Annotated in this window: 43 protein-coding genes and 1 tRNA gene (1 of these 44 cut by a window edge); 30 read left to right on the forward strand and 14 right to left on the reverse strand. The window is 63.8% G+C overall.

Annotated elements, in window-relative coordinates:
- Positions 1–608, forward strand: partial view of an ATP-binding protein gene (locus FJ957_RS28055; protein ID WP_140836065.1) — the 3' portion only. It extends 1,003 nt beyond the left edge of the window; the window shows 608 of its 1,611 coding nt (coding positions 1,004–1,611); its start codon lies off the left edge, out of view; it ends in the stop codon at positions 606–608.
- A 79-nt stretch (positions 609–687) separates the two neighbouring features.
- The gene (locus tag FJ957_RS28060) at positions 688–1,461 is read left to right on the forward strand and encodes an HNH endonuclease (RefSeq protein WP_246685986.1); all 774 of its coding nucleotides are present in this window, start codon (positions 688–690) and stop codon (positions 1,459–1,461) included.
- A gap of 4 nt (positions 1,462–1,465) precedes the next feature.
- On the opposite strand, the gene FJ957_RS28065 is transcribed toward FJ957_RS28060, so the two are convergent.
- The 4 genes from FJ957_RS28065 to FJ957_RS28080 all read right to left on the reverse strand — a co-directional run bounded on the left by FJ957_RS28065 (position 1,466) and on the right by FJ957_RS28080 (position 5,992).
- Complete coding sequence (locus FJ957_RS28065) at positions 1,466–2,683, reverse strand: type II restriction endonuclease (protein ID WP_140836067.1); 1,218 nt, start codon at positions 2,681–2,683, stop codon at positions 1,466–1,468.
- A gap of 3 nt (positions 2,684–2,686) precedes the next feature.
- On the reverse strand, positions 2,687–3,142 hold the full coding sequence (locus FJ957_RS28070; RefSeq protein ID WP_140836068.1) for a very short patch repair endonuclease: 456 nt from the start codon (positions 3,140–3,142) through the stop codon (positions 2,687–2,689).
- The gene (gene dcm / locus FJ957_RS28075; RefSeq protein WP_281407699.1) at positions 3,135–4,442 is read right to left on the reverse strand and encodes a DNA (cytosine-5-)-methyltransferase; all 1,308 of its coding nucleotides are present in this window, start codon (positions 4,440–4,442) and stop codon (positions 3,135–3,137) included. The genes FJ957_RS28070 and dcm overlap by 8 nt, the downstream gene beginning before the upstream one ends.
- An 86-nt stretch (positions 4,443–4,528) precedes the next feature.
- Positions 4,529–5,992 carry a site-specific integrase gene (locus FJ957_RS28080; RefSeq protein ID WP_140836069.1) on the reverse strand — a complete coding sequence of 488 codons (1,464 nt, stop codon included), beginning with the start codon at positions 5,990–5,992 and terminating at the stop codon, positions 4,529–4,531.
- 132 nt (positions 5,993–6,124) lie between these two features.
- Between FJ957_RS28080 and FJ957_RS28085 the strand changes: the two genes are divergently transcribed.
- From FJ957_RS28085 to FJ957_RS28105, 5 genes are all read left to right on the forward strand, one after another.
- Positions 6,125–6,200 (forward strand) — tRNA-Gly (locus FJ957_RS28085).
- 334 nt (positions 6,201–6,534) lie between these two features.
- On the forward strand, positions 6,535–7,512 hold the full coding sequence (locus FJ957_RS28090; protein ID WP_140836070.1) for a hypothetical protein: 978 nt from the start codon (positions 6,535–6,537) through the stop codon (positions 7,510–7,512).
- A 59-nt stretch (positions 7,513–7,571) separates the two neighbouring features.
- Entirely contained in the window at positions 7,572–8,654 is a 1,083-nt protein-coding gene (locus FJ957_RS28095; protein ID WP_181180745.1) for a glycosyltransferase family 4 protein, read from the forward strand.
- Positions 8,655–9,343: 689 nt separating this feature from the next.
- Complete coding sequence (locus FJ957_RS28100; protein ID WP_140836072.1) at positions 9,344–9,541, forward strand: hypothetical protein; 198 nt, start codon at positions 9,344–9,346, stop codon at positions 9,539–9,541.
- A gap of 213 nt (positions 9,542–9,754) precedes the next feature.
- Positions 9,755–10,132, forward strand: coding sequence for a hypothetical protein (locus FJ957_RS28105; RefSeq protein WP_140836073.1), 378 nt, complete (start codon positions 9,755–9,757; stop codon positions 10,130–10,132).
- Positions 10,133–10,391: 259 nt separating this feature from the next.
- Here the strand turns inward: FJ957_RS28105 and FJ957_RS28110 are convergent, their stop codons facing one another.
- Positions 10,392–10,832 (reverse strand): Lrp/AsnC family transcriptional regulator, encoded by a 441-nt coding sequence (locus tag FJ957_RS28110; protein ID WP_140836074.1) that lies wholly within the window; start codon positions 10,830–10,832, stop codon positions 10,392–10,394.
- A 127-nt stretch (positions 10,833–10,959) separates the two neighbouring features.
- Between FJ957_RS28110 and rocF the strand changes: the two genes are divergently transcribed.
- A complete protein-coding gene (rocF, locus tag FJ957_RS28115; protein ID WP_140836075.1) occupies positions 10,960–11,892 on the forward strand; it encodes an arginase in 933 nt (310 codons plus the stop codon).
- A 2-nt stretch (positions 11,893–11,894) separates the two neighbouring features.
- Positions 11,895–12,953, forward strand: coding sequence for an ornithine cyclodeaminase (locus tag FJ957_RS28120; protein WP_140836076.1), 1,059 nt, complete (start codon positions 11,895–11,897; stop codon positions 12,951–12,953).
- 83 nt (positions 12,954–13,036) lie between these two features.
- Here the strand turns inward: FJ957_RS28120 and FJ957_RS28125 are convergent, their stop codons facing one another.
- The 5 genes from FJ957_RS28125 to FJ957_RS28145 all read right to left on the reverse strand — a co-directional run bounded on the left by FJ957_RS28125 (position 13,037) and on the right by FJ957_RS28145 (position 18,853).
- The gene (locus tag FJ957_RS28125; protein ID WP_140836077.1) at positions 13,037–14,035 is read right to left on the reverse strand and encodes a substrate-binding domain-containing protein; all 999 of its coding nucleotides are present in this window, start codon (positions 14,033–14,035) and stop codon (positions 13,037–13,039) included.
- 12 nt (positions 14,036–14,047) lie between these two features.
- Positions 14,048–15,046 carry an ABC transporter permease gene (locus FJ957_RS28130; protein WP_246685989.1) on the reverse strand — a complete coding sequence of 333 codons (999 nt, stop codon included), beginning with the start codon at positions 15,044–15,046 and terminating at the stop codon, positions 14,048–14,050.
- A gap of 14 nt (positions 15,047–15,060) precedes the next feature.
- On the reverse strand, positions 15,061–16,563 hold the full coding sequence (locus tag FJ957_RS28135) for a sugar ABC transporter ATP-binding protein (protein ID WP_140836079.1): 1,503 nt from the start codon (positions 16,561–16,563) through the stop codon (positions 15,061–15,063).
- 129 nt (positions 16,564–16,692) lie between these two features.
- Positions 16,693–17,658, reverse strand: coding sequence for a sugar ABC transporter substrate-binding protein (locus tag FJ957_RS28140; RefSeq protein WP_140707329.1), 966 nt, complete (start codon positions 17,656–17,658; stop codon positions 16,693–16,695).
- Positions 17,659–17,833: 175 nt separating this feature from the next.
- Positions 17,834–18,853 (reverse strand): LLM class flavin-dependent oxidoreductase, encoded by a 1,020-nt coding sequence (locus FJ957_RS28145; protein WP_140836080.1) that lies wholly within the window; start codon positions 18,851–18,853, stop codon positions 17,834–17,836.
- Between the two features lie 242 nt (positions 18,854–19,095).
- Between FJ957_RS28145 and FJ957_RS28150 the strand changes: the two genes are divergently transcribed.
- The 6 genes from FJ957_RS28150 to FJ957_RS28175 all read left to right on the forward strand — a co-directional run bounded on the left by FJ957_RS28150 (position 19,096) and on the right by FJ957_RS28175 (position 24,943).
- Positions 19,096–19,998 carry a MurR/RpiR family transcriptional regulator gene (locus tag FJ957_RS28150; protein WP_140836081.1) on the forward strand — a complete coding sequence of 301 codons (903 nt, stop codon included), beginning with the start codon at positions 19,096–19,098 and terminating at the stop codon, positions 19,996–19,998.
- A gap of 85 nt (positions 19,999–20,083) precedes the next feature.
- A complete protein-coding gene (locus FJ957_RS28155; RefSeq protein ID WP_140836082.1) occupies positions 20,084–21,088 on the forward strand; it encodes an extracellular solute-binding protein in 1,005 nt (334 codons plus the stop codon).
- 22 nt (positions 21,089–21,110) lie between these two features.
- The gene (locus tag FJ957_RS28160) at positions 21,111–22,907 is read left to right on the forward strand and encodes an ABC transporter permease subunit (protein WP_181180746.1); all 1,797 of its coding nucleotides are present in this window, start codon (positions 21,111–21,113) and stop codon (positions 22,905–22,907) included.
- On the forward strand, positions 22,904–23,947 hold the full coding sequence (locus FJ957_RS28165; protein ID WP_181180747.1) for an ABC transporter ATP-binding protein: 1,044 nt from the start codon (positions 22,904–22,906) through the stop codon (positions 23,945–23,947). Before FJ957_RS28160 ends, FJ957_RS28165 begins: the two co-directional genes overlap by 4 nt.
- A 25-nt stretch (positions 23,948–23,972) precedes the next feature.
- Positions 23,973–24,728 carry a COG4280 domain-containing protein gene (locus tag FJ957_RS28170; protein ID WP_140836084.1) on the forward strand — a complete coding sequence of 252 codons (756 nt, stop codon included), beginning with the start codon at positions 23,973–23,975 and terminating at the stop codon, positions 24,726–24,728.
- Positions 24,725–24,943 (forward strand): hypothetical protein, encoded by a 219-nt coding sequence (locus FJ957_RS28175; protein WP_140836085.1) that lies wholly within the window; start codon positions 24,725–24,727, stop codon positions 24,941–24,943. Before FJ957_RS28170 ends, FJ957_RS28175 begins: the two co-directional genes overlap by 4 nt.
- On the opposite strand, the gene FJ957_RS28180 is transcribed toward FJ957_RS28175, so the two are convergent.
- The gene (locus tag FJ957_RS28180; RefSeq protein WP_140836086.1) at positions 24,930–25,562 is read right to left on the reverse strand and encodes an isoprenylcysteine carboxylmethyltransferase family protein; all 633 of its coding nucleotides are present in this window, start codon (positions 25,560–25,562) and stop codon (positions 24,930–24,932) included. The genes FJ957_RS28175 and FJ957_RS28180 overlap by 14 nt on opposite strands.
- 222 nt (positions 25,563–25,784) lie before the next feature.
- Between FJ957_RS28180 and FJ957_RS28185 the strand changes: the two genes are divergently transcribed.
- From FJ957_RS28185 to FJ957_RS28225, 9 genes are all read left to right on the forward strand, one after another.
- Positions 25,785–26,042, forward strand: coding sequence for a hypothetical protein (locus FJ957_RS28185; protein WP_140836087.1), 258 nt, complete (start codon positions 25,785–25,787; stop codon positions 26,040–26,042).
- 30 nt (positions 26,043–26,072) lie between these two features.
- The gene (locus FJ957_RS28190) at positions 26,073–26,858 is read left to right on the forward strand and encodes a hypothetical protein (protein WP_140836088.1); all 786 of its coding nucleotides are present in this window, start codon (positions 26,073–26,075) and stop codon (positions 26,856–26,858) included.
- A 199-nt stretch (positions 26,859–27,057) separates the two neighbouring features.
- On the forward strand, positions 27,058–27,735 hold the full coding sequence (locus FJ957_RS28195) for a winged helix-turn-helix domain-containing protein (protein WP_140836089.1): 678 nt from the start codon (positions 27,058–27,060) through the stop codon (positions 27,733–27,735).
- Positions 27,736–27,774: 39 nt separating this feature from the next.
- Positions 27,775–29,154, forward strand: coding sequence for a HAMP domain-containing sensor histidine kinase (locus tag FJ957_RS28200; RefSeq protein ID WP_140836090.1), 1,380 nt, complete (start codon positions 27,775–27,777; stop codon positions 29,152–29,154).
- A gap of 91 nt (positions 29,155–29,245) precedes the next feature.
- Positions 29,246–29,836 carry a hypothetical protein gene (locus FJ957_RS28205; protein WP_140836091.1) on the forward strand — a complete coding sequence of 197 codons (591 nt, stop codon included), beginning with the start codon at positions 29,246–29,248 and terminating at the stop codon, positions 29,834–29,836.
- 1 nt (position 29,837) lies between these two features.
- A complete protein-coding gene (locus FJ957_RS28210; RefSeq protein WP_140836092.1) occupies positions 29,838–30,500 on the forward strand; it encodes an ABC transporter ATP-binding protein in 663 nt (220 codons plus the stop codon).
- Positions 30,493–31,161, forward strand: a complete 669-nt coding sequence (locus FJ957_RS28215) for an ABC transporter ATP-binding protein (RefSeq protein ID WP_140836093.1) — start codon at positions 30,493–30,495, stop codon at positions 31,159–31,161. Before FJ957_RS28210 ends, FJ957_RS28215 begins: the two co-directional genes overlap by 8 nt.
- Positions 31,158–33,809, forward strand: a complete 2,652-nt coding sequence (locus tag FJ957_RS28220) for an ABC transporter permease (protein ID WP_140836094.1) — start codon at positions 31,158–31,160, stop codon at positions 33,807–33,809. Before FJ957_RS28215 ends, FJ957_RS28220 begins: the two co-directional genes overlap by 4 nt.
- 97 nt (positions 33,810–33,906) lie before the next feature.
- The gene (locus FJ957_RS28225; RefSeq protein ID WP_246685987.1) at positions 33,907–34,242 is read left to right on the forward strand and encodes a DUF1344 domain-containing protein; all 336 of its coding nucleotides are present in this window, start codon (positions 33,907–33,909) and stop codon (positions 34,240–34,242) included.
- Between the two features lie 140 nt (positions 34,243–34,382).
- Here the strand turns inward: FJ957_RS28225 and FJ957_RS28230 are convergent, their stop codons facing one another.
- Positions 34,383–35,249, reverse strand: a complete 867-nt coding sequence (locus FJ957_RS28230) for a helix-turn-helix domain-containing protein (protein WP_140836095.1) — start codon at positions 35,247–35,249, stop codon at positions 34,383–34,385.
- Between the two features lie 106 nt (positions 35,250–35,355).
- Between FJ957_RS28230 and FJ957_RS28235 the strand changes: the two genes are divergently transcribed.
- Genes FJ957_RS28235 through FJ957_RS28255 form a run of 5 tightly spaced genes read left to right on the forward strand, consistent with a single transcriptional unit; the run spans position 35,356 to position 41,561 of the window.
- A complete protein-coding gene (locus FJ957_RS28235) occupies positions 35,356–36,624 on the forward strand; it encodes an ABC transporter substrate-binding protein (protein WP_140836096.1) in 1,269 nt (422 codons plus the stop codon).
- A 54-nt stretch (positions 36,625–36,678) separates the two neighbouring features.
- On the forward strand, positions 36,679–37,539 hold the full coding sequence (locus FJ957_RS28240; protein ID WP_140836097.1) for a sugar ABC transporter permease: 861 nt from the start codon (positions 36,679–36,681) through the stop codon (positions 37,537–37,539).
- Positions 37,536–38,372, forward strand: coding sequence for a carbohydrate ABC transporter permease (locus FJ957_RS28245; protein ID WP_140836098.1), 837 nt, complete (start codon positions 37,536–37,538; stop codon positions 38,370–38,372). Before FJ957_RS28240 ends, FJ957_RS28245 begins: the two co-directional genes overlap by 4 nt.
- Positions 38,373–38,383: 11 nt before the next feature.
- On the forward strand, positions 38,384–39,469 hold the full coding sequence (gene ugpC / locus FJ957_RS28250; protein WP_140836099.1) for a sn-glycerol-3-phosphate ABC transporter ATP-binding protein UgpC: 1,086 nt from the start codon (positions 38,384–38,386) through the stop codon (positions 39,467–39,469).
- Between the two features lie 58 nt (positions 39,470–39,527).
- Positions 39,528–41,561, forward strand: coding sequence for an aldo/keto reductase (locus tag FJ957_RS28255; protein WP_140836100.1), 2,034 nt, complete (start codon positions 39,528–39,530; stop codon positions 41,559–41,561).
- Between the two features lie 316 nt (positions 41,562–41,877).
- Here FJ957_RS28255 and FJ957_RS28260 read toward each other — a convergent pair whose 3' ends face one another.
- The gene (locus FJ957_RS28260; protein ID WP_140836101.1) at positions 41,878–42,165 is read right to left on the reverse strand and encodes a GIY-YIG nuclease family protein; all 288 of its coding nucleotides are present in this window, start codon (positions 42,163–42,165) and stop codon (positions 41,878–41,880) included.
- 238 nt (positions 42,166–42,403) lie between these two features.
- Positions 42,404–42,832, reverse strand: a complete 429-nt coding sequence (locus tag FJ957_RS28265) for an Lrp/AsnC family transcriptional regulator (protein ID WP_140836102.1) — start codon at positions 42,830–42,832, stop codon at positions 42,404–42,406.
- A 136-nt stretch (positions 42,833–42,968) separates the two neighbouring features.
- Here FJ957_RS28265 and FJ957_RS28270 point away from each other — a divergent pair, with 136 nt between their 5' ends.
- Positions 42,969–44,072 carry a saccharopine dehydrogenase family protein gene (locus FJ957_RS28270; protein ID WP_140836103.1) on the forward strand — a complete coding sequence of 368 codons (1,104 nt, stop codon included), beginning with the start codon at positions 42,969–42,971 and terminating at the stop codon, positions 44,070–44,072.
- Positions 44,073–44,366: the final 294 nt, after the last annotated feature.

Genomic DNA, 44,366 nt, shown 5'->3' on the forward strand with positions numbered 1-44,366 from the left:
AGAAGTCCCAGATCATCCTGAACGACGATCTGGCGGCATGGTTACAAAATGAATTCCTCACCGCACCGCGTCGCGAGGCAAATCGCCGGTCGCGCGACGGGCAGCAGAAGTTGCTGTCCAAAAAAGGAGAGGGCGCGCACGACACCTCCAACAACAATATCCGCAACCGCGAGGCAGCTGCTGGTGGCCCGAAGGTCAATATTGCCGACCCGAACACCGGCGAAGCCATCGTTGAAAACAGACATGGCACAACCCGGCTGAAGCTCACGATAACCTCTGCGAAAAGACCGGGCGAAGTGTTCGTGCAACCTGTCGAAGGGATCAACAACGGATTGCTGTTCCAGCCGGCGCTGATCGAGGGGCACAAGGGCGTCCAGGTCAACACCAGTCACCCCTATTACCAGAAGGTCTACATTCCGAATTTCAACCGAAGCGTGACAATGCAAGGGCTTGACTCCCTGATGTGGGCGCTGGCCGTCGCTGAACTGTCGACAGTACAGGACCATACGGCGTCAATGTTCCGGGACATGCGCTTTGAGGTGTCGCGCATTCTCGAAAAGCTTGTAGAAACGCTTCCTGAGCCTGAAGTGGAAAAGGATGTCGCCTGATCCAAGGTCGCTTGCGGAGCGGATTTCCGTTGAAACAGGCCTAGAGTTTTCCGGCAGGGAAGGCCGGGACGGCGACGGCATGCGCTGGCTTGAACTTCAACCGGCCGGTTATCCTCCGGGCCAAACCTTTACGCTGCGCACTCGTATTGGATGGCGGCGACTGGATGTGGATTTCCGGCCAGGAAATTTTGCTGGAGATCTCATGCGTGCGATGGGCTCGGCTGACGAAACCGGCCGACGGACTTTCCGCGCGGTCTTAGACGTTTGCCGGGATGCGGACGCCGAAATCGTCCTTACTATCAATGGCGCAACGTACCTGCCGGATGATGCGGCTATCTGGGAAACGGAGTGGCGCAGCTTCGGCCTAGGTGTGGGCAAAGGAATGCTCGCTATCAACGACGGCAATCTCGAGGAAGACATGCGCCAGATCGAACTCTGGACTTCTAGGGTAGCCGCTGCGGTTTTGGCGTTATTACCACTGGAGGTGGAGGACGAGGGTCTGGAAGCGTCTCCAGAGATTATCGGGCTTCCGGAAGGCGCAAAGGTACGCGTAGAGACCAATCGCTATGAACGCGACCGGCGCAATCGTGCCGCCGCTCTCGCGATTCATGGGTATTCCTGCAAGGCGTGCAAACTAGATATGAGCGAGCGTTACGGCGCGCCCGCTGCCGGGCTGATAGAGGTTCATCATGTGACGCCGGTTTCCCAGCTTGGAGAAGGCTACATAATCGACCCAAGGGCTGACCTAGTTCCCCTTTGTCCGAACTGCCATTCGGTTGCCCATCGTCAGACTCCGCCGTATTCCGTCGACGACCTGCGTGAAATGCTCGCCTCGGTGCATGATAGCGTCTGACCGATTATCCTGACCGCTGGCGCTCCTTCACCAGTTCGACAAAGTTGCCAAGGGTCATAAGCCATCCTCGCTGGATTTCGCGATATGTCGAGTGAAGGGATTGCGGAAGAACCAGTTGAAGTTGCTTCGCCCGCATTTCATCGGTCTGGTTTTCTGAAATCCCAGGCTCCAATGTCAGCAAGTGCTTTTCCGTTATCCTCTCGGCCTCCGACAGAACCTGGTGCCAGCGGTCCTTGAGCGTGGATTTGGCTCCCAGCATCGTGAGTCGCGCTGCCGGAAATGACGGATCCCGGTACTCCTCTTGGCTTGGAAAAAGAAAGTCGGGCTTGTTGCGGTTCTCTGTCTCGCCGTCGCGATCAAAATGAACCCGGTGGGCAGAAAAGACTGCTTCTAGATGATGTTCGAGCGCGAGCCCAGCGTGTTTCATGCGGCGGTTCTGGACACTCTTGGAAAATCCCATAAACCCATCGACGTCGGTCCCTTCATCCGAATGAAAACCATTCTTGATGCGGTCCGCCACCACATGCCTCTCCAGCCGTCGAAATAGCTGCTCCTCCCTATCGATCCAAGCCATCAGGACCCGATCCGGATCGTCTGCAGCCGAAACTTGAGGAAGCGAGGCCCGGGCGAGCTCGGAAAGAACGCGGCTCGGTGGAAATACCAGACCGAATTTTGCGATCAGCGCGTCAAGTCGATCGACCTCCGGCTCCTCGACCTCGATTCCCAGTTCGTCAAGAATGTAGCGGGCGGTGAAATCAAGCTCGGCCGCGTTATCCTTGCTTATCTCAAGCGATTCAAACTCCAAAGCCGGTTGCTCCTCAAGCCCGAACAACCAGACCAACTGATTGTGGATAGTACTACCTCCAGGAACGATGATCGCCATGAGAGTGTTGTCGGTGCGTCTGGCGATGAATAGTACATCACCTGCCGCTGCAGTCTCGCACACCGCATTGTTCGGGAAATAAAGCCTGTGCTCCCTTCTTGGCGGCTTGCGGGACTGATACCAGGTGAGAAAACCTTCTTCAGACAAGGCTTCCTGCTCGCCCCCGATCCAGATAAAAATCGTTCGGTACTGCGCCCGGTCCGGACTACCCAATAGGCTCGTGAGCTGTTTCGAACTATTGAACTCGTGCTGGTTTGAGCAGAGGATGTCAGCCTCCACTGCGCTCAGCCGCTTGACAGCTACTCCGTCGAAATAATCTGAAAGCAGCCCTCGTCGCATGAACTATGCGCTTCCCATGATCTCGAAAAGCGGAACATCCGACTGAAGCCAAGACACGCACTCGGCAAGCACGGCTTCGATTGGCAACCTGGTCCTACCCTTTAATGCACACTCCCAGACAATACCCTGCCGCCACCCCGCCTGTTGCAGGGAGGCAGTCACACGAGCATCGACTTCGCGGTTTCTATGGATTTTCGTTCGCCAGAAGTCCGGCCTGCTGGATGGCCATTTAAAAAGATGGCAATCATGTCCATGCCAAAAGCAGCCATGGGCAAACAGAACGGCCCTGTATCTAGGAAATACGATATCTGGGTTTCCAGGCAGGGAGCGATCATGTAGCCGGAACCTGAACCCAGCTGCGTGCAAGCCGCGTCTTAGCACCAGTTCCGGTTTAGTATTCTTTCCCCGGATGCCGGCCATCATCTGGCTGCGAATTTCCGGGGTAACGATGTCAGCCATGAACAGGTGCCTGCGAGAGCGCAGAATTTGACCGGTATTTTCGGCCTCCGGCCCGCGCGATTTCGATGTGGCCCCGCATCGCCTCCGCAACGAACTCCACTACCGGAACGACAACGGCATTGCCGAACTGACGATATGCCTGTGTATCGGACACCTCGATCCTGAAGCGCCTGTCACCCCGGTCAAAGCCCATGAGCCGGGAGCACTCGAGCGGCGTCAGCCGGCGGGGACGCTTGCCCGGTTGGTCGATCAAAACCTCGGAACCATCCTTGTAATAGCGAGCAGACAATGTGCGAGCGACATCGTCAGGCCCGAAAAGGCTGTATCCGAAACCATTACCCTTGGCTTGATGCTTTTCCTTATAAGCTTGCAGATACTCCCACAGGCGCGGTGTAAGCGTGTATTTCGGATCAACCTCGTCATGCGGCTGGAGAATGGTCCCGAGCTTCGGGCCATTCTTCGCATGGGGCACTTTCAGACTACTGAAATCGAACTGTGTCCGCTCTCGGAAGCCCACAATAAATACCCTTTCGCGCCTCTGGGGCACCCACGGTTCCGAGCTGATAACGCGGTGCTGGACATGGTAGCCCAGCTCATTCTGCAGAACGTTCATAATGGTCGCAAAAGTCCGACCCTGATCATGGCTTTCCAGGTTCTTGACGTTCTCCAGAACAAACGCAGCCGGTCGGTGGTGGGCTATAATCTGGGCCGTATCGAAAAAGAGCGTCCCCTGCGTGTCGCAGAGGAATCCATGGGGTCGCCCAAGCGAATTTTTCTTGGAAACCCCTGCCAGCGAAAACGGCTGGCACGGAAATCCAGCGAGCAACACATCATGCGACGGAATCAGATCAGGGTGCTTCGAAAACTCGCGCACATCTCCGTTGATCCGGTGATTGTCAGGGAAATTTAGCGAATAGGTCTGCTGGCTATGAGGGTCCCACTCAGCGGTGAATACGCACCGGCCTCCAATACTTTCGAAGCCCAATCGTAGCCCGCCTATCCCGGCAAAGAGATCGATGAAACGGAAATCCGCTTTGCCTGCGTCACATGCTTTCAGACGACGATCGGCGACATCCTTTAGCGTTTTCAAGGCCAGACGGGGGACCCGGGATGAACCGTCTTCGTATCGGTAGGCGGTTCGAGGAGAGACCTCCAGCAATGCTGCAGCCCCTTCGAGTGTCAGACCAGCCTGCTCCCTGAGCCGGGTGAAGTCGGTGCGTTTTCTGCTTCGCATCATAGGGCTCGAATCACTTTCTGGGTCAATTTTTGTCAGCTTGACATTTTTTCTCCTTACAAACAATAAATGTTCCCTGTATGTTCCGCTTTTATCGCCCCATTGCGCGGGCTTTCCCGATGTCCCCCGGCAGTCTCAGAGAAGTCCTCGCCTCATTCAGAATTCGTAGGTGCCTGGACAACCTTGTGGCCGGCCTCGCGCGCGGCGATCATGTCTGTCACGATATTCTTGACTCGTGCCGCATCGAGCCCCTCTCGCAATAGGCGGACGAACAATGATTGGACCAACCCATCGAGATCGGCCAAACCCTCCGGCACCGCAGGTTTCCTTGGTGGCTTGCGCAATGTCTGGTTGTTTCCGGCCAGCGCAGCAGCAATTTTCTTGACAACGCGATTAGCCGCGCGCCGAGACGGATCGTTTTGCACGTGCGCATAGATGGCTGTCGAACGTGGACTTGAATGCCCTAAGATTGCGCCTGTCAGCGCCAAGGCTTCACCCGTTGAGACAGCGGTCGAGCCGATGGTATGCCGAAGCGTGTGAGGTGTTACACCGGGAAGCTTGGCCTTCTTGATCGCCTTCGCCCAGATGCGCTTGGTGCCTTGGAAATAGCTGTCGCCACGTTCACCCGGGAATACGAAATCGTTACCTGCCTCACGCGGCAGGCTCTCTAGCAGAGCAACCGCGGCAGCTCCTAGGGGTCGGATCGACTTTCCGGTCTTGCTATCGTCGAGCTCCAAAAGTCCCTCACTGAGATTTACCTCAGCCCATTTGAGGGACGCGATCTCCTCTCGTCGGCAGCCAGTCAGCGCCCAGAGCCGTGCAATACTGATCGCCTTTGAGTTGACCCCTTCGGCCTCCAGTTCATCCAGCGCCGACCCGAGACGGGTCACTTCATCGAGCAAGAGGAAGCGTTTTCGCTGGTTGTCCGTCTTGCGAACGGCCGCCGTCTCGCAAGGGTTCCTCGGGACAATCTCGCTTCGGATCGCGAAGCTGAAAACAGCAGACAAGTCCCGCACGACCTTGCGAGCCGCGCCATCACCCCCGCGTACAATGATGCGTCTGCGGGGACCGATCTTCTCGTCTCGATTCGTCTTCCCAGCGGTGACGTCACGGGCGAAACGTTCGATGTCGCCTGCATTCACTTCACTGACGCGCTTGTGCCCGAGCAGTGGAACGACATGGTTACGAAGGCGCGCGAGCGTCAACTGCTTGGTCAACGGTTTCATCGGCTGACCCTGCCGTTTCCCGCGCTGAACGACGCAGCCCTCTTCTTCATAGAGATTGATCAGGCCAGCTATCTTCATCTCGCGTCGCTTTGCGCGGCGTTCGTCCGCTGGATCTTCGCCCTTGGCGACGCCTCCGAGAATAGTCTTTGCCTGCTTTCGCGCCTGTTCGGGGGTAAGCGTACCTAACCTGCCAATGGTCACGAACCGCTGCGCAGCCGATCGACCACCGCCTTCGGCACGATACCGGACGACAAAGGTTTTAGCGCCGCTGGTTTCGACGCGCAGGCCAAAGCCGGACAACTCGCTGTCCCAAACGAAGTATCGCTGGTCCCTTTTATCAGCGGATTCAACCACCCGTTTTGTAAGAGCTACGCCGACGCGTTTTGCCACGGAGCACCTTCCTCAATCTTCGTTTTGGTCAACACGTGGTCAACACCGTGAGGGAAAAGCTTGGGTCACCATAGCGAGCCGCCGAAAATATTGTCAAGTTTTATCAAGGTGTTATCCAGCTTCTGGATATTAGCGGATAGCGTAGGGTAGCCCATCTCTAACCTTGCCAAGGTTGGGGTCGAGCGTTCGAATCGCTTCACCCGCTCCAATTTCCTCAAGGAAGTTAAGCGCTATGAAAAAGGGCCGGATCGATCCGGCCCTTTTCATTTTTGCCGCTGACATACGCTGTTTTTCACTCATGCCTGCCGCTTGGCGGAGCCTTTCGCGGATCATTTCGCGATTGCCCCTCGCACCGGAGGTAGGTTAACAACGGCAAGGCAGGCCTCGGCGGGGCGCTTGTCGCGTAACGCAGGCACGCTTGCCGAAGTATCTGGCCTGAACAGGCTCCATACCCATGACCTTCCCTCTCTCATCAACGGTTGCTCGGTGCGCCGCGATTGTCGATCCGGTCACCACGTGGGCGTGCGCTGAGCAGGTGCCGCGTGTACCAGCCTGATTGCTCACAGGCCGATTTGGAGGCCCGCAACGGGCTGGCGGAGGCGCTCTCGCCTCTATTGCAGGGTTTTGTTCGGGCTCCCTCCGGATCCGGGCCTGCCGAAGCGATTCATGGCTTGTTCGCATGTTTCAAGCGCCGTTTCGCCGAGCCAGCGGCGCACTGGGCGCAGAACAACCTTGCGGCGCACCGGACCACGGTCGAGACCATTTTCTATCCTTTCGGCGGCCCGGACCTGCTGTTCCCCCTTCACCTTTTCCCGCACGCTCGAGAATATATACTGGTTGGCGCCGAACCATGCGGCCCCTGGCCGCTCGCGGAAAGACCGGACGACTTCGCGTTGGCCGGCGTTGCGGACATCTTGCGGCACTATCTCGACTGCTCCTATTTCGTCACCAAGGACCTGCGATCACAGCTGACGAGCGGCAGCATAGGGGGCGTCCTGCCGCTCCTGATCGCGCAGATCGCCCATGCCGGGCTGCCGCTGCACCGGATCGATCCCGTCGACGGCACGGGGATCCATATCCTGTTCGGTGACCGGGCGGCGCCAACCCGCCTCACCTATTTCCAGCAGGACCTTCGCGACGAACACTGGCGGCGGGAGAGTCCGCTCAGCCGTCACCTCGGGGCCACCCGCCGCCTGGCGACCTTTGTGAAGAGCGCGAGCTATCTCCTGCACGAACCGCCCTTCGAGCGGCTTCGCCGTCTTCTGCGGGAGCGGACCGATGTTCTGGTGCAGGATCCAAGCGGCATCCCCTACCGCCTGTTGCGCGACTGGGGTTGGCATATCGAGCTGCATGGACGCTTTGTCGCCGATATTCCGGTGTTCGCGAAGTATGATCAGTCGGAGCTGGCCGCGGCCTATGGCGACAGGGGCGACGGTCCGGTCCTGCCCTTCGGGATCGGCTATCTCAACGACGCCGCAAGGGCCGGCCTTATCGTTGCCGTGCCCCCGTGCCGCTTATAGGAGCCGGCATGCGGCTCCTGATGACCCAACGCGAGCTTGTCGACTTCCACGGGTCGGAGATGGTCACCGTCGAGGTCGCCCGCGAAATGGCCGAGCGCGGCCACGAAATCACGGTTTTCAGTCCTCGTCTCGGCGGTGTCGCCAAACTGCTCTGGCCAAGCGGCGTGCGTGTGGTATCCCGCCTGGACGACGTGCCGTGGACCCCGGACCTGATCCACGCCCACCATCATCTGCCGGCCATGGCGGCCATGGCGCGCTTCGAATCAACGCCTGCCGTCTACTATTGTCACGGCGCCATACCATGGGTGGAACAGCCGCCCATGCACCATCGCATCCACTGCTACGTGATGATGTGCGAATGGATGGTGCGACGCGCCGTCGCCGAGTTCGATCTCGATCCCGGGCGTGTTTCCTGCGTGCCGAACTTTGTCAACACGACGCGCTTCTCCGAGGTGCGCGCGCCGCCTCGGGAGATGCGCCGGGCGCTGCTCTTCCAGAGCAGTGGCCTGCCCGCGATCGAGCTTTCGCAACTGGAATCCGGTTGTGCCGCGCTCGGTCTCCAACTCGACAAGATCGGCGCGGCCTATGGCAATAGCCAACCCCGGCCGGAGATGCTGCTGCAGCAATATGATCTCGTCTTCGCAAGCGGCAAATCCGCGCTGGAAGCAATGGCGACCGGTTGCGCGGTGATGACGCTGGCGCCGACCCAGGCCGGTGGACTGGTGACCGTGGAGAATTTCGACCGCGGCTCCTTCTTGAATTTCGGACCCCGCTACTTCAGCGGCGCGACGCCGATCAACGAGGCATGGCTGCGCCGGGAGCTTGCTCTCTATTCGCCGGAGGACGCGGCCCAGGTAACGGCAAAGGTGCGGCGCGAACGAACCCTCCAGATTGCGGTCGACGGACTGGAAGGCCTTTATCGAAAAGCGCTGGAATCCGGTGTGCCGGAGCCGGCGGCGGGCCCGTTCGCGGCCTATCTCGAACGCCTGGCGAGCGAGGTTGACGCGATGTGGCTGGAGCGGGAAAGCTTGCCGGCGCTGCGCGGGCGCATCGCCTATCTGGAAAGCAAGCTCGCGCGGAGATGGCCGTCTCGTCTCAAGAAAATCATCAAATCCATCTCGCGCAGACGTGGGCATGAATAGGGCAGCGCGTCTTGGCGCCGCGCATGGCCCGAAAAACGTCCCCGCCTGAACCGAGCGCCTGTGCGCCTTCCGTCACGGACTTCCCGCAAAAGGGATCAAGCAGATGGATCACGCGATATTTCTCCCGGGCAGGTAGCGTTCGCCATCCTGAAAATATTAGCGACCCATCAGACTTGGGTCGCATGCCGAAGGGACTGTAGAGCCTCTTTTGCCGGGCGCCCGACAACTATATGTTGAGCGAAAGTGCCGGAATTAATCCGGCCGGGCAGTTTCGCGGGGACCATCCCGCAAGTCGTAACGTTGGGGCATAGCTAAACAAAACGGCCATGAGGTTCACAGCCTTACAGGATCCGTGCGGCCAATGGATGGTGTACGATCTGCGGTCCGGTTGCCCGGCGCAGATACCGGACAGGGTGCTGCTCGGTCTCACGCGCGAGCAAGCGGAGGAATTCGCCAGCCGGGCGAATGAACTCCACTCGACGCTGCGGCCGGGGGAGCTTTCTCGATGTTTCAGCCTTTTACCGATATTTCATTGGCCTGCGCCGGAACAATCGGACTCTGATTCAATTTCTATGCGTGTCGTGGGAGCGCGCTGCGGTTCCGGGGCAACACATGGGCCAAAACAAAGGGCGGTCAGCGATTCTGTGGACACCGAGCCCGCTCCTGCTGCGCCAAAACAAGGAGCGCCAATGAGGTTCGCAGCGATGCAGGATCCGTGCGACGACTGGCTCGTGTGTGATCTGGCTTTCGACGTCCCGGCGGAGATGGACGGCCGACCGCTGATCGGGCTGACGCGCGGCCAAGCCGAGCAGCTTGCCGACCTGGCCAATGCCGGGCTTGGCGGACAGACTGCCAGTTCGCCGGTCCCGTTCGCCAGTGTCGCCTGAAGACCCCGGCCCGCGCATTGGCGATTCAACGCCCGTTCACATCGGATAACGTTTACGTTCCACTCTCGTTTCAACGCCGGAGTGGCTTCTATATGTCTGTCTTGGGCCGAGAAACGCCGGCGGTGAACGGCCTGCACCGCGACACGACGCGACCGGACGGCCCGTTTCGGAAAAAGCGGTTTGCCGCTTCCTCCATCGCAGGGAGATGTCATCATGCGTTCTTTCATCCCAAAACTCATTGCGGCCGCCTCGATCTTCGCGGCCATACCGCTTTCCAGCGCCTATGCCGTGCACCGCCACCATGGAGCCGCGGTCGACACGACAACCACGGCGTCAGTGCCGATGGATCCCGAGGCGAGAGCCGCGACGGAGCAGCTGCTTGGCGTCAAGCAAGGTATCCGCGACGCCAGGGAGCTCGGCAAGATCTCCGAGGCCAAGGCCCGCGATCTGATGCAGCAAGCCGACAGCATCCAGCGCGGCGGATCGGCGATCGGACAGATCAACGAGCTGGATCAGCGGCTTCAGGACGCCACCGGCCAGGGAACCTATATGGGCGACGGCTCGGACGGCGGCTACTATCCGAACGGCTGACGAGCCTGCCTTCCTTGCAAGGCGGCTGCCGGTGTGATCGGGCCTTCCCAGGCTTCACACCGGCGCTGCCGTACAATGCCGCTGCAGCGACGGCGCCGGCATCCGCCATACCGGGCTACGCTCTTTGGCGGTCTTCGCTTCTCCGCCATGCGCAAACACGTCGCCTGGCACGTCGCCTAATGGTTGTAGGACTGCTGGAACCCGGCCACGTCATATTGCGATACGCTCTTCGGCAAGCAAGCCTCGACCGACCCTGCGGCTACGCCAGCCGCGCCCGCGTCGTCCTCGGCGTCGCCAAGAGCAGGCTTGTCTCGCTCCCCGTTATGCCGGGGATCAGCCGGATGCGCCGCAGCACAGCGTCGAAATCGGTGAGCGTGGCGGTGCCGAGCTCGACCACGAGGTCCCAGCGGCCGTTTGTGGTGTGGATGGTCGAGACCTCGGCGAGGCCGCCGAGCGTCTTGACGACGCGGTCGGCGGCGTGGCCCTCGATCTCGATCGTCATCACGCCGCGTATCTTCTGATCGACCGCGTCGGCGCGCAGCACGACCGTGTAGCCGATGATCTCGCCGGATTTTTCCAGCCGTTCCATGCGCGACCTGACCGTGGCGCGTGACACGCCGAGATCGATGGCGAGGTCGGATACGCTGCGCCGCGCATCATGCCTCAGCAACGTCACCAGCTTCTCGTCGAGAGCGTCCATGGCTTCCATTTCGATCAAATCATCTGACCAATATGATAGATTAGTCTTCTCGAAATGCCAATTTTAGCTGTTCAAACCGCCAGCGGGCGATGGTTCACTTGTTCGATCAATCGCAAGGTGAGAAAAAATGCGCTGCAGGATCGTCGGCGCGCCGGTGCAGGACGGCGCGGGCAGGATGGGATGCGAAATGGGGCCGAGCGCGCTGCGCACGGCGGGGCTGGTTTCGGTGCTGGCCGAGCTCGGCCACGAGATCGAGGACTGGGGCGCGGTCGAGAAGGCCGCGGCGCGGCCCGTGGTCCACGGCAACCTGGCGCTGAAGGCGCTGCCGGAGATCTCCGCCTGGACGGCGGCGATCGCCGAGACCGCTTACGCCGCTTCCAGGGACGCTATGCCGATCTTCCTCGGCGGCGACCATTCGATCTCCGCCGGCACCGTGTCCGGCGTGGCGCGCCGCGCTGCCGAGCGCGGCCGGCCGCTCTTCGTGTTGTGGCTCGACGCGCATCCCGATTTCCACACGCTCGACACCACCACCAGCGGCAATCTGCACGGCGTGCCGCTCGCCTATGCCAGCGGCCAGGCGGGTTTCAAGGGTTATTTCCCGGATCTGCCGCAAGCGGTCGACCCGGCCCGCATCTGCGCCATCGGCCTGCGCAGCGTCGATCCGGCCGAGCGCCGCGCGCTCACCGAAGCCGGCGTCACCGTGCATGACATGCGCGCCATCGACGAGCACGGCATCGCGCCCTTGCTGCGCGCCTTCCTGGCCCGCGTCGAGAAGGAGAACGGGCTGCTGCATGTCAGCCTCGACGTCGATTTCCTCGACCCCTCGATCGCTCCGGCCGTCGGCACCACGGTACCCGGCGGCGCCACCTTTCGCGAGGCGCATCTGGTGATGGAGATGCTGTCCGACAGCGGCCTGGTTTCGAGCCTCGACCTGGTCGAATTGAACCCGTTCCTCGACGAGCGCGGCCGTACCGCAACCCTGATGGTCGACCTCACCGCCAGCCTGATGGGCCGCCGCATCATGGACCGCCCGACCCGCAGCCACTCCGGAAGCCTCTGACCATGACCCAGCCTTCGCGCCTTGCCATCGTCCCCTTCGTCAGCGTCGACCGCATGATGAAGCTTGTGCTCGCCATCGGCGTCGAGCGTTTCCTGACCGAGCTCGCCGCCTATATCGAGGAGGATTTCCGCCGCTGGGAGCTGTTCGACAAGACCCCGCGCATCGCCTCGCACAGCCATGACGGCGTCATCGAGCTGATGCCGACCAGCGACGGCAAGATGTACGGCTTCAAATATGTCAACGGCCATCCGAAGAACATGCGCGAGGGCCGCCAGACGGTGACCGCCTTCGGCGTGCTCGCCGATGTCGGTTCCGGCTATCCGATGCTGCTCACCGAGATGACCATCCTGACTGCGCTGCGCACCGCCGCCACCTCTGCCGTCGCGGCCAAATACCTGGCGCCGAAGGGCAGCCAAGCCATGGCCGTCATCGGCAACGGCGCCCAGTCGGAGTTCCAGGCCATCGCCTTCAAGGCGCTGCTCGGCATCGATAGGCTGCGGCTCTACGACATCGACCGCCAGGCTTCCGAAAAATGCGCCCGCAACCTCGCCGGCAAGGGTTTCGACATCACCATCTGCGCGACAGGACAGGATGCCGTGGAAGGCGTCGACATCATCACCACGGTGACCGCCGACAAGCAGTACGCCACCATCCTCACCGACAACATGGTCGGCTCCGGCGTCCACATCAACGCCGTCGGCGGCGACTGCCCCGGCAAGACCGAACTGCACCGCGACATTCTGCTGCGCTCCGACATCTTCGTCGAGTTCCCGCCGCAGACCCGCATCGAGGGCGAGATCCAGCAGCTCGACGCCGATCATCCGGTGACCGAGCTGTGGCAGGTGATGACCGGCCGGGCTGAGGGCCGCAAATCGGCCAAGCAGATCACGCTGTTCGATTCCGTCGGCTTCGCCACGGAAGATTTTTCCGCGCTGCGCTACGTCCGCGACCAGCTCCAGGCCACCGGCCTCTACGAGGAGCTCGACCTGCTCGCCGACCCCGACGAGCCGCGCGACCTGTTCGGGATGTTGTTGCGGGCCGCCACGCAGCCGGCTGCGTGAAGTCTTTCCCTTCTCCCCGTTTCACGGGGAGAAGGTGCCCGAAGGGCGGATGAGGGGCAGCGCCGGCGACGACAACTGCCAGACTACCGCCGCGCCGCGCAGCTTTCCCTCTCCACCAGCACCGGCGCCAGCACCTCGCGGCGCGAGGGCGCGGCCGGATCGCCGAGCCGCTCCAGCAGCAGGCTCACCGCCCGCGTGCCGATCTTTTCGACCGGCTGCGCGATCGTCGTCAGCGGCGGCCAGGTGGTGACGGCATAGGGGATGTCGTCGAAGCCGACCATCGACATGTCGTCGGGAACCCGCAATCCGCGCGAGCGCAGCACGGTCAGCGCGCCCATCGCCATCAGATCGTTGCAGGCAAACAGCGCCGTGATGTCGGGCGCCTGCGCCATCAGCTGCTCCATCGCCAGGCGGCCGCCGGCGAAATGATAGTCGGAATCGACGATCGACGCGGCCGGCAGCTCGAGGCCTGCCTCCTCGAGCGCGCGGACAAAGCCGCGCAGGCGGGCCGGGCTGGAGCTCGAATCGCGCGGCCCGCCGATGACGCCGATCTTCCGGTGGCCGAGCCCGGCCAGGTATTTCCCGGCGAGATAGCCGCCATGGTCGTGGTCGACCAGCACGGAATCGACATTGACCGATTGGATCTCGCGGTCGAGCAGCACCGCCGGCACGCTGGGCAGGAGGCGGGCGAACACCCGCGCGTGGTCGGACGAGCCGGCGAAGATCAGCCCGTCGATCTGCTTGGCCATCAGCACCGAGAGATAGCGCTCCTCCTTCTCGGCATTGCCGTCGGAGTTGCACAGGATCACCGTGTAGCCGGAGACGAAGCCGGCATCTTCGATCTGCCGCGCGACGCTGGCGAAGAACGGATTGGAATTGTCCGGAAGCAGCAGGCCGATGGTCTTGGTCTCGCCGCGCCGCAGGCTCCGCGCCACCGAGTTCGGGCTGTAGCGCAGCGCCGCGATCGCGGCGCGCACGCGCTCTGCCGTTTCCGGCTCGACATGGCGGGTATGGTTCATCACATGCGAGACGGTAGCGACGGATACCCCCGCATGGCGCGCGACATCGGCGATCGTCGTCATGGCCCGTTCCCCTCAGCGGATCCTCCGCAACAGCCTCTCCCGGTACGCGTCTAGGATGACCGCGAGCACGATGACAAGGCCGATTACGATGGGTTTGAAATTGTCGCCGACGCCGAGCAGCTGCAATCCGGTGGAGAGCACCTGCAGGATGCAGGCGCCGACCAGCGTGCCGATGATCGAGCCCTTGCCGCCGCTGAGGCTGGTGCCGCCGATGATGACGGCGGCGATCGCATTGAGCTCGTAGCCGACGCCGGCGATCGGACTGCCGATGTTGAGGCGCAGAAGATAGACCATGGCCGCGATGCCGGCGGTGAGCCCGCTGATGGTGAAGGCGGCGACCTTGTAGAAATCCGGATTGTGACCCGACAGCCGCACCGCCTCGTCATTGGTGCCGACGGCGAAGATCATGCGGCCGAAGACGGTGAAGCGCAGCACGAACCAGCCGGCCGCGATCACCAGCACCGCGACCAGGAAGATCGACGGCAGGAAGCCGCCGATGATCAGATTGCCGAAATCGACGAAACTCTGCGGCAGGCCGGTGATGGTGGAATTGTCGCTGACGACGCGGGCGGCGCCCGCCGCCATGTTGAGCATGCCGAGCGTGACGATGAAGGAAGGGATCTTCCAGCGCGTCGATATCCAGCCGTTGAGGAAGCCGCAGACCGCGCCCGTCGCCATGCAGGCGAGCAGCGCCAGCGTGATGGCGACGGCCGGCGACAGGTTCTCGTCGATCATCACGGTGGCGCCGACGACCGTGCACAGCGCCAGCACCGAGCCGACCGAAAGGTCGATGCCGCCGGTCAGGATGACGAAGGTCATGCCGGCCGCCAGCACCGTGTTGATGGCGATCTGCACGAAGATCTTCAGCGCGTTGCCGGAGGTGGCGAAATAAGGCGCGGTCGCCGAGAAGAACAGCGTGATCAGCACCAGCGCCAGCAACACGCCTGCATCGCGCACGAGGAAGCGCAGGAACTTTGCCCTTGCGGGAGAAACCGGCGCCGCCACGGCCATCTCGGACGTCTCGCTCATGGTCGCACATACTCCTGATAGGCGAGCGACAGGATGCGCTCCTGGTCGAATTCGGACCGCGGCACCTCGCCGACGATCCTGTTCCTGGAAAAGACGATGATGCGGTGGCACATGCCCATCAGCTCGGGCAGGTCGGACGACACCATGATGATGCCCTTCTGCTGCGCCGCCAGCATCCAGAGCAGTTGGTAGATCTCGCGCCGCGCGCCGATGTCGACGCCCCGCGTCGGCTCGTCGAGGATCAGCGTCGAGGTGCCGCGGAACAGCCACTTGGCCAGAACCACCTTCTGCTGGTTGCCGCCGGAAAGGTTGCGCACCGCCTGCTCGATCGAGCTCGCCTTGACGCGCAGCTGGCCGACCAAATCGTTTGCCGCCGCGCTCTCCGCCCGGCGGTTGAGCAGCCCGTTGCGCGAGACCTTGCCGAGATCGGTGATGGTGATGTTCTTGTCGACGGCCATGTCGAGCAGCAGGCCCTGGCCCTTGCGGTCCTCGGTGAGCAGGCTCAAGCCGTGCCGCACCGCGTCCTTGGGCGCGGCGATCGCCACCGGCTTGCCGTCGATCTCGACGACGCCGTCGAGCTTGGGATCGGCGCCGAACAAGGCGCGCATGGCTTCCGTGCGGCCGCTGCCGACCAGGCCGGCGACGCCGAGGATCTCGCCATGGCGCACGGCGAAGGAAATGTCCGGCGTCGCGGCGTCGCGCTTCAGATTGGCGACGCTGAGCGCGACCTTGCCCGGCACGATCGAAGCGTCGAAACCGTATTCGTCGGCGATGTCGCGGCCGATCATCATGCGCACCAGGTCGGGCACCGTCAGGCCCTCGAGATCGCGGGTCGCGACCAGCCTGCCATTGCGCAACACCGTCACCCGGTTGCCGATCTCGAACACTTCGTGCAGCCGGTGCGAGATGTAGATGATGGTGACGCCCTTGGCCTTGAGCCGCTTGATGATGGAAAACAGCCGTTCGATCTCGGGCGGCGTCAGCGTCGCCGTTGGCTCGTCGAGCACCAAGAGCTTCGAGTCGTAGCTAAGCGCCTTGGCGATCTCGACCAGCTGCATCTGCGCGACGCCCAAGGCTTCGACGCGCGTGCGCGGATCGATGTCGAGGCCGACTTCCTTGAGCAGCGCCACCGCGCGGCTGTTGAGCGTCTTGCGGTCGACGATGCCGAAGCGGCGGCGCGGCAGGTTTTCCAGCATCAGATTCTCGGCGATGCTGAGATAGGGCAGAAGGTTCAGTTCCTGGTGCACGATGCGGATGCCGCTCTGCTGCGCGTCATGCGGCGTCTTCGGCTGGTAGGGCTGGCCGTTGAAGGCGATCTTGCCCGAGTCCGGCTGGTAGATGCCGGCCAGGAGCTTGATCAGCGTCGACTTGCCGGCGCCGTTCTCGCCCAGGATGATATGGGTTTCGCCGCGCGCGATCGACAGCGACACGCCGCTCAGCGCGACGGCGCCGGGAAAGATCTTTCCGACCCCTTCAAGGGAAAGAATCACGTCGTTCATGCGGCAATCCTGAACAGCGCTCTTCTACCGCAACGGCGGTACGAGCGCGCGGTCATCGCCGCCGGCAGGTTGCCGGCGACGATGACGAGGCAAGCACGTGCCGGAAGGGAGCGCCGGCGGCGGCTCGCCTCAGGCGGTGATCAGCTTGATGTCGGTCTTGACCCAGCCGGAGAATTTCTCGCCGGCAAGCTCGCGCAGGCCGTAGTCGATGCCCATGGCGGCCATCTGCGCGCCATACTGCTCGACGGTGGCGAGCATCTTGCCGTCCTTCAGCAGCGGGCCGACGGCCGGGATGTTGTCGAAGCCGACGACCTTGATCTGGCCGGACTTGCCGGCCGCGTCGATCGCCTTGACAACGCCGAGCGCCATCGAGTCGTTGGCCGCCATCACGCCCTGGATGTCGGGATGCTGGGTCAGGAAGTTGGTCATCAGCGTGTTGGCTTCCTCGGTTTCCCAATGCGCGGTCTTGGAATCGAGCAGGTCGAGGCCGTTTTCCTTCACCGCGTCGTCGAAGCCGAGCTTGCGTTCCTTGGCGTTGTCGGCCTCGGGATTGCCTTCGAGGATGACGACCTTGCCGCCCTTGCCCAGCGCCTTGCCGAGCGCGTCGCCGGCGAGCTTGGCGCCGGCGCGGTTGTCCGGCCCGAAGAAGGCGAGGTCGATGCCGGCCTTCTTCTTGGCCTCGGTGTCGAGCGAGACGTCGATGTTGATCACCTTGATGCCGGCCTTCAGCGCCTTGGCGATCGGCGTGACCATGGCCTTCGAATCGGCCGGCGCCACGACGATGATGTTGTAGTTCTGGGTGATGAAGTTCTCGATCGCGTCGACCTGCGCGGCGAAGTCGCGCTCGTCCTTCATGCCGACGGCGGCGAAATCGAACTTGTCCTTGTTCTTGGCCGCGTAGTCCTCCGCGCCGGCCTGCATCTGCTTGAAGAACTCGTTGGCGAGCGACTTCATGACCAGGCCGACCTTCGGCTTGTCGGCTGCAAGCGCCGGGCCGAGCGGCAGAGCGAGCGCGCCTGCAGCCAAGGCGCTGGTCTTCAGGAACTGGCGGCGCGAGAACGGGCCAAACCCGTGCGTGTCCGAAATCTTGCTCATTAGTCTCCTCCACTTGATTGAGCCGTAATCGGTTACGTAACCGATTACGCTACAAAGTAGATTGCTATTTTATCAGATGTCAACGTCGACGGTAAGGACGGCAGGAGCGCCGGTGCCGAAGCTGCCGATCTCCCCACTTGCGGGGGAGATTACGCCATTTGCGGTTTTCGCCACCTCACCGCCAGCCCAGCGCCGGCGCGACGTGCTTCAGGATCGACTCGATGACATGGGCGTTGTAGTCGACGCCGAGCTGGTTGGGCACGGTCAAGAGCAGCGTGTCGGCCTCGGCGATCGCCTCGTCCGCCTTGAGCTGGTCCACCAGCTTGTCCGGCTCGTCGGCATAGGTGCGGCCGAACACGGCGCGCTTCTCCGGCTCGATATAGCCGAAATGGTCCTCGCCCTCGCTGCCGCCGAAATAGGCGCGGTCCATGTCGTTGACCAAGGCGAAAATGCTGCGGCTGACCGAGACGCGCGGCTCCCTGGCATGGCCTGCTTCCTTCCAGGCGGCGCGGTAGGCTCTTATCTGCTTGGCCTGCTGGACATGCAGCGGCTCCCCGCTCTCGTCGAATTTCAGCGTCGAGCTTTGCAGGTTCATGCCGAGCTTGGCCGCCCATACCGCGGTCGCGTCGGTGGCCGCGCCCCACCAGATGCGGTCGCGCAAACCCGCCGAGAAGGGTTCCAGCCTAAGCAGGCCGGGCGGGTTGGGGAACATCGGCCGCGGATTGGGCTGGGCAAAGCCTTCGCCGCGCAGCAGGTCGAGGAAGATCTCCGAATGCCGGCGCGCCATGTCGGCGTCGCTCTTGCCCTCTTCGGGCACATAGCCGAAATGGCGCCAGCCATCGATCACCTGCTCGGGCGAGCCGCGGCTTATGCCCAACTGCAGCCGCCCGCCGGCGATGAGGTCTGCGGCACCCGCATCCTCGGCCATGTAGAGCGGGTTTTCATAGCGCATGTCGATGACGGCGGTGCCGAGCTCGATACGCCGGGTTTTGGCGCCCGCCGCGGCAAGCAGCGGAAACGGCGAGGCGAGCTGCCGGGCAAAATGGTGGACGCGGTAATAGGCGCCGTCGGCGCCGAGCTCCTCGGCCGCGACCGCGAGGTCGATCGACTGCAAAAGCGCGTCGGCGCCCGAGCGCGTGCCCGATTGCGGCGAGGGCGACCAATGCCCGAACGACAGAAATCCGATCTTCTTCATGGTTCCATTCCTGCTGGAGCGATCCATCGGCCGCTCGAACTCCTTGTTGCTCCAGCAGATAGCCAGGGCAGCGCCGGGATACAACGGACACCGAACGGATACAGACCGTCAATGAGTAAGGCTCGGCGCGCCGATCGGTCCTGTGATCCACGGCCGGCGTTGTCACACGGATGTAATGAACATTTCGGAATGTCATCGCCGTAGCGAATGCTACGATCCTTCCTGACGAATGGCCGACAATCATGACATCCGACGATCCCGCCGACCGGCAACGCGCTTTCGACGATCGCGTCGAGGCGGCGCTGGAAGCCCTGTCGCCGGCCGAGCAGCGCATGGCGCGCTTTTTCGTCAGCCAGAAGCAGGCGGTGCTTCTGGGATCGGCGGCCGAGATCGCCGCCCTTGCCGGCGCCAGCGACGCAACCGTGGTGCGCACCGCCCGCTCGCTCGGCTTCGACAGCCTGTCGGCGCTGCGCCAGATGCTGCTCGCGGACCTGACCGGAACGGCCTCGCCCGGCAGGCGGCTGGCCCGCACCTTGCAGGAGACGGGCAACGACAGCGCATCGGCGCTGCGCCATGTCGTCGGCCTCCATGAAACCGCGCTTGACGCACTGAAGCAGCCTGGGATGGAAGCGGCCTTCGCCAGCGCCGTCGATATCCTTTCGCGCGCCCGGCGCCGCCACATCTTCGGCATCGGCCCGTCCGGCGCCATGGCCGAATACGCGGCGCTGCAATTCAACAGGATCGGCCTGCCGAGCAGCGCGCTTTCGGTGTCGGGCGTCGCGCTTGCCGACCGCCTGCTATGGCTGGAAAGCGGCGACGCCGTGCTGATGATGGCCTACGCGCCGCTTTACCGCGAGGTCGAGATCGTCCTCGATCAGGCCGGCCTGCATGAGGTGCCGGTGGTGCTGGTCAGCGACAATCTCGGGCCGCTCGTCGCAGACAGGATAGCGGCGATGCTGCCGGTCCCGCGCGGCAAGGCGGATCACCTCGCCACCCATGGCGGCACCATGGTGCTCATCGAAGCAATGATCATCGCCCTGGCGGCGAAGGCCGGCGAGACTTCATTCGACAGCCTGGACCGGTTGAGCGGCCTGCGCGGCGCAATCGACAAGGCATGGATAAAACGAGGAACGCGCAAGAAGTAATCGCCATCGACATAAAAGTGTAAGCAACAATAATATAACATAAAATCGGCATTACTTTGCCTTTTCCGAACAACAGGAGAGCGAAATGACTATAAAGGCAACGCTTGGACTTGCGTTGAGTTTGACGGCCCTATCCATCGCCGCGCCGGCTTGCGCCGCCGATCTGGTGCTCTATGACGCGCTCGACTTTGCCGGCCCGGTCGCCAAGGCCTTCCAGGCCAAGACCGGGCTGACCGTCGACCTCGTCGAACCCGGCAGCACCGGCGAGACGCTGGGCAAGATCGCCGCCGAAGGCAGCAACCCGCAATTCGACATCGTCTGGCTCGACGGTTCCGCCGTGATGGAGCGCATGGCGGCCGACCACGTGCTGCAGCCCGTGCCCGCCGAAGCCTATGACAAGATCGCCTGGACCGATCTCGGCAAGTCGCTGATCCCGCAGAGCCGTGCTTTCCTGCCGACCGGCACCAGCACCACCGCGATCGAGGTCAACACCAAGAAGGTCAAGGCCGACAAGATGCCGAAATCCTGGGCTGACCTCGAGGGCTTCGCCGGCAGCGTCGCCGCCAAGGACCCGAACCTCTCCGGCCCGGCCTATCAGTGGCTTGCCGGCCTGTTCCAAACCAACGGCGTCGATGCCGGCAAGGAGCTGCTCGCCAAGACGCTGACCAACAAGTCGCTCTCGGGGCTCTCCAGCGGCGGCAAGGTCAACAAGGCCGTGCTCACCGGCGACGCCTCGGTCGGCATCAACCAGGACAGCGCCATCTTCTCCAAGATCGCCGCCGGCGAGCCGGTCATCGCCGTCTATCCAAGCGAGGGTTCGGTGTCGCTGCCGCAGGGCCTCGGCATCAGCGCCAAGACGCAGCACATGGATGCCGCGAAGAAGTTCATCGACTTCGTCACCAGCGCCGATGGCCAGGCCGCGATGCAGAACGGCGACGACACCGACTTCTTCTACATTCCGATCATCAAGGGCGTGAACCCCAAGCCCGGCCGCGAGACCAGCATCGCCTACACCCATCTCGACGACGCGACCGCCTCGGCGCACGAGACGGAGTGGAAGCAGTGGTACAAGGAAAAGTTCGTCCAGTGACCGCGCTCGCCAGGCAATGACGATGGTGCAGAAATTCGATGCCGCCGCCGGCGGCATCGGCCCGAGCGGGTGGGCGCGCAGGCGCTTGCCCGCGCTGGCTCGTCTTGGCGGCCCGCTGGCTGTCTATGGGGTCTTCGCCCTGCTGATCGGCCTGCCGCTTGCGCTCGTCCTGCTGCAGGCCGTCATGCCCGGACTGTTCGCGGTCGATGGCGCGCAGGCTCTCGTCAGCGCCGAACCGCTCGCGCGCATCCTTTCCTCACCCTATGTCGCCGGCTCGATCCTGCATTCGCTGGAGCTCGGCCTGCTTGCGGCCCTGACGACGACGATCCTCGGTGGCGCCTTCGCCGTGCTGGTGCAGCGTTGCGAGATTCCGCTGCGCGGCCCGGTTTCCCTGGTGCCCTGGCTTGTGTTCCTGACGCCGTCCTACCTGAAGGCGCTGGCCTGGGTGCTGCTGATGTCCTCGGGCGGCTACCTGGCACAGCTCGGCCTGTTGCCGCCCTGGCTCGGTGCTTCCTTCTTCGGGCTGGGCGGCCTGGTCTTCGTGCACACGCTGAGCCTCTTCCCCCTCGCGGCATTCATCATCGGCGGCGCGCTGGCGGGACTGGGCGGCGAGATGGAGGACGCGGCGCGCCTGTCGGGCGCCGGACCGGTGCGGATCTGGCTGCGCGTCAACGGCCCGTTGCTGGCACCGGCAATCGTGCTCAGCTTCATCGCCAGCTTCGCCGAAGTGCTGTCCGATTTCGGCCTGGCCTCGACGATCGCCAGGATGTCGAGCTTCGGCGTGCTGACCTATGGCATCTATGCCGCGGCAAGCGACTACCCCGTCGACTTCCCCGCCGCCGGCGCGCAGGCCCTGGTGCTGCTGGCGCTGGTCCTGCTCGTCGTCATGGCCGACAGGCTGCTGCGCCGCCGCGCCGATCCCCGGCTGATTTCCGGACGGGCCAGGCCGGCCCGGCGCTATCGGCTCGGCGCCTGGCGCTGGCTCGCTCTTGCGATGGCACTGCTGGTCGCCTTCCTCGCGCTCATATTGCCGCTCGGCGCCATCGCGGTGCGGGCGCTCACCAGCACGCTCGGCAATGGTCTAACGCCGGACAATTTCACCCTCGCCAACCTCGACGCCGCGCTCAGCCTCGACACACCAGCCAATGACGGGTTGATGCGCAGCCTCTTCTATGCCGGCCTGACCGCGATCATCGCCAGCGCGCTGGCCTTGCTGCTCTCGGCCCAGCTCGACCGGTCGAGCCCGGTCATACGCACCGTGGTGCTTGGCCTGTCGCTCGGCGCGGTCGCGATCCCGGGCATCGTGCTCGGCTTCGGCTACATCCTGGTCTGGAACCGGTTGCCCGGCTTCCGCGACTGGCCGTTCCCGCATTATGGCGACGGCTCGTTGCTCGTCATGGGTTATGTCGCCGCGGCTCTGCCCTATTGCCTGGTGGTCATCCTCTCGGCCATCGGCCAATTGGCGCCGAGCCTGACCGACGCCGCGCGGCTCTCCGGCATCGGAGCTGTTCGGCGTCTCACATCGGTGACTTTGCCGTTGATCCTGCTCAGCGTCCTCACAGCCTTTCTGCTCACCTTCATCCGCACCGTCTTCGAATTGCCGATGTCGCAGATGCTCATTCCGCAAAGCGGTCCGCCGGCGCCGACCCTGATCCTGAAACTGTTCAGCCATGATCGCGACGGACTGGCCTGCGCCATCGCGCTGGCCGCCATGACCGCTGCCGGCGGTGCGGCGGCGTTGATCTGGTATCCGCTCAAGCGCTTCATTGCCTTCGGCCGACCGCAAGGCATTCCGGCCAAGTCGAGAGAGCCGTCATGACCGCCTCGCTCCGCTGCACCGGCATCTCGAAGTCGCTCGGCGGCCGCGCCGTGCTCAGCAACCTCGACCTTGCCATCAAGGCCGGCGAGGTCGTCTCGTTGCTTGGCCCGAGCGGTTCCGGCAAGACCACGCTGTTGCGCAGCATTGCCGGGCTGATCGACCCCGACAGCGGCATGATCGCGCTCGGCGACCGTGTCGTCTGGAGCGAACGATCCGTCCTGCCGGCGGAAAAGCGGCGAATCGGCATGGTGTTCCAGGACTACGCGCTGTGGCCGCATATGACAGTGGCCGGCAACCTGTCTTTCGGCTTGCGCGCGCAGCGCCTCGCCGAACCGGAGATCGCCGCCCGCGTCGGCCATGCGCTGGAGGTCGCGCGGCTCGCACCCTATCGAGACCGCTACCCCTCGGAGCTGTCGGGCGGGCAGCAGCAGCGTGTCGCCATCGCCCGCTGCCTCGCGGCGCGGCCGGCGCTGATGCTGTTCGACGAGCCGCTCAGCAATCTCGACGCGGCACTGCGCGAGGACATGCGCATCGAGATGATGGAGCTGGTGCGGCGCGAAGCTGCCACCGTCATCTATGTGACGCACGACCAGGCCGAAGCCATGGCCGTTTCGGATCGCATCGCTGTGATGCGCGACGGCCGCATCGCCCAGTTCGACACGCCGTTCGCGATCTACGAGGCACCGGCCGATTCCTTCGTCGCCGGTTTCATCGGCGGCTTTTCGGTGGTGCCTGGCACCGTGCGCGACGGGCTGTTCAGCGTGCGGGGCGCCGCCGCCGACAGCCTGCGCACGCCCGGGGCGAAATCAGGCGATGGCATGCTTGTGGTCCGGCCGGAAGACGCGCGGCCGGCCGAGGCGCATCCCGGCAACCGGCTGCAGGGCAAAGTGCTGTCGAGCGCCTTCCAGGGGCGCTGCTGGCGGCTGGCGGTGCAACTCGGCCCGCAACGCGTCCGCCTCGACTGGCCGGAAGCGCCGCCGGTCGGCTCCTCACTGGCATTCTCGCTGCCGCCCGAACGCTGTATCGTTCTCGCCAACTGATGATTCCGAACTATAGGACGCCTGCATGCATGGCCTGACACCCATACTTTCTACCGTGACGGCCTCTTTCCTGGCCTCCTTCGTCGAGGTGGTCGAAGCCTTCACCATCGTGCTCGCCGTCGGCGTGACGCGCAGCTGGCGCCCGGCGCTGACCGGCGCGGCTTTGGCGCTTGCCGTGCTGGCGGCGCTGGTGCTGGCGTTCGGACCGCTGCTGGCGCTCGTTCCCATCACCGTCCTGCAATTCGTGGTCGGCGTGCTGCTCATCCTGTTCGGCATGCGCTGGCTGAGGAAAGCGATCCTGCGCAGCGTCGGCGTCATCGCGCTGCATGACGAGCAGCAGGCCTTTTCCAAGGAGACGGCGGCGCTGCAGCGGCAGGCCGATGACCGCCGCGCCGACTATCTGGCGGCCGTCGCGTCGTTCAAGGCGGTGCTGCTCGAAGGCGTCGAGGTGGTGTTCATCGTCATCGCCGTCGGCGCCGCGCATGGCCAGACGCTCTATGCCGGCCTTGGCGCGCTGGCCGCCTTCGTGCTGGTGATGCTGATCGGCCTCGCCGTGCACCGGCCTTTGGCGCGCGTGCCGGAAAACGCACTGAAATTCGTCGTCGGGCTGATGCTGACCAGCTTCGGCGTGTTCTGGACCGGCGAAGGCCTCGGCGCCGAATGGCCGGGCGCCGACCTCGCTCTGCTCGCCATCTTCGCCATCATTGCCGCCGCATCCTTCGCCATCGTGCGCTGGCTGCGCGGCGCGTATCCGACGCCGGCCGAAGGAGTCGCCCGATGACCATGATCCGTCTTGTCTTCAAGGAGCTCGTCGGCATGTTCGTCGACGACGGCAGCCTGGCGCTGCTGGCGCTGATCCTCGTTGCACTGATCGCCGCCGCGGTGAAGTTCCTGGGGCTGCCGCCGCTCGCCGGCGGCTGGCTGCTTCTCGCCGGCTGCCTGGCAATTCTTCTGCAGAGCACGCGCCGCGCCGCGAGCGGCTCTAATAAACGGTGAAAAGCGTCGGTAGATCGCCGCTGAGGCGGAAATACTCCACCGCCTCGATGACCGGGAACAGCGCCAGGAAATAGAGCCCGTCGCGGAACGTGTTCCTCAGCGCGCGCGTCGAAAACAGCCATTGCGCCTCGTCGCGGTAAAGCAGCGGATTCGGCCAGAAGCGCGGCGTGCGGTCGGCATAGGCCGCGTAAGCCGCACCGAACTTGCCGGCGAGGTATTCGGCCTCCTTGCGCGCGGTGAAGCGGAAGACGAGGAAGCTCGCCAGGCCGAGCATGACGGCCGCCAGCAGCGAGCCGAACATCAGGCCGATGCCGGCAGCGCCGACGGTCGAGAAGAAATAGAGCGGGTTGCGGGTCATCGAGAACGGGCCGGACATGATCAGCTCGTCATTCTTCCTGCCGCCGACGAAAAGGATGCTCCACAGCCGGCCAAGGAAACAGATCAGCACCATCGCGAACCCGATCGTCTCGACGATTTCGTGCCCGCCCGACCCTTCGGCCAGCGCCGGCTTGCTGAACAGGAGCAGGATGACGGCAAGCACGGCGGCCACCTGCACGACGATCAGGCGCTTGTGCTGGTCGAACGCCTTCGGCGCCGATCTGAGGGATGCGTAGGCCATTCTTTCTCACCGCTGCGGCGCCGACAGGGGCGCCAAGGCTTCTCTAACCCTTCCGCCGCGCGATGACGAGGCCTGGCGGAGGTTTTCGGCCGACCTTACCAATTTGTAAGCGCCCAGACAGGCTGCGGTGAATTCGCCCGTCTAGCCTGACGATCGCCGCACGGAATTTTGAGGCGGCGTGAACAGGCGCCGAATATCGGCCTTCAGCATCAGGATAGAGTCATGAACAAATTTGCCCTTGCTTTCGCCTTTGCCGCTGCCGCGATCATCGTTCCCTTGGCTTCGGCCGTTGCCGCTCCGACGCCTTGCGAGACGGCGCTGAAGGACCTGCGCGCCGCCGAAGCCAAGGCGAAGCCCAACGATGCCGACAAGAACAAGGTTTCCGAACTGGAGACGAAGGGCATCGAGCGTTGCAACGCCGACGACGACAAGCGCGCCGACGACTTCTTCGCCCAGGCCATGAAGATTCTTGGCAAGTAAGCGCCGGAGGAACCGGAGATGGATATCGCCATGACCGTAGCAAGCCATGCACACGAGTCCGAATTGAACCGCGTCCCGGATGTCACCATTGATTTCTGGCTGATCAAGATCATGGCGGTGACCATGGGCGAGACGGCGGCCGACTATCTCGCCGTCAATCTCGGCCTCGGCCTTACAGTCACGTCCTTGATCATGGGCGGCATCCTCGTCGTCGCGCTCGTCCTTCAGTTCGCGCGGAAGCGCTACGTGCCGTGGGCCTACTGGCTGGCGGTGGTGCTGATCAGCGTCGTCGGTACCTTGGTCACCGACAACCTCGTCGACAATTTCGGCGTGCGGCTGGAGACGACGACGATCGTCTTCTCGGCCGCCCTCGCACTGACTTTCGCGGCCTGGTACGCCAGCGAAAGGACACTCTCGATCCACACCATCTTCACCACCAGGCGCGAGATCTTCTACTGGCTGGCGATCCTCTTCACCTTCTCGCTCGGCACGGCCGCCGGCGATCTGGTCGCCGAGCGTTTCGACATGGGTTATCTCGCCACCGGCCTCATCTTCGGCGGCATGATCGCGGCGATCGCGCTCGCCTGGTTCTTCCTCGGCCTGAACGGCATCCTCGCCTTCTGGCTCGCCTATATCCTGACCCGGCCGTTCGGCGCCTCCTTCGGCGACCTGCTGTCGCAACCGGTCGAATATGGCGGCATGGGCTTCGGCACCACCACCACCAGCCTGACCTTCCTCGGCTGCATCGTGGTCATCGTTCTCTATATGACGCTGAGGAACCTGATCGACGAAGACGAACAGGCCCTGCTCGACTAAAACGCTTCTCGCAAAAATGTGTTGCGGCCTTCGCTCCGGCAGCACGTAAAAACAGATGGTTAGAGCAATTCCAGCAACGGGTGACGCGGGATTGCCGTCAGGAACCGCGTCAAGCGAAGAAATAGAGACCGGCCAAGAAAAAGCCGCAGCCGGCGCTATCATGCCGGTGAGGTTGAGGCGGTAAGGACAGCACGGGGCGATGCGACTTCTGCTTGTTGAAGACGATCCGAGAACCGCCGACTACGTCGTCAGGGGACTGACCGAGGCCGGCCATGTCTGCGATCTGCTGCGCGACGGCCATGACGGGCTCTTCGCCGCGACCCGCAACGCCTATGACGTGATCGTCGCCGACCGCATGATTCCCGGCCTCGACGGCCTGTCGATGATCAAGGCGGTGCGCGCCGCCGGCGTCCGCACGCCGGCCATTTTCCTGACCTCCATCGGCGGCGTCGACGACCGCGTCGAGGGCCTGGAGGCGGGCGGCGACGACTATCTGGTCAAGCCCTTCGCCTTTTCCGAGCTGCTTGCCCGCATCCATGCGCTCGGCCGCCGGCCGGCGGCGCAGGAGCAGAAGACCGCTTTGCGCGTCGCCGACCTCGAAATGGACCTGATCCAGCGCCGCGTGACCCGGCAGGGCCAGCCGATCGACCTGCAGCCGCGCGAATTCAGCCTGCTCGAGGTGCTGATGCGCGGCGAGGGCCGCGTCATCACCCGCACCATGCTTCTGGAGCGCGTCTGGGATTTTCATTTCGACCCCAAGACCAGCGTCGTTGAGACGCATATCAGCCGGCTGCGGGCCAAGGTCGACAGGCCCTTCGACGTGCCGCTGATCCACACCGTGCGCAACACCGGCTACAGCCTGCATGTTCCGGCCTGATCTTGCCTCCACCGGGCGGCCAACCGCGCTCGCCATCGCATGAGCGAGACACGCTCCAGCCTGCTGCGCAGCACGCCGTTCAGGCTGGCGCTGACCTTCGCCTTCCTGTTCCTGCTGGCCTTCATCCTGTCCGGCGCGATCGTCTATCAACTGATGAGCGCCTCGCTCGCCAGGCAGCTCGATCAATCGATCAAGGAGACCTATGCGCTGATCGCCGCCACCTATGCCGAGAGCGACGAGGAGGATCTCGTCTCCACGGTCAGGGACCATGCCCAGTTCAGCCAGGACAAGGACGAGATTTTTTCCCTCACCGATCGGAACGGCAACCGCCTCGCCGGCGATTTCGCCGCCTCCGCGCTGCCGGATGGCTTTTCCATGTTCGCCGCCAATCTGCCGGGTGTGCCGCCCGACACCGAGTATCGCGCCTATTCGGGCAGGGTCGGCGACAACAATTTGACGGTCGCCTTCTCGCTTTCGGAAACCGAGGATCTGGAAAGGATCGTGCTGATGAGTTTCGGCTGGGCCACGCTCTTCATCACCGTCCTGGCGATCGGCGGCGGCGCCGTGCTTGCCTCGCGCGTCCAGCGGCGCCTCGACGGCATCGCCAGCACCATGGTCGACGTCTCGCATGGTCGTCTCGATGCGCGCATTCCGCTGATCGGCAGCGGCGACGACATCGACGCCGTCTCGGCCCAAGTGAATGCGGCGCTCGAGCGCCTGTCGGCGCTGGTCGACGGCATGCGCGAAGTGAGCGCCAACATCGCCCATGACCTCAAGACGCCGCTCAACCGGCTGCAGATGATCCTGGAATCAGCCGCCGACAAGACGGTGTCGGGCGAGGACGTCTCGACCGAGCTGACCGACGCCCGCGCTGAGAGCCAGCAGATCAACAGCACGTTCGACGCCTTGCTTCGCATCGCCCAGATCGAAGCCGGCGCCCGCAAGGCGCGCTTCGTCGATCTCGATGTCGGCCCGGTCGTGGAGACCATCGGCGAGGTCTATGCCGACGTGGCCGAGGATGATGGCAAATCCCTGTCCACAGGGATCATTCCGGGTACGAAATGGTATATCCACGGTGACCGCGACCTGCTGATGCAGATGCTGGCCAATCTGGTCGAGAACGCGCTCAGGCATTGCCCTCCGGGCACCGCGATCGAGCTCTCGGTGACCAGGGAAGGCAGCCATGTCCTCATCCATGTCCGCGACAATGGCCCGGGCATCCCCGCCGAGGAGCGCGAAAAGGTGTTCCGCCGGCTCTACCGGCTGGATGCGAGCCGCACGACGCCAGGCAGCGGCCTGGGCTTGAGCCTGGTCAAGGCGGTGGCAGACCTGCATGGCGCGGCAATAACGCTCGAGGAGTGCAATCCCGGCCTGGGAGTGGTTGTCAGCTTCCCGGCGACCAGATCGCCAGGAACCTGAAAACTTACCAATCCGTATTGATGAGGCGACGTGGCCGTAAGCTTGCCGGGGCATACTGGATGGACTGCCGTTCAATCCGGAGGTGCCGAACATGATCACCCTTCGTCAAACGACTGGCCGGCTGTTGCCGGCCTTGGCGCTCGCCGCGTGCCTTGCCTCTTCTGGGTCGGGCTCCATTGTGGCATTTGCGGCTGAAAAAGCGATTCCCGCGGAAAAGAACCCTCCTGGCGATATTCCCGATACGCAGGTGTTCATCGACTATACGTCTCCGGAGGGTTTCACCATGAAGGTGCCGGAAGGCTGGGCAAGGTCCGATCGCGCCGACGGCGCAAGCTTCGTCGATAAGCTCGACGGCGTCGTCCTATCGATGGCCAAGGCAGACGCCTTGCCGACGGTCGAAAGCGCCAAGACGGATTATGTTTCGAAATTGGAGGCAACAGGACGAGCCGTGCGGGTGACTGCGGTCAAGCAGGTCAAGTTGCCCGCCGGTGAGGCGATCAGCGTAGTCTACACGTCCAACTCCGAACCGAATGCCGTGACCAACAAGCAGGTGCGTCTGGAGAACGAACGCTATCTCTTTTTCAAGGACGGCAAGCTTGTCACGCTGGAGCTCTACGCGCCCAAGGGTGCCGACAACGTGGACCAATGGCAGCTGATGTCCAATTCGTTCCGGTGGAAGTGAGATGTACGCGCTGGAAGCGCACGAGCTCTACCGGTTCTTCCATATAGGCGACGACGAGACCGCCGCGCTGCGTGGCATCAGCTTTCATCTGTCGGCCGGCGAGATCGTTGCCCTGGTAGGACCGTCCGGCAGCGGCAAATCCACGCTGTTGTCCTGCGTCACCGGGCTGGACGAACCCGACGGCGGCCATGTCGAGGTCGTCGGCAGGCGCCTGACTCGTCGGTCGGAAACCGAGCGGACACGCATCCGCGCCGCCAATTTCGGCATCCTTCCACAATCCGGGAACCTGTTTGGCCATCTCAACGTGGAACAGAACCTGCGCCTGCAGATGCAGTTGGCGGGCAAGCTGAACGAGAGCCGAATTGGCGCGCTTCTGGAAAGCGTCGATCTTCAGCATCGTGCTCGGGCCTTTCCCACCGAACTCTCCGGCGGCGAGACGGCGCGGGCCGGCCTTGCCGTGGCGCTTGCCGCGGATCCGCCGATCCTGGTTGCCGACGAGCCGACCGCCGAAGTCGACCGCGACACCGAACTCCGTTTGATCGGGCATTTCGAGGCGCGGCGCCGGGCCGGCTTGGCGACGTTGCTCGCCACGCACAGCCGGGCGCTTGCGCATCGGGCGGACCGCATCATCGGCCTGAAGGACGGGAGGATAGACGATGAGTGACACGCTTGTCGTCGGCAAGCGCCTCGGCCGCGACTTCCAGCGCGGAGTTGCCGCGCTTCGCGATGTCCATTGCAGGATTGCTTCCGACGCGCGGATCGCTATGGTCGGGCCATCCGGCAGCGGCAAGACCACTCTGCTGCATATACTTGGCGGACTGGACAAGCCGACCTCCGGCACTATCGAATGGCCCGGGCTCGGCCCCTTCGAGGAGCTAAGGCCGCGTCATGTCGGCCTCGTGTTCCAGGCGCCCAGCCTGTTTCCGGCGCTCACCGTCGTTCAGAACGTCGGCCTGCCGCTGGTCCTGGCCGCCGATCCTGCATCCGCCGAGCCGGCCGCCAAGGCGTTGCTCGCCTCGTTTGGACTCGACGAGCTTGGCGACAAGCTGCCGGAGGAATTGTCCGGCGGGCAGTCGCAACGGATCGCGATGGCGCGTGCCCTCGTCATGAAGCCGAAACTGGTCTTGGCCGACGAGCCGACGGGACAGCTCGACAGCATCACCGCGCAGTTCTTTTTCGACACCGTCCTGGAGCGGCTGGAGGGCACGGGCACCGCCCTGGTCGTGGCGACGCATGACGAAGCGGTAGCTGCCCGGATGGCGACCAGATGGACGATGGATCACGGCCGACTCGTCTCCGAATGGCCCAGACAGGACGCTGCATGATGATGCTTCTGTGGCTACGCGGCGTTCTCACCCGCCGCTTGCCGCGTCTCGTCGGTGCCGCGGCGGGCGTCGCGGTGACCGTCGCGCTCCTGACGGCGATGGTCCTTTTCCTCGCCGATGCCAGCGCCTCGATGACGGCTCGTGCGGTCAGCGCCGTCCCGGTCGACTGGCAGGTTCAGGTGATTTCCGGCTCCGATCCGGAAGCGATCGGCAAGGCGATCGCCGAAGCGGCACCCGTCAAGGCCGTTCACCGGGTTCGCTATGCCGACGCGGCGGGTTTCGAAGCCTTGGCGGGCGGCACGACTCAGACCACCGGGCCGGGGCAGGTCATTGCCGTCGACGAAGGTTATTCCAAGGACTTTCCAGCGGAAATCCGGCTGCTTTCCGGCAGCGCCGACGGCGTCCTGGTCGCCCAGCAGACGGCGGCCAACCTTCACGTCCGCCCTGGCGACACGGTGTCGATCAAGCGTATCGGCCTGCCGGCGGTGAAGATCGCAATCGCCGGGGTCGTCGATCTCCCAGATGCCGATTCGTTGTTTCAGGCGGTGGGCTTGCCTGCCCAGGCCGCGCCGCAGGCGCCTCCGGACAACGTAGTCGTGCTTCCATGGCAGGATTGGCAGCAGTTGTTCTCTCCGCAGGCGGAGCAACGCCCGGATACGGTCCGCCTGCAATGGCACGCGCGGCTGGCCCACGAGGCCCTGCCATCCGATCCTGTTCAGGCCCATGTCTCCGTCACCGGCGCGGCGCGCAATTTGGAGGCGAGGACCGCCGGCCAGGCCTTGGTTGCCGACAATCTCGGTTCCCGCCTCGCGGCCGTTCGCGAGGATGCGCTTTATGCTTCCGTGCTGTTCCTGTTCCTCGGGCTGCCCGGCGCCGCGCTGGCCATCTCGCTTACCTATGCCGTGACCTCGTCCGGCGAGCAGCGCCGGCGGACGGAGCAGGCGCTGCTTCGCATCCGTGGCGCCACAACCCGCACGATCCTGTCGCTCTCAGCCGCCGAAGCAGCAGTCGCCGGCATTGCCGGAACTTCGGTCGGCGTCGGCGCAGCCATGCTTTTTGGCGCTGCGCCCAACCCCAACCGTTATGCGATGCCGGAGCACACGGCTCTGCTTCTTGTCTCGCTGTTCGGCCTGCTTTTGGGATTTGCCGCTTTCCTGCTTCCGACCTGGCGCGATGCGCGCTGGACCGGTGTCGACACGGCGCGGCGGATTGTGATCCGAGCGACGCCACCGTTTTGGCAGCGCCTGTGGCTGGATTTGCTGCTGCTTGCCGGCGCCGGCCTGCTCTTCTGGATGTCGGCCAGCACCGGATACCAGATCGTGCTTGCGCCGGAAGGCGTGGCGGCAACCTCGGTCGACTACAAGGCCTTCCTTGCTCCCGCCTTGCTCTGGATGGGCATGGTTCTGCTGACCATTCGGCTGTCGGGCGCGATCATCGCGCGCAATGGCGCGTTGTTGCATGCAATCCTCGCGCCTGTGGCCGGTTCCTTGACACCGGTGGTATCAGCTGCCCTGTCCCGGCAATCGGGGCGCCTGACGGCTGGTATCGCCATGACCGCGCTGGCTATTTCCTTTGCCACTTCAACCGCGATCTTCAACGCCACCTACAACGCTCAGGCACGCGTCGACGCGGAGCTTACGAACGGATCCGACGTGACGATCTTTGGCACCTCCGACAGGCCTGCCGGCGCTCATGTGGAGGCACTGGCCGCACTGACGGACGCGGCCGCGATCGAGCCGGTCCAGCATCGTTTCGCCTATGTGGGCAGCGATCTGCAGGACCTCTACGGGATCGATCCCGTAAGCATTGGGCGAGCCACGACTCTTTCCGACGCCTATTTCGGTGGCGGCGACGCGGCTGGCGTGCTTGGCCAATTGGCTACCACGCCCGACGGCGTCCTTGTGTCGGAGGAAACGGTGCAGGACTTCCAGCTTCAGCAGGGCGACACGATCAATCTGCGGCTCGTCGATGCAAGGGACCACCAGTACCATCCCGTGCCGTTCAAGTTCATGGGCGTCGCGCGGGAATTTCCAACAGCGCCTAAGGATTCCTTCCTGGTCGCCAACGCCGACTATGTGGCCCGCATGACCGGCTCCGATGCTTCCGAGTACGTGCTGATGCGGGCAAGAGGCGATCCAGCCGCCCTGGCGCGCCAAGCCTCTTCCGTACTCGCCTTCGATCCCTCGCTGAAGGTGACCGATATCGGCCAGGCAGCCCACCTCATCGGATCGAGCCTGACCGCCATCGATCTTGGCGGGCTGACCAGAATTGAGCTTGGATTTTCCGTGCTGATGGCAGCCGCGGCCGCCGGACTTGTGCTGGCCCTGGGTTTCGCAGAGCGGCGGCGGCCCGTCGCGATCCTCGGCGCGATAGGCGCAAAACCCGCGCAACTGGCCGCCTTCCTATGGGGCGAAGGCCTTGTCATAGTCGTTGGCGGCCTAGTCTTCGGCCTCTTCTCGGGAACTCTGACCGCATGGATGCTGGTCAAACTGCTGACCGGCGTGTTCGATCCGCCACCGGAAGCGCTGTCGGTGCCATGGCTCTATCTGGCGATCATGCTTGGCCTCGTCGTCGCATCCGTTGCCGCTGCCGTTCGGTCCGCTAAATCGTCCTCCGGTCTGGTCGCCGGGCAATTGCGTGACCTGTGACACTCATGCCGCGCTTACGCATTTGTAAGGCTGCGGCCAACCCATTGAAAACTTCCGGCGCTAAGTTTGACTTCGCTTCATCCTGGTTCCGGGGTTCGTGATCTGGCAGGGCTGGGCGTTCCGGATTGAAGCCGCCCTGGGCAACCGCCCTCGGCAGACGAGAGAAAGGAACCAAACAATGAAGAAATCCGTCATCACGGCTGCAATGGCAATCGCAATCGCATCCGCCGGCGTCGCCCATGCGAAGGCGATCACCGGCACGATCGCCAGCATCGACAAGAAAGGCGATTCGATCACGCTCTCCGACGGCAAGACATTCTCCCTGCCGGAAGGCATTGAAGCCGAGACCCTGAAAATTGGCGAGAAGGTGATGGTCACCTATTCGACGAAGGCCGGCAAACTGGCGGCCTCAAGCATCCAGCCGGACAAGTAGGCCCTCTCCCACAGGAACCCGCGGCGGGGTCGGTGCTTCATCGACCCCGCTCGGCGAACCACACTGCGGAGCCCGACCTTCCTGGCATCGCATTCGCACGCGACACAATGCCTGATCCATGCGGCCGGCGAAATTTTTGCCTACCTGGCGCCCGCCCGGCGGAAATCGGAAGGCGACATGCCGGCCAGCTTGCGGAAGGATTTGTTGAAGGCGCTGAGCGAGCCGAAGCCCGATTCCATGGCGACCCTCAGCACATTGGCGTCCTCATGCATCAACAGCGCTTGCGCGTAGCTCAGGCGCAGCAGATTGACATATTCGTTGAGCGTCATGCCGGTCGATTTCTTGAACAGGCTCATGGCGTATTTGGGATGGATGTCGGCGGCGGCCGCAATAGTCACGCAGTCGATGTCGTAGAGGAAATTCTCGGCGATGTAATCGCACATGCGCCCGACATTGCGCGAGGATTGCTGGTCGAAGGGATTGCCTGTGCCTTGCCCGGGGGCGCTTCCCGGCACCAGGCGATAGGGCTCGAAGCGCACCCGCTCGAGCCGCAGAAGCAACTCGTTGACGGCGTGCTCGGCCCTGGCCGGATCGCCCGAGCGCGCATATTCGTTCCAGCGCCTGAAATTGTCGTTGTCCGACTGGTCGGTGGCGTTGGTCACCAGGGTCGCGCCGGTCATCAGCCGATGGCGTATGTCGGCCGGCAGATGCAGGCGGAAGAAATGCACCAGCGGCAGATGCGCGCCGGCATAGATGGCGTCGTCGGAGAGGTCGTCCATCTGGTGCGGCAGGCCGCCCCAGAACAGGCACATCTCGCCGGCCGACAGCGCAATCTCGTGCTCGGCCATGCGGTAATGGACGCTGCCTTGAACGATGAAATTCACCTCCACCTGGGCGTGCCAGTGCGGCTTCAGCATCACCAACGGGTGGTTGTGGAACATCTGCAAAACAAGCGGCAGTCCTTCGACGCTGCTCGCGCCAGGCTGGTAGAACGGACGACCCGGCATCTTACTTTCCGCCAACTTCTTATTCCCTTCGACGGGGACAAGCCTTCCGCGCCGCATAGTCTAGCCACGCTCACAGTGAGAGAGCAAATGAAATGGGAGGATTTCAATGCGCACTACACTGACCTGCGCCGCGCTTATGCTTGCCCTGGGCTCCAGCCCGGCCCTGGCGCAGTCCGGCGAGATCACCATCTGGAGCTGGAACATCGCCGCCTCGTCGCTGAAGGCGACGATCGAGGGCTTCAACAAGAAATATCCCGACATCAAGGTCACGGTTCAGGACCTCGGCAACCAGCCCACCTATGACAAATCGATCGCCGGCTGCGCCGCCGGCGGCGTTGGCCTGCCCGATATCGTCTCGGTCGAGAACGGCGAGGCGGAGAATTACTGGAGCCAGTTCCCGGACTGCTTCGTCGACCTGCACACGCTGGGTTACAGCGCCGAGGACCAGAAGAAATTCCCCGACTTCAAGCGCACCGAGCTGGAAGTCGGCGACAAGGCCTATGCGATGCCCTGGGATTCCGGCCCGGTGGCCGTCTTCTACCGCCGCGACTTCTACGAGAAGGGAGGCGTCGACCCGGCCTCGATCAAGACCTGGGACGATTTCATCGCCGCCGGCAAGAAGATCCAGGCCGCCAATCCGGGCGTGTCGATGACCAATGCCGATTTCAACGGCGACACCGAATTCTTCCGCATGATCTCGAACGAGCAGGGCTGCGGTTACTTCGCCGAGGACGGCCAGTCGATCACCGTGGCCGAGCCGAAATGCGTCGACGCCCTGACCAAGGTCAAGGAGATGAAGGACGCCGGCATCGTGTCGTCGGCCGACTGGTCCACCAAGATCACCAACAACACCGCCGGCACCGTCGCCAGCCAGGTCTATGGCGGCTGGTATGAAGGCACGATCCGCACCGAATCGCCGAAGGAGAGCGGCAAATGGGGCGTCTATCTGATGCCGAGCCTCACGGCAGACGGCCCGCGCGCCGCCAATCTCGGCGGCTCGTCGCTGGCCATCACCTCGGCCTCCAAGAACAAGGAGGCGGCTTACGCCTACCTGAAATATACGCTGGAGACCAATGAGGGCCAGATCACCATGCTGAAGGATTTCGGCCTGGTGCCCTCGCTGATCTCGGCGCTCGACGACCCTTATGTCGCGCAAGGCCAACCCTACTGGGGCGACCAGGCGGTCTGGAAGGATATCCTGGCGACGCTGCCCAAGGTGGTGCCGAGCCGCGGCACGCAGTTCCAGAGCGACGCCGAGATCATCATGCGCGCCGTGCAGACCAAATATCTGGCCAGCGGCTACCCCGACGCCAAGGCCGCGCTCGACGACGCCGCCAAGCAGATCGCCGCCGCGACCGGCCTGCCGGTGAAGTAGGCGGTTAGCCCCTCCCCTTGTGGGAGAAGGCAAAACAGAGAAAGGAGGAGGACGATGCGCACGCAGAACGCCACCGCGTACCGCTTCCTCACGCCTTACCTTTTGATCTTCGCCATCTTCTGGATCTGGCCGATCATCTCGTCCTTCCTGATCTCCTTCCAGGCGACGCGCACCGTGCCGTGGCGCTTCGCGCCGGCCTTCAACTGGGGCCGCCTGATCGGCGACCCCGCCTTCTACAATGCGCTGAAGAACACGCTGCTGATCCTGGTCATCCAGGCGCCGGTGATGATTGCGCTGGCGATCGTCATGGCGGTGCTGCTGAACTCGCCGCTGCTCAAGGCGCGCGGCCTCTACCGCTTCGCCTTCTTCGCCCCGGTCGTGGTCGGCGAGGTCGCCTATTCGGCCGTCTTCCGCCTGATGTTCAGCCTCGATTTCGGCATCGTCAACAAGCTCTTGAACAGCGTCGGCCTGGCCAAGATCGACTGGTTCTCCAACGTCACGCCGGCCATGGCGCTGATTATGATCGCCGTGACCTGGCGCTGGGCCGGCTACAACGCCATCATCATCCTGGCCGGCCTGCAGTCCATCCCCGAGGACGTCTACGAGGCGGCGACACTCGACCGCGTCAGCAGGCTGAAGCAATTTTTCTACATCACCTTGCCATTGCTGAAGCCGGTCATCGTCTTTTGCGCCGTGCTGTCGATCATCGGCACCATGCAGCTCTTCACCGAGCCGTTCCTGATCACCGAGCGCGGCGGCCCCGGCGGCGGCACCGAGACGCTCGGCCTGCTGCTCTACCGCCAGGGCTTCCGCTCGCTCAATTTCGGCTACGCCTCGGCCGTCGCCTACACCATGGCGGGGCTGGCGATCGCCATCACCCTGGTGCAGCTCTGGCTGATGAGGGAACCGAAATGACCTCGCGCTCGCAGGCAAGGCTCGGGCGCAGCATTGCGCTGCATCTTTTCCTGACGCCGCTGGCGCTGGTCTGGCTGTTCCCGCTGTGGATGATGGTGGTGTTCTCCACCATGCCCGACAACGGCATCTTCAGCCCCGGCATCGAGCTTCTGCCGCACGACAATTTCCTCGACAATGTCGCCAACCTGCAGCGCGACACCAATTTCATCGGCGCCATCGGCATCTCGGTCTCGGTCGCGGTGACCTACACGATCCTTTCGGTGCTGCTCACCTCGATGGCCGGCTGGGCGCTGGCGCGCTACGAATTCCACGGCAAGGGCGCGGTCGTGGCGATCATCTTCGGCACCATCACGCTGCCCTACGCGGTGGTGCTCATCCCGCAATTCATCATGGTGGCGCGCGACTTCGCTCTGGCCAACACCTGGATCGCGCTGATCGTGCCGCCGCTGTTCAATTCGCTCGGCGTGCTCTTCATGCGCCAGGCCTTCTCGATGATGCCGGCGGAGCTGTTCGACGCGGCGCGCGTCGAGGGCGTCAAGGAATGGCGCATCTTCCTGTTCGTGGCGCTGCCGCTGGCCCGCCCGATGCTGGCGGCCTTGGCCATCATCCTCTTCCTCGCCTCGTGGAACAACTATCTCTGGCCGCTGCTCATCAACAGCCAGCCGGGCGCGATGACGGCACCGGTGGCGCTCGGCACGCTGATCGGCCTGACCAAGGTCTCGTGGGGCGGCATCATGGCCGGCGCTGTGATGCTGACCGTGCCGATGCTCATCGTCTTCGTGCTGTTGCAGCGCCATTTCATCGCCGGCATCGCCGCCGGCGCGGTCAAGTAGGAAGGAGCGCGATGGCGGCCGTCACCCTCACCAATGTCGTCAAACGCTTCGGCGTCTTCGAAATCGTCCACGGCGCCAACATCGACATCGCCGACGGCGAGTTCGTCGTCTTCGTCGGCCCCTCCGGCTGCGGCAAGTCCACGCTGCTGAGGATGATCGCCGGGCTGGAGGACATAAGCAGCGGCGACATCGCCATCGGCGGCAAGGTGATCAACGATGTCGAGCCGGCCGAGCGCGGCATCGCCATGGTCTTCCAGTCTTATGCGCTCTACCCGCATATGACCGTCGAGCAGAACCTCTCCTTCGGCCTCAGGATGAACGGCAACCCGAAGGCCGACACCGATCGCCGGGTTAGCCGAGCGGCGGAAATCCTGCGCATCGACGAATTGATGCAACGCCGGCCGAAGCAACTCTCCGGCGGCCAGCGCCAGCGCGTCGCCATCGGCCGCGCCATCGTGCGCGAGCCGCAGGTCTTCCTGTTCGACGAGCCGCTCTCCAATCTCGACGCCGAGCTCCGGGTCCAGATGCGCGTCGAGATCTCGCGCCTGCACAAGGAGCTCGGCGTCACCATGATCTATGTGACGCACGACCAGACCGAGGCGATGACGCTGGCCGACCGTATCGTCGTGCTGAAGGCCGGCAATGTCGAGCAGATCGGCGCGCCGCTCGATCTTTACGACGACCCGGCAAACCGTTTCGTAGCCGGCTTCATCGGCTCGCCGAAGATGAATTTCCTCAGCGCCAAGGTCGTGGAGGTCTCCAACAGCGCGGCAATCGTCGAGCTCGTCAATCACGGCGGCGCGCGGTTGCGTAAACCGCTCGCCGAAGCTTTTCCCGCCCTTGATGCCGAGGTCGTGCTTGGCGTCAGGCCGGAGCATTTCTTCGAGGCCGGCAAGGGCGATTGCGACATCCCGGTCAAGGCCGACGTCGCCGAGCATCTCGGCTCGGTCAGCTACGTCTACGCCAATGCCGGGCCGGAGGAGCTGATCGTCGAGCGCGAGGCCTCGCGCCAGCGCGCCAGCGGCGATCATTTCACCGTCTCGATCAAGGCGGAACGGGCGCTGCTCTTCGACAAGAAGGGCGCAAGGATCCGTTGACCCGCAAGTTTTCTTTGCCGGCATGCCAGGCGTGGCGGCGACCCATGGAGTATTTGATATGACATCCTCATCCAAGAAAATCCGCTGGGGCATCCTCGGGCCCGGCAGCATCGCCAAATCCTTTGCCGGCGGCGTGGCGCAGTCAGGCACCGGCGAACTGACGGCGCTCGGCGCCCGCAATCCGGGCAAAGCGGGGCTTGCCGAGACCTTTCCGGGCGCGCGCATCCTCGACGGCTATGACGCGCTGCTTGCCGACAAGGACGTCGACGCCGTCTACATTTCGATCCCGCATCCCGGCCATGCCGAATGGGCGATCAAGGCGGCCGAAGCCGGCAAGCATGTCTTATGCGAAAAGCCGCTGGCCCTGACCGCCTTCGAGGCCGATGCCATGATGCATGCGGCGCGCAAGGCCGGCACCTTCCTCGGCGAGGCCTTCATGTACCGGCTGCATCCGCAGACGCTGCAGCTGGTCGAGCTGATCAAATCCGGCGCCATCGGCGAGGTGCGCATGATCAAGTCGAGCTTCGGCTTCGCCATGCCGGGCTTCATGCCGGAGCACCGGCTTTACGCCAACGAGCTCGCCGGCGGCGGCATCCTCGATGTCGGCGGCTATCCCGTATCGATGGCGCGGCTGATCGCTGGCGCCGCGATCGGCCAGCCTTTCGCCGAGCCCGACAAGGTGACGGGCACCGCTCATCTCGGCCGGTCCGGCGTCGACGAATGGGCCTCGGCCTTGCTGCATTTCCCCGGCGGCATCGTCGCTGAAGTGTCCTGCAGCATCTCGCTCGACCAGGACAATGTGCTGCGCATCCTCGGCACCAAAGGCCGCATCGAGGTGCCCGATTTCTGGTTCGCCGGTGGCAACCGCGATGTGGGACCGGGCCGGATCGAGGTGATCCGGTCCGGGGCCGCCCGCGAGGTGATCAGCCTCGGCGACACCCGCCACCTCTATTCCTTCGAGGTCGACGCCGCCGGCGAGGCGATCCTCGCCGGACGGCAGGAATTCGCCTGGCCCGGCATGTCCTGGGCCGAGAGCCTCGGCACGCTGCGCGTCCTCGACAGATGGCGCGCCGCTGTCGGGCTCGAATATGAGATCGAGAAGCCGGCTAAGCGTGTCGACACCATTTCCGGCCGCCCGCTCAGGACCAACGGCGCCGCCATCGGCAAGCGTGACATTCCCGGCCTGTCGATACCCGTCTCGCGGCTTGCGCTCGGCTTCGAGGATTTCCGCAGCTTCTCCTCCGGCTCGATCCTGCTCGACGCCTATTTCGAGGCCGGCGGCAATCTGTTCGATACAGGCTTTGTCTATGGCGCCGGCTACACCGAGACGCTGCTTGGCCAATGGCTCGCCAATCGCGGCGTGCGTGCGCAATCGGTGATCATCGCCAAGGGCGCGCATTCGCCGCTCTGTTACCCCGACGTCATCGGCAAGCAGCTGGCACAGTCGCTCGACCGGCTGCAGACTGACCATGTCGACATCTATTTCATGCATCGCGACAATCCGGACGTGCCGGTCGGCGAATTCGTCGACGCGATGGACGCGGAGGCCAAGGCCGGCCGCATCCGCGGCCTGTTCGGCGGCTCCAACTGGACGATGCAGCGCATGGATGCGGCGATTGCCTACGCCGAAAAGCACGGCAGGCAGAAGCCCGGCGCGCTCTCCAACAATTTTTCGCTGGCCGAGATGCTGGAGCCGATCTGGGCCGGCTGCGTCACCTCTTCGACCGATGCGTGGAAGGCCTGGCTGACGGCGCGGCAGATGCCGAACTTCGCCTGGTCGAGCCAGGGCCGCGGCTTCTTCACCGACCGCGCCGGCCGCGGCAAGCATGACAGCGAGGAGCTGGTGCGGGTCTGGTATTCGGAAAAGAATTTCGGCCGCCGCGACCGCGCGATCGAACTGGCCCAAAAACTCGGCAAGAGCCCGATCCATGTCGCGCTGGCCTATGTGCTGGCTCAGCCCTTCCCCTCGGTGCCGCTGATCGGCCCGCGCACGCTGGACGAGTTGGAGGACAGCCTCAAGGCGCTGGATATCAAGCTGACGCCGGAGGATGTGGCGTGGCTGGACGAGGGGCCGGAAAGGCGCAGGGCTTAGGGGATAGACCACGAGCAAGATGACGGGCGCTGCGTTCCTTCGCCCCCCTCTCTGCCCTGCCGGGCATCTTCCCCTCAAGGGGGAGATCAGATGTCACGCCGGCTTTCGCCAATCACCAATGTTGCAGAAAAGGTGCCAGCGTCGAAGCTGCCAATCTCCCCCCCTTGAAGGGGGGGAGATGTCCGGCAGGACAGAGAGGGGGGCCTCGCGCCGGCGCCTCCCTTCGTCATTCTAGGGCGGAGCAAGGAGCGAAGCGACGCGCGCAGACCCTAGAATCCATGCCGTGACTCCTGAGCGCCGCCACGGTCCAGAACGCTCACCGGCCGATCCCGCGAAACAGCTCGAACCATTCAGGGTTGCTCTTCTCGATCAATTCCACCTTCCATTGGCGTGGCCAGCGCTTCAATGACGTCTCACGCTGGATGGCATCGGTGATGTCGAAATGCTCTTCGTACCAGACGAGGCGCTGCACGCCGTAACGGCTGGTGAACGTGGAGCCCTGGCCGGTCTTATGCTCGGGCATACGGCGAGCAAGATCATTGGTGACGCCGATATAGATCGTGCCGCCTTTCTGGCTCGCGGTCATGTAGACGTAGCCTGTCACGTGGCGATCTTACCTGGCGCTACTACCAACGGCTATTCTGGGCAGTTGCATTCTATGGCCAATGTCACGGCATGGATTCTAGGGTCTGCGCGCGTCGCTTCGCTCCTTGCTCCGCCCTAGAATGACGAAGGAGGCGTCGGCGCTCTACGGGAGGCGAACCCCCTCTGGCCTGCCGGCCATCTCCCCCGCAAGGGGGAAGATCGGCAGCTTCGCCGCCCCGCGAACATCTGAGGCGTTGCTACCGATCCACCCGCGTCGACAAAATAATCGACGACGAGGTCCGCTCCACCCCGTCCATCGCGCCGATCCGGTCGAGCAGCGCGTCGAGATCGCGGATCGACGGCGCGTCGACGATGACGATCATGTCGAAATTCCCGCTCACCGAATGCACCGTGCGGACCGGCGCCATCGCTTCCAGGCTGCGCACCACCTTGTCGGCGAGTTTCGGCGTGACGGTGAGCAGCACATGCGCCTTGACCAGCCCTTGCTCGTAGTCGGGCGACAGCCTCACCCCATAGCCGGCGATGATGCCGCGCTGCTCCAGCCGCTCGATGCGGCTCTGCACCGTCGTGCGCGACACGCCGAGCTGCCGCGCGAGCTCCGCCGTCGAAGCGCGGGCGTTGGCGCGCAGCAGGGTAAGCAGGGCTTGTTCGGCTTCTGTGATCATTTCGACGAAACCTTTCGGCAGATCGTTCAAAGTTCCGCTTCATATTGCCAGATTCCACGCTTCCTTTCGACAGGCAAGCTGCGAAGATTCTCGCCAATCGAATTGCCCAAATCAGAATTCGCAAGGGATATTGATCATGAAGAACATCGTTGTCGTCGGCGCCGGCAAGATCGGCTCGACCATCGCCGAAATGCTGAGCGCCACGGGCGACTACCGCGTCACGCTCGTCGACCGCTCGGCCGCCCAGCTTGCCTCCGCCGAACTGCCGGCCGGCGTCGAGACGCAGGAGCTCGACATCGCCGCCGTGGGTGAGCTCGAGAAGGTTCTCGCCGGCAAGTTCGCCGTGCTGAGCGCCGCACCCTTCCACCTCACCACCCGCATCGCCGAGGCGGCCGCCGCCACCGGCGTGCACTATCTCGACCTGACCGAGGATGTCGTTTCGACCCGCCGCGTCAAGGAGCTGGCGCGTGACGCCGAGAGCGCCTTCATCCCGCAATGCGGCCTGGCGCCGGGCTTCATCTCGATCGTCGCCAACGATCTCGCCAGCCGCTTCGACACGCTGGAAAGCGTGCGCATGCGGGTCGGCGCGCTGCCGCAATATCCGTCCAACGCGCTGAACTACAACCTCACCTGGAGCACCGACGGGGTCATCAACGAATATTGCGAGCCTTGCGAGGCGATCGTCGAGGGCGAGCTGATCGAAGTGCCGCCGCTGGAGGAGCGCGAGGAATTCTCGCTCGACGGCGTCACCTATGAGGCCTTCAACACCTCGGGCGGCCTCGGCACCCTCGCCGAGACACTGAAGGGCAAGGTGCGCACGCTGAACTACCGCACCATCCGCTATCCCGGCCACGCCGCGATCATGAAGGCGCTGCTCAACGATCTGGGCCTGCGCCACCGCCGCGACGTGCTGAAGGACATCTTTGAGAGCGCGCTGCCTTCGACGCTGCAGGACGTGGTTATCGTCTTCGTCACCGTCTCGGGCCGCCGCAACGGCCGCCTGCTGCAGGAGACCTACGCCAACAAGATCTATTCGCAGCGCGTCGGCAACATCGTGCGCAGCGCCATCCAGATCACCACCGCTTCCGGCATCTGCGCCGTGCTCGACATGCTGGCCGACGGCTCGCTGCCGGCGAAGGGTTTCGTGCGCCAGGAAGACATCGCCCTCGACGCCTTCCTCGCCAACCGCTTCGGCCGCGCCTACGCCCAGCACGAGATGGCGAGCAGGCTGGCGGGTTGAGCAGCGCCTTTCCTCTCCCCCGTCGACCGGGGAGAGGTGTCGGGCGAAGCTCGACGGAGTGGGGGTCGACCGGCGCCGGGCGGTTGCTATTTCAAGCCGGATGCCTGGCCCTGGTTGAGGCCCCGGTGGTGATGTGTAGTTGTCAGCGGCAGCGCATCTGAGCAGCGCCTTCCCCCACTCCGTCGCCGCTTCGCGGCGCCACCTCTCCCCCTCCGGAGCAGGGGAATCGCATATGGCGCTTTTGGGGTTGAGTTTAGGCTGAGAAAGGATTCTTTGGAGAGGCAGTTGAGCGAA

It is taken from the genome of Mesorhizobium sp. B2-4-6 (genome assembly GCF_006442775.1).
GTDB lineage: Bacteria > Pseudomonadota > Alphaproteobacteria > Rhizobiales > Rhizobiaceae > Mesorhizobium.

Coding starts and splice junctions, on each gene's coding strand:
- FJ957_RS28065 (WP_140836067.1), bottom strand. CDS start 2,683: ATGCGACGAGGGCTGCTTTCAGATTATTTCGACGGAGTAGCTGTCAAG.
- FJ957_RS28195 (WP_140836089.1), top strand. CDS start 27,058: ATGCGACTTCTGCTTGTTGAAGACGATCCGAGAACCGCCGACTACGTC.
- FJ957_RS28160 (WP_181180746.1), top strand. CDS start 21,111: ATGGTGCAGAAATTCGATGCCGCCGCCGGCGGCATCGGCCCGAGCGGG.
- FJ957_RS28135 (WP_140836079.1), bottom strand. CDS start 16,563: ATGAACGACGTGATTCTTTCCCTTGAAGGGGTCGGAAAGATCTTTCCC.
- ugpC (WP_140836099.1), top strand. CDS start 38,384: ATGGCGGCCGTCACCCTCACCAATGTCGTCAAACGCTTCGGCGTCTTC.
- FJ957_RS28200 (WP_140836090.1), top strand. CDS start 27,775: ATGAGCGAGACACGCTCCAGCCTGCTGCGCAGCACGCCGTTCAGGCTG.
- FJ957_RS28255 (WP_140836100.1), top strand. CDS start 39,528: ATGACATCCTCATCCAAGAAAATCCGCTGGGGCATCCTCGGGCCCGGC.
- FJ957_RS28155 (WP_140836082.1), top strand. CDS start 20,084: ATGACTATAAAGGCAACGCTTGGACTTGCGTTGAGTTTGACGGCCCTA.
- rocF (WP_140836075.1), top strand. CDS start 10,960: ATGCGCTGCAGGATCGTCGGCGCGCCGGTGCAGGACGGCGCGGGCAGG.
- FJ957_RS28265 (WP_140836102.1), bottom strand. CDS start 42,832: ATGATCACAGAAGCCGAACAAGCCCTGCTTACCCTGCTGCGCGCCAAC.
- FJ957_RS28235 (WP_140836096.1), top strand. CDS start 35,356: ATGCGCACTACACTGACCTGCGCCGCGCTTATGCTTGCCCTGGGCTCC.
- FJ957_RS28070 (WP_140836068.1), bottom strand. CDS start 3,142: ATGGCTGACATCGTTACCCCGGAAATTCGCAGCCAGATGATGGCCGGC.
- FJ957_RS28170 (WP_140836084.1), top strand. CDS start 23,973: ATGCATGGCCTGACACCCATACTTTCTACCGTGACGGCCTCTTTCCTG.
- FJ957_RS28060 (WP_246685986.1), top strand. CDS start 688: ATGCGCTGGCTTGAACTTCAACCGGCCGGTTATCCTCCGGGCCAAACC.
- FJ957_RS28270 (WP_140836103.1), top strand. CDS start 42,969: ATGAAGAACATCGTTGTCGTCGGCGCCGGCAAGATCGGCTCGACCATC.
- FJ957_RS28215 (WP_140836093.1), top strand. CDS start 30,493: ATGAGTGACACGCTTGTCGTCGGCAAGCGCCTCGGCCGCGACTTCCAG.
- FJ957_RS28185 (WP_140836087.1), top strand. CDS start 25,785: ATGAACAAATTTGCCCTTGCTTTCGCCTTTGCCGCTGCCGCGATCATC.
- FJ957_RS28205 (WP_140836091.1), top strand. CDS start 29,246: ATGATCACCCTTCGTCAAACGACTGGCCGGCTGTTGCCGGCCTTGGCG.
- FJ957_RS28120 (WP_140836076.1), top strand. CDS start 11,895: ATGACCCAGCCTTCGCGCCTTGCCATCGTCCCCTTCGTCAGCGTCGAC.
- FJ957_RS28110 (WP_140836074.1), bottom strand. CDS start 10,832: ATGGACGCTCTCGACGAGAAGCTGGTGACGTTGCTGAGGCATGATGCG.
- FJ957_RS28175 (WP_140836085.1), top strand. CDS start 24,725: ATGACCATGATCCGTCTTGTCTTCAAGGAGCTCGTCGGCATGTTCGTC.
- FJ957_RS28180 (WP_140836086.1), bottom strand. CDS start 25,562: ATGGCCTACGCATCCCTCAGATCGGCGCCGAAGGCGTTCGACCAGCAC.
- FJ957_RS28105 (WP_140836073.1), top strand. CDS start 9,755: ATGCGTTCTTTCATCCCAAAACTCATTGCGGCCGCCTCGATCTTCGCG.
- FJ957_RS28125 (WP_140836077.1), bottom strand. CDS start 14,035: ATGACGACGATCGCCGATGTCGCGCGCCATGCGGGGGTATCCGTCGCT.
- FJ957_RS28220 (WP_140836094.1), top strand. CDS start 31,158: ATGATGATGCTTCTGTGGCTACGCGGCGTTCTCACCCGCCGCTTGCCG.
- FJ957_RS28130 (WP_246685989.1), bottom strand. CDS start 15,046: ATGGCCGTGGCGGCGCCGGTTTCTCCCGCAAGGGCAAAGTTCCTGCGC.
- FJ957_RS28245 (WP_140836098.1), top strand. CDS start 37,536: ATGACCTCGCGCTCGCAGGCAAGGCTCGGGCGCAGCATTGCGCTGCAT.
- FJ957_RS28095 (WP_181180745.1), top strand. CDS start 7,572: ATGGTCACCGTCGAGGTCGCCCGCGAAATGGCCGAGCGCGGCCACGAA.
- FJ957_RS28165 (WP_181180747.1), top strand. CDS start 22,904: ATGACCGCCTCGCTCCGCTGCACCGGCATCTCGAAGTCGCTCGGCGGC.
- FJ957_RS28230 (WP_140836095.1), bottom strand. CDS start 35,249: ATGCCGGGTCGTCCGTTCTACCAGCCTGGCGCGAGCAGCGTCGAAGGA.
- FJ957_RS28210 (WP_140836092.1), top strand. CDS start 29,838: ATGTACGCGCTGGAAGCGCACGAGCTCTACCGGTTCTTCCATATAGGC.
- FJ957_RS28150 (WP_140836081.1), top strand. CDS start 19,096: ATGACATCCGACGATCCCGCCGACCGGCAACGCGCTTTCGACGATCGC.
- FJ957_RS28145 (WP_140836080.1), bottom strand. CDS start 18,853: ATGAAGAAGATCGGATTTCTGTCGTTCGGGCATTGGTCGCCCTCGCCG.
- FJ957_RS28140 (WP_140707329.1), bottom strand. CDS start 17,658: ATGAGCAAGATTTCGGACACGCACGGGTTTGGCCCGTTCTCGCGCCGC.
- FJ957_RS28190 (WP_140836088.1), top strand. CDS start 26,073: ATGACCGTAGCAAGCCATGCACACGAGTCCGAATTGAACCGCGTCCCG.
- FJ957_RS28240 (WP_140836097.1), top strand. CDS start 36,679: ATGCGCACGCAGAACGCCACCGCGTACCGCTTCCTCACGCCTTACCTT.
- FJ957_RS28100 (WP_140836072.1), top strand. CDS start 9,344: ATGAGGTTCGCAGCGATGCAGGATCCGTGCGACGACTGGCTCGTGTGT.